Source organism: Roseateles sp. DAIF2 (assembly GCF_015624425.1).
GTDB lineage: Bacteria > Pseudomonadota > Gammaproteobacteria > Burkholderiales > Burkholderiaceae_C > Kinneretia.
The window spans coordinates 3634379-3691354 of record NZ_CP049919.1 but is presented as its reverse complement, the minus strand read 5'-3'; the positions used below and the strand labels follow the sequence as shown (position 1 = coordinate 3691354).

Annotated in this window: 49 protein-coding genes and 2 tRNA genes (2 of these 51 only partly in view); 39 read left to right on the top strand and 12 right to left on the bottom strand. The window is 68.5% G+C overall.

From position 1 onward, the window contains the following. Positions 1 to 421 carry the start of an NADPH:quinone oxidoreductase family protein gene (locus G8A07_RS17085; RefSeq protein ID WP_195793221.1) on the bottom strand. It extends 557 nt beyond the left edge of the window, so only the first 421 of its 978 coding nucleotides appear in the window; it begins with the start codon at positions 419 to 421; the stop codon falls past the left edge of the window. Positions 422 to 515: 94 nt separating this feature from the next. On the opposite strand from G8A07_RS17085, the gene surE reads away from it, so the two are divergent. The 5 genes from surE to rlmD all read left to right on the top strand — a co-directional run bounded on the left by surE (position 516) and on the right by rlmD (position 5580). After that, complete coding sequence (gene surE, locus G8A07_RS17080) at positions 516 to 1265, top strand: 5'/3'-nucleotidase SurE (RefSeq protein ID WP_195793220.1); 750 nt, start codon at positions 516 to 518, stop codon at positions 1263 to 1265. Then, positions 1262 to 2098 carry a protein-L-isoaspartate(D-aspartate) O-methyltransferase gene (locus G8A07_RS17075; RefSeq protein ID WP_195793219.1) on the top strand — a complete coding sequence of 279 codons (837 nt, stop codon included), beginning with the start codon at positions 1262 to 1264 and terminating at the stop codon, positions 2096 to 2098. Before surE ends, G8A07_RS17075 begins: the two co-directional genes overlap by 4 nt. Before the next feature lie 37 nt (positions 2099 to 2135). Next, positions 2136 to 3035: a peptidoglycan DD-metalloendopeptidase family protein gene (locus tag G8A07_RS17070; protein ID WP_195793218.1), complete on the top strand. Its 900-nt coding sequence runs from the start codon at positions 2136 to 2138 to the stop codon at positions 3033 to 3035. 117 nt (positions 3036 to 3152) lie between these two features. Continuing rightward, a complete protein-coding gene (rpoS, locus tag G8A07_RS17065) occupies positions 3153 to 4124 on the top strand; it encodes an RNA polymerase sigma factor RpoS (protein ID WP_195797817.1) in 972 nt (323 codons plus the stop codon). A gap of 88 nt (positions 4125 to 4212) precedes the next feature. Continuing rightward, entirely contained in the window at positions 4213 to 5580 is a 1368-nt protein-coding gene (gene rlmD / locus G8A07_RS17060) for a 23S rRNA (uracil(1939)-C(5))-methyltransferase RlmD (protein ID WP_195793217.1), read from the top strand. A 138-nt stretch (positions 5581 to 5718) separates the two neighbouring features. Here the strand turns inward: rlmD and G8A07_RS17055 are convergent, their stop codons facing one another. Next, complete coding sequence (locus tag G8A07_RS17055) at positions 5719 to 6414, bottom strand: Bax inhibitor-1/YccA family protein (protein WP_195793216.1); 696 nt, start codon at positions 6412 to 6414, stop codon at positions 5719 to 5721. A 201-nt stretch (positions 6415 to 6615) separates the two neighbouring features. Between G8A07_RS17055 and G8A07_RS17050 the strand changes: the two genes are divergently transcribed. From G8A07_RS17050 to G8A07_RS17030, 5 genes are all read left to right on the top strand, one after another. Then, positions 6616 to 7020, top strand: coding sequence for a heme-binding protein (locus tag G8A07_RS17050; RefSeq protein WP_195793215.1), 405 nt, complete (start codon positions 6616 to 6618; stop codon positions 7018 to 7020). A gap of 287 nt (positions 7021 to 7307) precedes the next feature. Then, on the top strand, positions 7308 to 8468 hold the full coding sequence (gene carA / locus G8A07_RS17045; RefSeq protein ID WP_195793214.1) for a glutamine-hydrolyzing carbamoyl-phosphate synthase small subunit: 1161 nt from the start codon (positions 7308 to 7310) through the stop codon (positions 8466 to 8468). A 14-nt stretch (positions 8469 to 8482) separates the two neighbouring features. Beyond that, positions 8483 to 11749, top strand: coding sequence for a carbamoyl-phosphate synthase large subunit (gene carB, locus G8A07_RS17040; protein WP_195793213.1), 3267 nt, complete (start codon positions 8483 to 8485; stop codon positions 11747 to 11749). Positions 11750 to 11841: 92 nt separating this feature from the next. Then, the gene (greA, locus tag G8A07_RS17035; RefSeq protein WP_195793212.1) at positions 11842 to 12318 is read left to right on the top strand and encodes a transcription elongation factor GreA; all 477 of its coding nucleotides are present in this window, start codon (positions 11842 to 11844) and stop codon (positions 12316 to 12318) included. 2 nt (positions 12319 to 12320) lie between these two features. Further along, positions 12321 to 12749 (top strand): DUF4149 domain-containing protein, encoded by a 429-nt coding sequence (locus tag G8A07_RS17030; protein WP_195793211.1) that lies wholly within the window; start codon positions 12321 to 12323, stop codon positions 12747 to 12749. Positions 12750 to 12755: 6 nt separating this feature from the next. Here the strand turns inward: G8A07_RS17030 and G8A07_RS17025 are convergent, their stop codons facing one another. Further along, positions 12756 to 13229, bottom strand: a complete 474-nt coding sequence (locus G8A07_RS17025; protein ID WP_195793210.1) for a YhbY family RNA-binding protein — start codon at positions 13227 to 13229, stop codon at positions 12756 to 12758. Between the two features lie 20 nt (positions 13230 to 13249). Between G8A07_RS17025 and G8A07_RS17020 the strand changes: the two genes are divergently transcribed. From G8A07_RS17020 to glmM, 4 genes are all read left to right on the top strand, one after another. Continuing rightward, positions 13250 to 13918 (top strand): RlmE family RNA methyltransferase, encoded by a 669-nt coding sequence (locus G8A07_RS17020; RefSeq protein ID WP_195793209.1) that lies wholly within the window; start codon positions 13250 to 13252, stop codon positions 13916 to 13918. Between the two features lie 142 nt (positions 13919 to 14060). Next, positions 14061 to 15968, top strand: a complete 1908-nt coding sequence (gene ftsH / locus G8A07_RS17015; RefSeq protein ID WP_195793208.1) for an ATP-dependent zinc metalloprotease FtsH — start codon at positions 14061 to 14063, stop codon at positions 15966 to 15968. Positions 15969 to 16036: 68 nt separating this feature from the next. After that, entirely contained in the window at positions 16037 to 16888 is an 852-nt protein-coding gene (gene folP, locus G8A07_RS17010) for a dihydropteroate synthase (protein ID WP_195793207.1), read from the top strand. A 22-nt stretch (positions 16889 to 16910) separates the two neighbouring features. After that, positions 16911 to 18245 carry a phosphoglucosamine mutase gene (gene glmM, locus G8A07_RS17005; protein WP_195793206.1) on the top strand — a complete coding sequence of 445 codons (1335 nt, stop codon included), beginning with the start codon at positions 16911 to 16913 and terminating at the stop codon, positions 18243 to 18245. Positions 18246 to 18339: 94 nt separating this feature from the next. On the opposite strand, the gene G8A07_RS17000 is transcribed toward glmM, so the two are convergent. Continuing rightward, complete coding sequence (locus G8A07_RS17000) at positions 18340 to 18822, bottom strand: fasciclin domain-containing protein (protein WP_195797816.1); 483 nt, start codon at positions 18820 to 18822, stop codon at positions 18340 to 18342. 192 nt (positions 18823 to 19014) lie between these two features. Between G8A07_RS17000 and pstS the strand changes: the two genes are divergently transcribed. The 7 genes from pstS to phoR all read left to right on the top strand — a co-directional run bounded on the left by pstS (position 19015) and on the right by phoR (position 25749). Next, on the top strand, positions 19015 to 20055 hold the full coding sequence (pstS, locus tag G8A07_RS16995; protein ID WP_195793205.1) for a phosphate ABC transporter substrate-binding protein PstS: 1041 nt from the start codon (positions 19015 to 19017) through the stop codon (positions 20053 to 20055). Between the two features lie 173 nt (positions 20056 to 20228). Beyond that, the gene (gene pstC / locus G8A07_RS16990) at positions 20229 to 21173 is read left to right on the top strand and encodes a phosphate ABC transporter permease PstC (RefSeq protein ID WP_249937368.1); all 945 of its coding nucleotides are present in this window, start codon (positions 20229 to 20231) and stop codon (positions 21171 to 21173) included. Beyond that, the gene (gene pstA, locus G8A07_RS16985; RefSeq protein ID WP_195793204.1) at positions 21170 to 22033 is read left to right on the top strand and encodes a phosphate ABC transporter permease PstA; all 864 of its coding nucleotides are present in this window, start codon (positions 21170 to 21172) and stop codon (positions 22031 to 22033) included. The genes pstC and pstA overlap by 4 nt, the downstream gene beginning before the upstream one ends. 22 nt (positions 22034 to 22055) lie before the next feature. Next, the gene (gene pstB, locus G8A07_RS16980) at positions 22056 to 22841 is read left to right on the top strand and encodes a phosphate ABC transporter ATP-binding protein PstB (RefSeq protein ID WP_195793203.1); all 786 of its coding nucleotides are present in this window, start codon (positions 22056 to 22058) and stop codon (positions 22839 to 22841) included. 16 nt (positions 22842 to 22857) lie between these two features. Next, complete coding sequence (phoU, locus tag G8A07_RS16975) at positions 22858 to 23565, top strand: phosphate signaling complex protein PhoU (RefSeq protein ID WP_195793202.1); 708 nt, start codon at positions 22858 to 22860, stop codon at positions 23563 to 23565. Positions 23566 to 23638: 73 nt separating this feature from the next. Beyond that, positions 23639 to 24343 carry a phosphate regulon transcriptional regulator PhoB gene (gene phoB, locus G8A07_RS16970; protein WP_195793201.1) on the top strand — a complete coding sequence of 235 codons (705 nt, stop codon included), beginning with the start codon at positions 23639 to 23641 and terminating at the stop codon, positions 24341 to 24343. Positions 24344 to 24381: 38 nt separating this feature from the next. Then, the gene (phoR, locus tag G8A07_RS16965) at positions 24382 to 25749 is read left to right on the top strand and encodes a phosphate regulon sensor histidine kinase PhoR (protein WP_195793200.1); all 1368 of its coding nucleotides are present in this window, start codon (positions 24382 to 24384) and stop codon (positions 25747 to 25749) included. A gap of 9 nt (positions 25750 to 25758) precedes the next feature. Here the strand turns inward: phoR and G8A07_RS16960 are convergent, their stop codons facing one another. From G8A07_RS16960 to trxA, 4 genes are all read right to left on the bottom strand, one after another. Next, positions 25759 to 27417 carry a hypothetical protein gene (locus G8A07_RS16960; protein WP_195793199.1) on the bottom strand — a complete coding sequence of 553 codons (1659 nt, stop codon included), beginning with the start codon at positions 27415 to 27417 and terminating at the stop codon, positions 25759 to 25761. Positions 27418 to 27544: 127 nt separating this feature from the next. After that, positions 27545 to 27796 (bottom strand): type B 50S ribosomal protein L31, encoded by a 252-nt coding sequence (locus tag G8A07_RS16955; protein ID WP_195793198.1) that lies wholly within the window; start codon positions 27794 to 27796, stop codon positions 27545 to 27547. 231 nt (positions 27797 to 28027) lie between these two features. Further along, a complete protein-coding gene (gene rho, locus G8A07_RS16950) occupies positions 28028 to 29290 on the bottom strand; it encodes a transcription termination factor Rho (protein WP_195793197.1) in 1263 nt (420 codons plus the stop codon). Between the two features lie 250 nt (positions 29291 to 29540). Then, positions 29541 to 29870: a thioredoxin TrxA gene (gene trxA, locus G8A07_RS16945; protein WP_195793196.1), complete on the bottom strand. Its 330-nt coding sequence runs from the start codon at positions 29868 to 29870 to the stop codon at positions 29541 to 29543. 155 nt (positions 29871 to 30025) lie between these two features. Between trxA and G8A07_RS16940 the strand changes: the two genes are divergently transcribed. The 7 genes from G8A07_RS16940 (at position 30026) to G8A07_RS16910 (ending at position 39584) form a co-directional block, all read left to right on the top strand. Continuing rightward, a complete protein-coding gene (locus G8A07_RS16940) occupies positions 30026 to 32698 on the top strand; it encodes a PD-(D/E)XK nuclease family protein (RefSeq protein ID WP_195793195.1) in 2673 nt (890 codons plus the stop codon). Next, positions 32695 to 35988, top strand: a complete 3294-nt coding sequence (locus tag G8A07_RS16935; RefSeq protein WP_249937028.1) for an exodeoxyribonuclease V subunit beta — start codon at positions 32695 to 32697, stop codon at positions 35986 to 35988. Before G8A07_RS16940 ends, G8A07_RS16935 begins: the two co-directional genes overlap by 4 nt. A 46-nt stretch (positions 35989 to 36034) precedes the next feature. Beyond that, positions 36035 to 36111, top strand: a tRNA-Pro gene (locus G8A07_RS16930). 112 nt (positions 36112 to 36223) lie between these two features. After that, complete coding sequence (locus G8A07_RS16925; RefSeq protein ID WP_195793194.1) at positions 36224 to 38221, top strand: OPT family oligopeptide transporter; 1998 nt, start codon at positions 36224 to 36226, stop codon at positions 38219 to 38221. A 66-nt stretch (positions 38222 to 38287) separates the two neighbouring features. Next, positions 38288 to 38364: transfer RNA gene (locus G8A07_RS16920), tRNA-Arg, on the top strand. A 44-nt stretch (positions 38365 to 38408) separates the two neighbouring features. Then, positions 38409 to 38630 carry a hypothetical protein gene (locus G8A07_RS16915; protein ID WP_195793193.1) on the top strand — a complete coding sequence of 74 codons (222 nt, stop codon included), beginning with the start codon at positions 38409 to 38411 and terminating at the stop codon, positions 38628 to 38630. A 99-nt stretch (positions 38631 to 38729) separates the two neighbouring features. After that, on the top strand, positions 38730 to 39584 hold the full coding sequence (locus G8A07_RS16910; protein WP_195793192.1) for a hypothetical protein: 855 nt from the start codon (positions 38730 to 38732) through the stop codon (positions 39582 to 39584). 164 nt (positions 39585 to 39748) lie between these two features. Here G8A07_RS16910 and G8A07_RS16905 read toward each other — a convergent pair whose 3' ends face one another. Beyond that, a complete protein-coding gene (locus tag G8A07_RS16905) occupies positions 39749 to 40216 on the bottom strand; it encodes a DUF4148 domain-containing protein (protein ID WP_195793191.1) in 468 nt (155 codons plus the stop codon). 488 nt (positions 40217 to 40704) lie between these two features. On the opposite strand from G8A07_RS16905, the gene G8A07_RS16900 reads away from it, so the two are divergent. From G8A07_RS16900 to dut, 11 genes are all read left to right on the top strand, one after another. Continuing rightward, positions 40705 to 41694, top strand: coding sequence for a BMP family protein (locus G8A07_RS16900; RefSeq protein ID WP_195793190.1), 990 nt, complete (start codon positions 40705 to 40707; stop codon positions 41692 to 41694). 28 nt (positions 41695 to 41722) lie between these two features. Then, a complete protein-coding gene (locus G8A07_RS16895) occupies positions 41723 to 43282 on the top strand; it encodes an ABC transporter ATP-binding protein (RefSeq protein WP_249937027.1) in 1560 nt (519 codons plus the stop codon). 7 nt (positions 43283 to 43289) lie between these two features. Continuing rightward, entirely contained in the window at positions 43290 to 44399 is a 1110-nt protein-coding gene (locus G8A07_RS16890) for an ABC transporter permease (RefSeq protein WP_195793189.1), read from the top strand. Between the two features lie 3 nt (positions 44400 to 44402). Next, complete coding sequence (locus G8A07_RS16885; RefSeq protein WP_195793188.1) at positions 44403 to 45377, top strand: ABC transporter permease; 975 nt, start codon at positions 44403 to 44405, stop codon at positions 45375 to 45377. Between the two features lies 1 nt (position 45378). Then, the gene (gene cdd, locus G8A07_RS16880) at positions 45379 to 45801 is read left to right on the top strand and encodes a cytidine deaminase (RefSeq protein WP_195793187.1); all 423 of its coding nucleotides are present in this window, start codon (positions 45379 to 45381) and stop codon (positions 45799 to 45801) included. A 19-nt stretch (positions 45802 to 45820) separates the two neighbouring features. Further along, positions 45821 to 46666, top strand: coding sequence for a purine-nucleoside phosphorylase (locus G8A07_RS16875; protein ID WP_195793186.1), 846 nt, complete (start codon positions 45821 to 45823; stop codon positions 46664 to 46666). Between the two features lie 67 nt (positions 46667 to 46733). Next, complete coding sequence (deoC, locus tag G8A07_RS16870; protein ID WP_195793185.1) at positions 46734 to 47501, top strand: deoxyribose-phosphate aldolase; 768 nt, start codon at positions 46734 to 46736, stop codon at positions 47499 to 47501. A gap of 11 nt (positions 47502 to 47512) precedes the next feature. After that, on the top strand, positions 47513 to 48832 hold the full coding sequence (gene deoA, locus G8A07_RS16865; protein WP_195793184.1) for a thymidine phosphorylase: 1320 nt from the start codon (positions 47513 to 47515) through the stop codon (positions 48830 to 48832). 37 nt (positions 48833 to 48869) lie between these two features. Beyond that, the gene (gene trmB / locus G8A07_RS16860) at positions 48870 to 49565 is read left to right on the top strand and encodes a tRNA (guanosine(46)-N7)-methyltransferase TrmB (RefSeq protein WP_195793183.1); all 696 of its coding nucleotides are present in this window, start codon (positions 48870 to 48872) and stop codon (positions 49563 to 49565) included. A 28-nt stretch (positions 49566 to 49593) separates the two neighbouring features. Then, on the top strand, positions 49594 to 50835 hold the full coding sequence (gene coaBC, locus G8A07_RS16855; RefSeq protein ID WP_195793182.1) for a bifunctional phosphopantothenoylcysteine decarboxylase/phosphopantothenate--cysteine ligase CoaBC: 1242 nt from the start codon (positions 49594 to 49596) through the stop codon (positions 50833 to 50835). After that, positions 50832 to 51290: a dUTP diphosphatase gene (gene dut, locus G8A07_RS16850; RefSeq protein WP_195793181.1), complete on the top strand. Its 459-nt coding sequence runs from the start codon at positions 50832 to 50834 to the stop codon at positions 51288 to 51290. The genes coaBC and dut overlap by 4 nt, the downstream gene beginning before the upstream one ends. A 28-nt stretch (positions 51291 to 51318) precedes the next feature. Here dut and G8A07_RS16845 read toward each other — a convergent pair whose 3' ends face one another. The 3 genes from G8A07_RS16845 to G8A07_RS16835 all read right to left on the bottom strand — a co-directional run. Further along, on the bottom strand, positions 51319 to 52881 hold the full coding sequence (locus G8A07_RS16845; RefSeq protein WP_249937026.1) for a M20/M25/M40 family metallo-hydrolase: 1563 nt from the start codon (positions 52879 to 52881) through the stop codon (positions 51319 to 51321). Positions 52882 to 52999: 118 nt separating this feature from the next. Next, entirely contained in the window at positions 53000 to 54817 is a 1818-nt protein-coding gene (locus G8A07_RS16840; RefSeq protein ID WP_195793179.1) for a M4 family metallopeptidase, read from the bottom strand. 305 nt (positions 54818 to 55122) lie between these two features. Next, positions 55123 to 56976: the 3' portion of a bifunctional diguanylate cyclase/phosphodiesterase gene (locus G8A07_RS16835; protein WP_195793178.1), read on the bottom strand. 507 nt of this gene lie beyond the right edge of the window; only the last 1854 of its 2361 coding nucleotides appear in the window; the start codon falls outside the window, past its right edge — the gene reads right to left on this strand; it ends in the stop codon at positions 55123 to 55125.

Below are 56976 nucleotides of genomic sequence, written 5' to 3'. Positions count from 1 at the left end.
CGCCCGGCTGCAGCGCGGCGCGGTCCAGCAGCGCATGGTGGCTGGTCGCATAGGTGCAGATGAAGGCGGCGGCATCCTCGAAGGCGAAGCCCGGCGGCAGCGGCAGGGCCTGCGCGGCCGGGATCACCGCATGGCTGGCGAAGCCGCCGGTGCCGGCGAAGGCGGCGACCGCATCGCCCGGCCGCAGATGAGAGACGCCATCGCCCACCGCCTCGACCACGCCGGCGAACTCGGCGCCGGGTACGAAGGGCGTCGGCGGCTTGATCTGGTACTTGCCCTGCACGATCAGCAGGTCCGGGAAGTTCAGGCTGGCGGCCCGGATCGCGACGCGGATCTGGCCCGGTCCGGGCTCGGGCGTCGGCAGCGCCTTCCAGCTCAGCGCCTCGACGCCGACGGGGTTCTCGCACAGCCAGGCTTGCATCTTGTTCGCTCCTCGGAATGGACTGCGGGCCATGATAGGCAGACGCGGGTTGATGAGGGGTCGCCGAGGTGACGTGCTGCCTACAATGCCGGCCATGCGTATCCTGATTGCGAATGACGATGGTTATCTGGCACCGGGCCTGGCGGCCCTGGTGAAGGCCTGCGAGGGGCTGGGCCAGATCGACGTGATTGCCCCCGAGCAGAATGCCAGCGGCACCTCCAATGCGCTGACCCTGAGCCGCCCGTTGTCGGTCTTCACCGCGGCCAACGGCTACCGCTATGTCAACGGCACGCCCTCGGACTGCGTGCATGTGGCGCTGACCGGCCTGCTGGACTACCGGCCCGACCTGGTGATCTCGGGCATCAACAACGGCGCCAATATGGGCGACGACACGCTCTATTCGGGCACCGTCGCGGCGGCCACCGAAGGCTTCCTGTTCGGCATCCCCTCGATCGCCTTCTCGCAGGTCGAGAAGGGCTGGGTCGAGCTCGAGGCCGCGGCGCAGGCCGCGCGCGCGATCATCGAACAGGTGCTGGCCGGCGGCCTCGGCCATGCCTTCCTGCTGAACGTCAACATGCCGAACCGGCCCGACGCGGCCACGCTGCCGCGCCGCATCACGCGCCTGGGCCGGCGCCATGCCAGCGAGGCGGTGATCCGCCAGACCAACCCGCGCGGCGAGACGATCTACTGGATCGGCCCGGCCGGCGATGCGCGCGAGGCGGGCGAAGGCACCGATTTCCACGCCACCGCCAACGGCATGGTGTCGATCACGCCACTGCAGGTGGACCTCAGCGACCATGCTGGCATGCCGGCCTGGCGTCAGCGCCTGGGCCTGCCCACATGAGCACTGGCGAGGCGCCGCGCCGGCGTTTCCCGCTGCCGCTGGACAAGCTGAGCCCGCAGCCGGCGGCCAAGGCGCAGCCGCGCGAGCTGCTGCGCCCGCAGCGCCACTTGCAGCAGGCCGCGCAGGATGCGGCGCGCCAGGCAGCGCCCAGCGGCCTGGGCATGGACTCGGCCGGCGTGCGCCTGCGCATGGTGCAGCGCCTGCAGCGCGAGGGCCTGAAGGACGAGCGCGTGGTGCAGGCGCTGGCGGCGGTGCCGCGGCATGAGTTCGTCGACACCGCGCTGGCGATCCAGGCCTATGAGGACACCAGCCTGCCGATCGGGCATGGCCAGACCATCTCCAAACCCTCGGTGGTGGGGCGGATGATCGAGCTGCTGATGGCCGGCGCGAACGCGCGCGCGCAGGGGCAGCTCGGTCGCGTGCTCGAGATCGGCACCGGCTGCGGCTACCAGGCCGCGGTGCTGGCCTGCCTGGCGCGCCAGGTGCTCAGCATCGAACGGCTGAAGCCGCTGCACGAGAAGGCGCGCGCCAACCTGGAGGCGCTGCGCCTGGGCGGCCGGGTGCGCCTGATCTATGGCGACGGGCGGCTCGGTCATGCCGGCGCCGGGCCTTTTGATGCGATCATCGCGGCGGCCGGCGGCGAGGACCTGCCCGAGGCCTGGCTGGCCCAGCTGGCGCCGGGCGGCCGGCTGGTCGCGCCGATGCTCGCGCCGGGTGGGCGCAGCCAGGTGCTGGTGGTCGTCGATCACCTGGTGGAGGCGGGCGTTTCGCGCCTGGTCCGGACGCTTCATGAGCCCGTGCTTTTCGTGCCCCTAAAATCGGGCGTCCTGTGATTCCGCGCCCCTGGCGCCTGGCAACGCTTCCTCAAGCATGCAAAACAACCTGAACCGGATCTCCGCGAGCCTGGCCTCGCTCGCTCTCGCCGCCCTGGTGGTGGGCTGCGCCTCGCCCAAACACAAGGCGCCGGTCGAGGACCGGCCGGTCGGCGCGCAGACCCGTCCCGCGACGCCCGCGCCGGCTTCGAGCACGCCCGCCGCGCCCGAGGTGAAGCCGCTGCCCGGCGCCGAGAACGCCGGCAAGCCCGGCTACTACACCGTCAAGCAGGGCGATACGCTGATCCGCATCGCGCTGGACAACGGCCAGAACTGGCGCGACCTGGTGAAGTGGAACGAGCTGGAGAACGCCAACCGCATCGAGGTGGGTCAGGTCTTGCGTGTGGTGACGCCTGGCGTCGATGCCGGCGCGGTCAATGCGCGTCCGGTCGCCTCGGCCAAGGTCGAGAGCCGTCCGCTGGACAGCAAGCCCGGCACGCCCGCCACCGGCGCCTCCGCGCCGCAATCGCCGGCCGCCTCGGCCCCGGTGACCGCGCCGCCGGCCCCCACCGCGGCCGCCAATGGCGACGACGACCTGCCCTGGGGCTGGCCCACCGGTGGCTCGGTGACGGCCGGTTTCGACGAGGTCAAGAACAAGGGCCTGTCCTTTGGCGGCAAGGCCGGTGATCCGGTGCTGGCCGCCGCCGATGGCCGCGTGGTTTACGCAGGTTCGGGCTTGCGCGGCTACGGCAATCTGGTCATCATCAAGCACAACGCAACCTATCTGACGGCCTACGCGCACAACCAGACCTTGCTGGTCAAGGAAGACCAGGCGGTGCGCAAGGGACAGAAGATTGCCGAGATGGGCTCCAGCGACGCCGACCAGGTGAAACTCCACTTCGAGGTGCGCAAGCAGGGCAAGCCCATCGATCCGGCGCGGTTGCTGCCATCTCGTTAGCCAGCATGGGGGCGATGCGCAGGGATCATGAAGCCGTCTTCTTCTTTGTCTCCATCGCCCCACCATGTCTCCTCCTTCGTGCCGCCCGCGCCGCTGCTGGTGCCGGATCTGGAGGCGATGCGCAGTGCCGACGAACTGAACGCCTCCGCCGCCGCGCCACCCGCGGCCGACGATGAGGATGACGATGCCAGCGCCTTGCGCAGCAATGGCAGTGCAGGCGCCCCGGCCGCCGATGTCGATCTCGGCAATGCGCTGCAGGCCTATCTGCGCGACATCCGTCGCACCCCGCTGCTGACGCCCCAGCAGGAATACGACACCGCGGTGCGCGCCCGCGCCGGCGAGTTCGCCGCGCGCCAGGCGATGATCGAGCACAACCTGCGCCTGGTGGTCAGCATCGCGAAGAACTACCTCGGCCGCGGCCTGCCGATGAGCGACCTGATCGAGGAGGGCAATCTCGGCCTGATGCATGCGATCGGCAAGTTCGAGCCCGAGCGCGGCTTCCGTTTCTCGACCTATGCCAGCTGGTGGATCCGCCAGAGCATCGAGCGTGCGCTGATGCATCAGGCGCGCCTGGTGCGGCTGCCGGTGCATATCGTGCGCGAGCTCAACCAGGTGCTGAAGGCGCGCCGCGCGCTGGAGGCGCTGCGCAGCCAGGACGGCCAGGAGGCCGTGGTGCGCGCCGAGGACATCGCCGCCCAGTTGAACCAGCCGCTGGCCCATGTGGCCGAGCTGCTGGCCTATGCCGAGCTGCCCAGCTCGCTGGATTCGCCGGTCGACCGCAACGGCGAGGGCGGCGAGTCGATGATGGACCTGGTGGCCGACGAGCAGGCCGTCGATCCGATGGGGCTGCGCCTGAGTCATGAACTGGAGGCCCTGTTGGCCCATGGCCTCGCCTCGCTGAACGAGCGCGAGCGCGAGGTGCTGGCGGGCCGCTATGGCCTGGCCGACCGCGAGCCCGAGACCCTGGACGTGCTGGCGATCCGCCTGGGTCTGACGCGCGAGCGCATTCGCCAGATCCAGATCGAGGCGCTGAACAAGCTCAAGCGCAATATGATGCGGCATGGCATCAGCCGCGACGCCATCTTTTAAGCTGGGACAGCCGAAGGCTGCGTCGTAGGCTGACTTCGCGAAGCGAAGTCAAGCGGGCTTGTCCGCGGCCGAAGACATAATCCGGCCCATGACGCAACAGAACGAATGGCTGAAGGTCGAGTCGCTCGACCTGGAAGCCCAGGGCGTGGCCCACAACAGCGAAGGCAAGGTCGTTTTCATCGATGGGGCGCTGCCCGGTGAAGAGGTGCAGGTCACAGTCGGCCGCAAGAAGAACAACTGGGAGCAGGGCGCGCTGGTGGCGCTGCGCCGCGAGAGCTCGCAGCGCGTGACGCCCGGCTGCCCGCATTTCGGCCTGCATGCCGGCGCCTGCGGCGGCTGCAAGATGCAGCATCTGCATGCCGGCGCCCAGGTGGCGGTGAAGCAGCGCGTGGTCGAGGACAACCTCTGGCACCTTGGCAAGGTCAAGCCCGAGACCCTGTTGCGCCCGATCGAGGGTCCGACCTGGGGCTACCGCTATCGCGCGCGCTTCTCGGTGCGCTATGTGGCGAAGAAGGGCGTGGTGCTGATCGGCTTCCACGAGCGCAAGAGCCGCTATGTGGCCGACATGCAGGTCTGCAAGGTGGTGCCGAAGTCCGTCAGCGACCTGCTGATGCCGCTGCGCCTGTTGATCGCCAGCATGGCCGAGCGGGACCGTCTGCCGCAGATCGAGCTGGCGATGGGCGACAACGGCAGCGGCACCGTGATCGCACTGGTGCTGCGCCATCTGAACCCGCTGCCGGACGAGGACAAGGCCAAGTTGCGCGAGTTCGCGCAGTTCTATCCGGGCGTGCAATGGTGGCTGCAGCCCAAGGGGCCGGATACCGTGCAGCTGCTGGACGAGGGCGGGCCGGAACTGGCCTACACGCTGCCCGAATTCGGCGTCGTGATGCCCTTCAAGCCGACCGACTTCACCCAGGTGAATCCGCACATCAACACGGTGCTGGTCGGGCGCGCGCTGCGCCTGCTGCAGGTGCAAAAGCATGAGCGGGTGATCGACTGGTTCTGCGGCCTGGGCAACTTCACCCTGCCGCTGGCGACGCAGGCGCGCGAGGTGCTAGGCATCGAGGGCAGCGAGGCCCTGGTGCAGCGCTCGCGCGAGAACGCCAAGCGCAACGGGCTGGATGCGACGACGCGCTTCGTCGCGCGCAATCTGTTCGAGATGACGCCGGAGCTGCTGGCGGCCGATGGCGTGGCCGACAAATGGCTGGTCGACCCGCCGCGCGAGGGGGCCTTCGCGCTGGCCAAGGCCGTGGCCGACATTGCCGAGAACCCCGAGCTGGCGCCGGGCTGGACGCCGCCAAAGCGCATCGTTTATGTGTCCTGCAATCCGGCCACCCTGGCACGCGACGCGGGCCTGCTGGTCAATGTGGCCGGCTACCGCTGCACCGCGGCCAGCGCGGTGAACATGTTCCCGCACACGGCGCATGTAGAGAGCATCGCGGTGTTCGAGCGCTGAAAATGAAGAAAGGGCCGTAAGGCCCTTTCTCTTATGCGCCGCGCAGCCGGCGCTTCATCGCGCGGAGCGTGCGGATCCGGCTTTGCCGGGCCGTCATGCTCGCCCCCTTGAGGGGGCCGGCGCAGCCGGTAGGGGGTGTTAGTCCCTTTCTCCGCCAAAGATGCCCAGCAGCGACAGCAGGCTCTGGAACACGTTGTAGATGTCCAGGTAGATCGCCAGGGTGGCGCTGATGTAGTTGGTCTCGCCGCCGTCCAGCACGCGCTTGATGTCGTACAGCATGAAGGCGGAGAACACGGCCATCGCCAGCACCATGATGGTCAGCATCAGGGCCGAGGACTGCAGGAACACGTTCGCGATGCCGGCCACCAGCAGGATGATGGCGCCGACGAACAGGAACTTGCCCATGCTGGACAGGTCACGCTTGATCACGGTGGCCAGGCTGGCCATCGCGAAGAAGATCGCGCCGGTGCCGCCGAAGGCCATCATGATCAGGCTGGCACCGTTCTTGAAGCCCAGGATCGCGCCGATCAGGCGCGACAGCATCAGGCCCATGAAGAAGGTGAAGGCGAGCAGGGCAATCACGCCGGTGCTGCTGTTCTTGGTCTTCTCGACCAGGAACATCAGGCCGAAGGCGCCGACGAAGAACACGATCATGCTCATGCCCATGCCCATCGAGGCCATGATGCCGGTGGCCACACCCAGCCAGGCGCCGAGCACGGTAGGCACCATCGACAGGGCCAACAGCCAGTAGGTGTTGCGCAGCACGCGCTGGCGGTCAACCGTCAGGCCGGAGCCATAGGCACCGCCGTATTGGGTTTGCAGGCTTTCGTTCATCAGTTCCTCCATCAGGTTGGGTGCTTGCCGAAACGGCCGCCGCCCGTGCGAGCATTCTAGGGCCTGCTAGCGCTACGGCAGTAGGCCGCTGCCGTAGCGCTAGCAGGCCCTGTACGGACAGTTTTGCCTGGATATGGGGCAATCCGCCAGTCCGCAGAGGCTAAAGTGGGGCTGTTACCGTCATTTTCAAGCGATCTCACCATGAAACAAAAAGCCTACCTGACCCTGGATGACGTCAAGCGCATCGCCGCCGCTGCCGAAGCCGAGGCCACCAGCCACGGCTGGGCCGTCAGCATCGCCATCGTCGACGACGGCGGCCATCTGTTGTGGCTGCAGCGCCTGGACGGCGCCGCCCCGATCTCCGCGCAGATCGCGCCGGCCAAGGCGCACACCGCCGCGCTGGGTCGCCGCGAGTCGAAGATCTACGAGGACATGATCAACCAGGGCCGCGTGTCCTTCCTGAGCGCGCCCGGCCTGAACGGCCTGCTGGAAGGCGGCGTGCCGGTGCTGGTCGACGGCGTCTGCGTCGGCGCGGTCGGCGTCAGCGGCGTCAAGTCCAGCGAAGACGCCCAGATCGCCCGCGCCGGCATCGCGGCCTTGGGCTGAGCCAGGACCAAGGACAAGGCCTGCGCCTTGTCCGACGCCCGGCGAAGGCCAGGCCGCGTCCCGCGCGGTCTGGCCGGGTGCAACGACTAGCCGCCGCCGGCGACTCACTCTTTTTTGCGCAAAGAACCCCGGTGGTAACCCTCGGGCGGTTATACTCAGCAGGTTTACCCGCAACCCACCGCTCCTAGCGAAACTCCACCCGTTTCCCCCACCGGACTCAGGCTTCAGCGACCCCAGGTCGTGTCACGGAGCAGAGCTGGGCGCGCGCACAATAAACGGAGTTTCCCGTGCTGCCCGATCTGCTTTCCTTTCCCCCAGCGATCCTCGCCCTGGCAGACGGCACGGTCTTCAAAGGCAGCGCCATCGGCGCTGCCGGCCACACGGTCGGCGAAGTGGTGTTCAACACCGCGCTGACCGGCTACCAGGAAATCCTCACCGACCCGAGCTACTGCCGGCAGATCGTCACCCTGACGTATCCGCATATCGGCAATTACGGCGTCAACGAGGAGGACATCGAGGCCTCGAAGATCCATGCCGCCGGTCTGATCATCAAGGAGCCTCCGATCCTTGATTCCAACTTCCGCAAGAGCCGCACCTTGGTGCAGTACCTGCGCGACGAGGGCACGGTGGCGATTGCCGACATCGACACCCGCCGCCTGACCCGCGTGCTGCGCACCACCGGCGCGCAGAACGGCTGCATCCTGGCGCTGGCCGCCGGCGAGCGGATCACCGACGCGCATATCGCCGACGCGATCGCGAAGGCCAAGGCCGCGCCCAGCATGGCCGGCCTGGACCTGGCCAAGGTGGTGAGCCGCAGCGAGAAGCAGAGCTGGACCCAGACCGAGTGGGTGCTGGGCAAGGGCTATGGCGAGCAGACGGCCCCGAAGTTCCACGTCGTGGCCTATGACTTCGGCGTCAAGAGCAACATCCTGCGCATGCTGGCCTCGCGCGGCTGCCGGATCACCGTGGTGCCGGCGCAGACCCCGGCCAGCGCGGTGTTCGACCTGGAGCCGGACGGCGTGTTCCTGTCCAACGGCCCCGGCGATCCGGAGCCCTGCGACTACGCGATCAAGGCCGCCGCGCAGCTGATCGAGGCCGGCATCCCGACCTTCGGCATCTGCCTGGGGCATCAGATCATGGCCCTGGCCTCGGGCGCCAAGACCTTCAAGATGAAGTTCGGCCACCATGGCGCGAACCATCCGGTCAAGGACCTGGACAACGGCCGCGTCTCGATCACCAGCCAGAACCACGGCTTCGCGGTCGATGCCGAGTCGCTGCCAGCGAACCTGCGCGCGACGCACATCAGCCTGTTCGACGGCACCCTGCAGGGCCTGGCCCGCACCGACAAGCCGGCCTTCTGCTTCCAGGGGCACCCGGAAGCCAGCCCCGGCCCGCACGATATTTCCTACCTGTTCGACCGCTTCATCGGTCTGATGACCAAGGCCTGATGGAGTAAGAAGACATGGCAAAACGTACCGACATCAAGAGCATCCTGATCATCGGCGCCGGCCCGATCATCATCGGCCAGGCCTGCGAGTTCGACTACTCAGGCGCCCAGGCCTGCAAGGCCCTGCGCGAGGAGGGCTACAAGGTCATCCTGGTCAACAGCAACCCGGCGACCATCATGACGGACCCGGACACCGCGGACGTCACCTATATCGAGCCGATCACCTGGCAGGTGGTCGAGAAGATCATCGCCAAGGAGCGCCCGGACGCGATCCTGCCGACCATGGGCGGCCAGACCGCGCTGAACTGCGCGCTGGACCTGCACCGCCATGGCGTGCTGGACAAGTACAAGGTCGAGATGATCGGCGCCAACGAGCACGCGATCGAGAAGGCCGAGGACCGCCTGAAGTTCAAGGACGCGATGACCAAGATCGGCCTGGGCTCGGCCAAGTCCGGCATCGCGCATTCGATGGAAGAGGCGCTGGCCGTCCAGAAGAAGATCAAGGACGAGATCGGTGGCACCGGCTTCCCGATGGTGATCCGCCCCAGCTTCACGCTGGGCGGCACCGGCGGCGGCATCGCCTACAACCCCGAGGAATTCGAGGAGATCTGCAAGCGCGGTCTGGACCTGTCGCCGACCAACGAGCTGCTGATCGAGGAATCGCTGATCGGCTGGAAGGAATACGAGATGGAAGTGGTCCGCGACAAGGCGGACAACTGCATCATCGTCTGCTCGATCGAGAATCTGGACCCGATGGGCGTGCATACCGGTGACTCGATCACCGTGGCCCCGGCGCAGACCCTGACCGACAAGGAATACCAGCTGCTGCGCAACGCCTCGATCGCGATCCTGCGCGAGATCGGCGTGGATACCGGCGGCTCCAATGTGCAGTTCTCGATCAATCCCGAGGACGGCCGCATGGTCGTCATCGAGATGAACCCGCGCGTCTCGCGCTCCTCGGCGCTGGCCTCCAAGGCCACCGGCTTCCCGATCGCCAAGATCGCGGCCAAGCTGGCGGTGGGCTACACCCTGGACGAGCTGCGCAACGACATCACCGGCGGCGTGACCCCGGCGTCCTTCGAGCCCTCGATCGACTATGTCGTCACCAAGATCCCGCGCTTCGCCTTCGAGAAGTTCCCGATGGCCGATTCGCGCCTGACCACGCAGATGAAGTCGGTCGGCGAGGTGATGGCGATGGGCCGCAGCTTCCAGGAATCGTTCCAGAAGGCCCTGCGCGGCCTGGAGACCGGCATCGACGGCCTGAGCGAGCGCTCGACCGATCGCGAGGAGATCGTGCAGGAGATCGGCGAGCCCGGCCCGGAGCGCATCCTCTTCGTCGGCGACGCCTTCCGTCTGGGCATGAGCCTGCAAGAGGTGTTCGAAGAGACCGCCATCGACCCCTGGTTCCTGGCCCAGATCGAGCAGATCGTGAAGATCGAGGCCTCGCTGAAGGGGCGCACGCTGGCGTCGCTGTCGACCGACGAGCTGCGCCTGCTGAAGAAGAAGGGCTTCTCGGACAAGCGCCTAGCCAAGCTGCTGGGCACCAACCAGCATGAGGTGCGCAAGGCGCGCCATGCCCAGGGTGTGCGCCCGGTCTACAAGCGGGTCGACACCTGCGCGGCCGAGTTCGCGACCGAGACGGCCTACATGTACTCCACCTATGACGAGGAGTGCGAGGCCGAGCCTACGACCAAGAAGAAGATCATGGTGCTGGGCGGCGGCCCGAACCGGATCGGCCAGGGCATCGAGTTCGACTATTGCTGCGTGCATGCCGCGCTGGCGATGCGCGAGGACGGCTACGAGACCATCATGGTCAACTGCAATCCCGAGACCGTCTCGACCGACTACGACACCAGCGACCGCCTCTACTTCGAGCCGGTGACCCTGGAGGACGTGCTGGAGATCGTCGCGAAGGAAAAGCCGGTCGGCGTGATCGTGCAGTACGGCGGCCAGACCCCGCTGAAGCTGGCGCTGGACCTGGAGGCCAACGGCGTGCCCATCATCGGCACCAGCCCGGACTCGATCGACGTGGCCGAGGACCGCGAGCGCTTCCAGAAGCTGCTGCATGAGCTGGGCCTGAAGCAGCCGCCGAACCGCACCGCGCGCACCGAGGAGCAGGCCGTCACCCTGGCCAACGAGATCGGCTATCCGCTGGTGGTACGCCCGAGCTATGTGCTGGGCGGCCGCGCGATGGAGATCGTGCATGGCGACAAGGACCTGGAGCGCTATATGCGCGAGGCCGTGCGCGTCAGCGAGAAATCGCCGGTGCTGCTGGACCGCTTCCTGGAGGATGCGGTCGAGGTCGATGTGGACTGCATCTCCGACGGCACCGATGTGATGATCGGCGGCATCATGGAGCATATCGAGGCGGCCGGCATCCACTCCGGCGACTCGGCCTGCTCGCTGCCGCCCTACACCCTGGCCGCGGACATCCAGGACGAGTTGCGCCGCCAGAGCGCGGCGATGGCCAAGGCCCTGAAGGTGATCGGCCTGATGAACGTGCAGTTCGCGATCCAGGGCGACGTGACGAAGGGTCTCGCGGCCTGCACCGTCTATGTGCTGGAGGTGAACCCGCGCGCTTCGCGCACCGTGCCCTATGTGTCCAAGGCGACCGGCCAGCAGCTGGCCAAGATCGCCGCGCGCTGCATGGCCGGCGTCAAACTGAAGGACCAGAAGGATCGCAAGGGCGAGGTGCCGCGCGAGGTGGTGCCGCCGTACTACAGCGTCAAGGAGGCGGTCTTCCCCTTCAACAAGTTCCCCGGCGTCGACCCGATCCTGAGCCCCGAGATGCGCTCGACCGGCGAGGTGATGGGCGCGGCCAAGACCTTCGGCGAGGCGATGCTGAAGAGCCAGCTCGGCGCCGGCAGCCGCCTGCCGCGCCAGGGCAATGTGCTGATCACGGTGAAGAACGCCGACAAGGCGCGCGCCATCGCGGTGGCCAAGGACCTGCATGCGCTGGGCTTCGGCGTGGTTGCGACCAAGGGCACGGCCGCCAGCATCGCCGAGGCCGGCGTGCCGGTGAGCGTGGTCAACAAGGTCAAGGACGGCCGCCCGCACATCGTCGACATGATCAAGGGCGGCGAGATCCAGCTGGTGTTCACCACCGTGGATGAGACCCGCACCGCGATCGCCGACAGCCGCCACATCCGCCAGGCGGCGCTGGCCAACCGGGTGACCTACTACACCACGATGGCCGGCTGCGAGGCCGCGGTCGAGGGCATGAAGCACCAGGACGGTTTATTGGTGCAATCCTTACAAGAGCTGCACGCCGAACTGAACTAAACTGCGCTGCAACGCAATCCGCCGCGGCTCAGGGCTGACCCTGGGCGGCGGCGGATTCATTTTGAGTGAGAGATTTGTAGAGCAAGACCATCATGGCCACGATTCCACTGACCAAGCGCGGCGCCGAAAAGCTGAAGGAAGAACTGCATCGACTGAAGACGGTCGAGCGCCATGCGGTGATCAATGCCATCGCCGAGGCTCGCGCCCAGGGCGACCTGTCCGAGAATGCCGAGTACGACGCGGCCAAGGACAAGCAGGGCTTCATCGAGGGCCGCATCCTGGAGATCGAGAGCAAGCTCTCGACCGCCCAGGTGATCGACCCGAGCGCGCTGGATGCTGGCGGCAGGGTGGTGTTCGGCACCACGGTCGACCTGGAGGAGGAAGCCAGCGGCAACGAGGTGACCTACCAGATCGTCGGCGACGACGAGGCCGACCTGAAGCTGGGCCTGATCTCGATCAGCTCGCCGATCGCGCGCGCGTTGATCGGCAAGGAAGCCGGTGATGTGGCCGAGGTGCAGGCTCCGGGCGGCATCAAGCGCTACGAGATCGTCGAAGTCCGTTACGTCTGACGATGATGATGGCGAGGCTGCGCCTGCTGCTGGCCGCCCTGTGGGGCGGCTTTCTGCTTTGTGTGGCCTTCGCGGCGGCACCCAATGCCTTTGCGGTGCTGGAGCGTGCGCAGGCCGGCGCCTATGTGGCGCGCCTGTTCGCGCTGGAGGCCAACACCAGCCTGGCGCTGGCGTTGATCCTGATGCTGATGGCCCGGCGCCTGACGCGCGATCTGGGCGGCAAGGCCTTCTCGCTGGATTTCCTGCTGCCGGCCGGCGCCATGTTCTGCACGGTGGCGGGCTACTACGCGCTGCAGCCGATGCTGGCGGCGGCGAAGGCGGGGCAGGGCGGCCTGTCTTTCGGCGCCCTGCATGCGATCTCGTTCGCCTTCTTCGGCCTCAAGATCCTGCTGGTGCTGGCGCTGGCCTGGCGCAGCAGCGCCAAGCCCTGAGCCAGTTCAGTCGCGCGCGGACTTCTTGACGCTGGTCAGGCGCTTCTTGGCGCGCTTGATCTCGCCGCCCTGGGCGACACGCTGGTTGCCCAGCACATTGAGCTTCTTGATCTGCGGGCGGCCGTTGCCGTTCTTGGAGAACTTGACGATCTTGACGACGCGCGGGCCGGGGCGCGCATCCTCGCGCTCGGCCTTTTCCTTCTCGGGGATCGGACGCCACAGCACCAGCAGCTTGCCGATGTGCTGGATCGGGGCGGCGTCGAGCTGGTCGGCCAGGATCTGCAGTATGCCCTCGCGGTTGGCGCGGTCGTCCGAGAACACGCGCACCTTGATCAGGCCATGGGCCTTCAGGGCGGCGTCGATTTCCTTGGTGACGGCGGGGGTCAGGCCGTCGCCGCCGACCATCACCACGGGGTCGAGGTGATGGGCGTCGGCACGTTTTTCCTTGCGCTGGGCAGGGGTCAGTTGAATTGCGGGCATATGCGTATTATCCGTGCAAGATGAAAATTCAGACAAAAAGCAAGAAGGTCAACAAGGCATGGCTGCATGACCATGTCAGCGATCCCTATGTGAAGCTGGCGCAGAAAGAGGGCTATCGCGCCCGCGCCGCCTACAAGTTGAAGGAAATCGACGAGGAGCTGCGCCTGGTCAAGCCGGGGCAGGTGGTGGTGGACCTGGGCGCCGCGCCCGGCGCCTGGAGCCAGTACCTGCGGCGGCGCTTCGCGCCCAAGGCGGCGGGCACCGGCGGCGCCGCGGTGGGCGAGCTGAACGGCACCATCATCGCGCTGGACCTGCTGGAATTCGAGCCGATCGAGGGTGTGCAGTTCATCCAGGGTGACTTCCAGGAGGAGGCGGTGCTGCACCAGCTGGAGGCGGCGCTGGCCGGCCGGCCGGTGGACCTTGTGGTTTCGGACATGGCGCCCAATCTGTCGGGCATCGAGAGCTCGGACGCGGCGCGCATCGCCGGCCTGGTGGAATTAGCGATCGATTTCTCCCGCCAGCACCTGAAGCCGGAGGGCGCCCTGGTGGCCAAGGTCTTCCACGGCAGCGGCTATACCCAGCTGGTGGAGGCCTTCAAGGGGGCCTTCAAGAAGGTCAAGCCGATCAAGCCCAAGGCCTCGCGGGACCGCTCCTCGGAGACCTTCCTGGTCGGCATCGGCCTGAAGTGAATCGGTAAGCCTTGGCAATCTCTATGACCGAGTATGGGAAAGCCAATCGGTCCGGGCTCTTGACTGCAATAGAATCAACCCCATATGCCGTGCAAGTGCCGCCGTTGGAGCGGCACAGCTGAATGGAATCAAAGGAGTCGCGGTGAACAATCAGTGGTTCTCGAAAGTAGCTGTTTGGATGGTGATAGCCCTCGTGCTGTTCACCGTTTTCAAGCAGTTTGATCGGGGCGCGGCTCAGGGCAACCAGATCGGTTACTCCGAATTCCTGGATGAAGTCCGCGCCAAGCGCATCAAGCAGGTCACCCTGCAAGAGGGTAATGGCGGCACCGAGATCATCGCCGTCACGAACGACGACAAGCGCCTGCGCAGCACCGCGACCTATCTGGACCGCGGTCTGGTCGGCGACCTGATCAACAACGGCGTCAAGTTCGACGTCAAGCAGCGCGAGGAGCCCTCGCTGCTGATGAGCCTGCTGGTCAGCTGGGGCCCGATGCTGCTGCTGATCGGTGTCTGGGTCTATTTCATGCGCCAGATGCAGGGCGGCGGCAAGGGCGGGGCCTTCAGCTTCGGCAAGTCCAAGGCCCGCATGCTGGACGAGGCTAACAACTCCACCACCTTCGCCGATGTCGCCGGTTGCGACGAGGCCAAGGAAGAGGTCAAGGAGCTGGTCGATTTCCTGAAGGACCCGCAGAAGTTCCAGAAGCTGGGCGGCCGCATCCCGCGCGGCGTGCTGCTGGTCGGCCCTCCGGGTACCGGCAAGACCCTGCTGGCCAAGGCCATCGCCGGCGAGGCCAAGGTGCCGTTCTTCTCGATCTCGGGTTCCGACTTCGTCGAGATGTTCGTCGGCGTCGGCGCGGCCCGCGTGCGCGACATGTTCGAGCAGGCCAAGAAGAGCGCCCCTTGCATCATCTTCGTCGACGAAATCGACGCGGTGGGTCGCCATCGTGGCGCCGGCCTCGGCGGCGGCAATGACGAGCGCGAGCAGACCCTGAACCAGATGCTGGTCGAGATGGACGGCTTCGAGACCAATCTCGGCGTCATCGTGATGGCCGCGACCAACCGTCCCGACATCCTGGACCCGGCGCTGCTGCGCCCGGGCCGTTTCGACCGTCAGGTCTATGTGACCCTGCCGGACGTGCGCGGCCGCGAGCAGATCCTGAACGTGCACATGCGCAAGGTGCCGGTCGGCCAGGACATCCGCGCCGACATCCTGGCGCGCGGCACCCCGGGCTTCTCCGGTGCCGATCTGGCCAACCTGGTCAATGAGGCCGCTCTCTTTGCCGCACGCCGCAATGGCCGCGTGGTCGAGATGATCGACTTCGAGAAGGCCAAGGACAAGATCATGATGGGCCCCGAGCGCAAGTCCATGGTCATGCCCGAGGAAGAGCGCAAGAACACCGCGTATCACGAGGCCGGCCATGCGCTGGTGGCGCGCCTGATGCCCAAGACCGATCCGGTGCACAAGGTCACCGTGATCCCGCGCGGCCGCGCCCTGGGCGTGACGATGCAGCTGCCGGAAGGCGACCGCTACAGCATGGACAAGGAGCGCATGCTCTCGACCATCTCGGTGCTGTTCGGCGGCCGGATCGCGGAAGAGGTGTTCATGAACCAGATGACCACCGGCGCCTCGAACGATTTCGAACGCGCCACCGCGATCGCCCGTGACATGGTCACGCGCTACGGCATGACCGACGAGCTGGGCCCGATGGTCTACGCCGAGAACGAGGGCGAGGTCTTCCTCGGCCGCTCGGTGACCAAGACCACCAGCATGTCGGAAGAGACGATGCGCAAGGTCGACGAGGTGATCCGTCGCATCATCGACGAGCAGTACGGCATCGCCCGCAAGCTGATCGAGGACAACCAGGACAAGATGCATGTGATGGCGACCGCGCTGCTCGAATGGGAAACCATCGACGCCGAGCAGATCGACGACATCATGGCCGGCAAGCCGCCGCGCCCGCCCAAGGACTGGACGCCACCCTCCGGTGGCAACAAGGCCGATGGCGCCTTGCCGCCCGTTAGCGCGGGTGGCGCTCCGGCCGCGGCCTGAGTCTGCTGGTGATTGCAACGGGGCCGCGAGGCCCCGTTTTCATTTCTTTACCTTTTGCTCGTTCGCTCATGCATTGGCAGACCACGCGCTTCTCGATCGACCTGGACCGCCCGCGGGTGATGGGCATCGTCAATGCGACGCCGGACTCCTTCTCCGACGGCGGCCGGCATGGCGAGGCCGCGGCCGCGATCGACCATTGCGAGCGCCTGCTGGGCGAGGGTGTCGACATTCTGGACATCGGCGGCGAATCGACCCGCCCCGGCTCCGCGCCGGTCGATGCCGAGACCGAATGGCAGCGCATCGCGCCGGTGCTGCGCGCCGCGCTGAGCATGGGCGTGCCGGTCTCGGTCGACACGCGCCGGACCGAGGTGATGCGCCACGCGCTGGACCTGGGTGTGGATATCGTCAACGATGTGCAGGCGCTGACGGCGCCGGGGGCGCTGGAACTGCTGGCGGCGCAAGCCGAAACCGGCGTGTGCCTGATGCACATGCGCGGCGAGCCCGGCACGATGCAGCGGCTGACCGACTATCGCGACCTGGTGCCCGAGGTGGCGGCCCATCTGGCCGAGCGGGCCGCGGCGGCGCGCGCGGCCGGTATCGCGGCGGCGCGCATCACCCTGGATCCGGGCTATGGCTTTGCCAAGACCGCCGAGCAGAATTGGGCCCTGCTGCGGCGCCAGCGCGAGCTGCTGGATCTCGGCTACCCCCTGCTGGTCGGCTGGTCGCGCAAGCGCAGCCTGGGCGAACTGACCGGCCGCGCGGTCGACGAGCGCCTGCCGGCCAGCCTGGCGGCCGCGTTGGCCGCGGTCGCGCAGGGCGCGCGGGTGTTGCGTGTGCACGATGTCGCGGCAACGGTGGACGCGCTGAAGGTCTGGGCTGCGGCCGGTGGTCCCGGCCTGACGGACAATACGGCGCATTGAGAACAAACGGAGGCTGCTCGCAATGAGCCGTACCTATTTCGGAACCGATGGCATCCGCGGCACCGTCGGCCAGGCGCCGATCACGCCGGACTTCATGCTGCGTCTGGGTCATGCGGTCGGCCGCGTGTTGCGCAAGGAATCCTCCGGCCGCCCCAGCGTGCTGATCGGCAAGGACACGCGCATCTCCGGCTATATGCTGGAATCTTCGCTGGAGGCCGGCTTCGCCTCGGCCGGCGTCAATGTGCTGCTGACCGGCCCGTTGCCGACGCCCGGCGTCGCCTACCTGACCCGCGCGCTGCGCCAGCAGCTGGGCGTGGTGATCAGCGCCTCGCACAACCCCTTTGCCGACAACGGCATCAAGTTCTTCTCCTCCAAGGGCGAGAAGCTGCCCGACGCCTGGGAGCTGGCGGTGGAGCAGGCGCTGGAAGAGTCGCCCTCCTGGGTCGACTCCGCCAGCCTGGGCCGGGCGCGCCGCATCGAGGATGCGCGCGGCCGCTATATCGAGTTCTGCAAGAACAGCTTCGGCTCCGACCTGTCGCTGCGCGGCCTGAAGATCGTCGTCGATGCGGCCCATGGCGCGGCCTACCATGTGGCGCCGGACGTGTTCCACGAGCTGGGCGCCGAGGTGATCGCGATCGGCTGCAAGCCGGACGGTTTCAACATCAATGCCGGCGTCGGCGCCACCGCGCCGGCCGCGCTGATCGCCGCGGTCAAGGAGCATGGCGCGGCCTACGGCGTGGCACTGGACGGCGATGCGGACCGCCTGCTGCTGGTCGATGCGCAGGGCCGCCTCTACAACGGCGACGAGCTGCTCTATGTGATGGTGGCCGACCGCCTGAACCAGGGCCTGCGTGTACCCGGCGCGGTCGGCACCCTGATGACCAATATGGCGGTCGAGCTGGCGCTGAAGGCGCGCGACGTCGATTTCGTGCGCGCCAAGGTCGGTGACCGCTATGTGCTGGAGGAACTGGCCGCGCGCGGCTGGCAGCTCGGCGGCGAGGGCTCCGGCCATCTGCTGGCGTTGGACAAGCACACGACCGGCGACGGCATCGTCAGCGCGCTGCTGGTGCTGCAGGCGATCTGCCGCACCGGCAAGAGCCTGTCCGAGCTGCTGTCCGGCGTGGACCTGTTCCCGCAGACCCTGATCAATGTGCGCCTGCAGCCGGGCCAGGACTGGAAGGGCAATGCCCGCCTGGCGCAGGAACAGGCCGAGGTGACGGCGGACCTGGGCGGCAAGGGCCGGGTGCTGATCCGCGCCTCCGGCACCGAGCCGCTGCTGCGCGTGATGGTCGAGGCCAGCGACGCAACCCTGGCCCAGCAATGCGCGCAGCGCCTGGTGGACGCGGTGCGGGCCTGAGCAGGCGTTCAGCATCAGTAACGACAAAGGCCACCGGCGCGAGCCGGTGGCCTTTTTGCATTGGTAGTTGCAGCCGTAGAGCCGGCCCGCTCGCTTACTTCTTCGGCGGCATCAGCACCCGGTCGATCACATGGGCCACGCCATTGGTCGCGGCAATGTCCGAGCCCTGCACCATCGCGTCCTCGACGGTGACGAAGCTGCCGGCCTTCGAGAGGGCCAGGTCGCCGCCCTGCAGGCTCTTGACGTTGCCGTTCTTGACCTCGGCCGAGGCCAGCTTGGCGGCCACGATGTGATAGTTCAGCACGGCCTTCAGCTGGGCCGGGTCCTTGGCCAGGGCTTCCATGGTCTTGGCCGGCACGGCCTTGAAGGCCTCGTCGCTGGGCGCGAACACGGTCAGCGGGCCGGCGCCGCGCAGACTGTCCTTCAGGCCGGCCTGCTCGACCAGGCGATTGAAGGTGGCAAGCTGCGGATCGCGGCCCAGGGTGTCGGCCAGCGGGGCCGGGGCGGGCGTGCTGGCGCAAGCGGCCAGGCCCAGGGCGATGGCCGCCAGGGCCAGGATGCGGGTGGTGTGGTTCATCATGATCTGAGGTCTCCGGTCCAGGGCAGGGGCCCTGGGCAGCGACTCTAGGCAGGCCATGTGACAAAGCAGTGAACTCAATATGACAATATCGAGGCCCGCCTGCACCCATGTCTTGGGGAGTCACGGGCTTGTCATATTCGATTCATAGGATGGCGACCATCGTCAACCAAGCACTTCGATAGGGCTGCTATGAATTTCGTGCAACTGAGCAAGGGTTTTGTCCTCGCGGCCGGCGTTGCCGCCGCTCCCCTGGCCCTGGCACAGGACGTGACCGGCGCCGGCGCCTCCTTCCCCGCTCCGGTCTATGCCAAGTGGGCCGACGCCTACAACAAGGCCACCGGCGCCCGCATCAACTACCAGTCGGTCGGCTCCGGTGCCGGCATGCGCCAGATCAAGGCCAAGACGGTGGACTTCGGCGCCTCGGACGCGCCGCTGAAGGATGACGAACTGGCCAAGGACGGCCTGATCCAGTTCCCGACCGTGATCGGCGGCGTGGTGCCGGTGGTCAACATCAAGGGCATCACCCCGGGCCAGATCAAGATGACCGGCCAGGTACTGGGCGACATCTACCTGGGCAAGATCACCAAGTGGAACGACGCCGCGATCACCGGCCTGAACCCCGGCGTCGCGCTGCCGGACGCCGCGATCGCCGTGGTGCGCCGCGCCGACGGTTCGGGCACCAGCTTCAATTTCACCAACTATCTGTCCAAGGTCAACCCCGAGTGGAAGGCCAAGGTCGGCGAAGGCACGGCCGTCAACTGGCCGACCGGCGCGGGCGGCAAGGGTAATGAGGGCGTGTCGGCCTTCGTGACCCGCCTGCCGAACTCGATCGGCTATGTCGAGTACGCCTACGCCAAGCAGAACAAGATGTCCCATGTGCTGCTGAAGAACCTGGCCGGCAACTTCGTCTCGCCCAGCGACGACGCCTTCAAGGCCGCCGCCGCCGGTGCCGACTGGACCAAGAGCTTCTACCAGATCCTGACCGAGCAACCCGGCAAGGACAGCTGGCCCATCACCGCAGCGACCTACATCATGATGCACAAGCTGCAGGAGAAGCCGGCCGCTGCCAGCGCCTCGCTGAAGTTCTTCGACTGGGCCTACGCCACCGGCGACAAGATGGCCGATGACCTGGACTATGTGCCGCTGCCGGCCTCGGTCAAGGAACTGGTCCGCAAGCAATGGGCGGACAATCTGAAGGACAGCGCCGGCAAGGCCATCGCCTACAAGTAAAAAGACCAGCGTCGACCCCGAACCGCAGCCCGGCAGCCTCCCACAGTCTGCCGGGCTGTTGTCGAATCCAGCGACCCGATCCCGAGGAGCCCGCAGTGGCCGCAATACTCCCCGCCAACAACTACGAACCGGACCGCACCGCCGGCCGCGCCCAACCGCAGGGCGGCCCGCCGGTGCGCCGCAAGGTCGCCCCCTGGGCCGACACCCTGTTCTCCTTCCTGGCCCATGGCGCGGCCTGGCTGACCCTGGCCCTGCTGGTCGGCATCATCATCTCGCTGCTGGTCGGCGCGGCGCCGGCGATCAAGCATTTCGGCCTCGCCTTTCTGTGGACCAGCGACTGGGATCCGGTGCAGGAGAAGTTCGGCGGCCTGGTGATGATCTACGGCACCCTGATGACCTCCTTCATCGCGCTGCTGATCGCGGTGCCGGTGAGCTTCGGCATCGCGCTGTTCCTGACCGAACTGGCCCCGGGCTGGCTGAAGCGCCCGCTGGGCATCGCGGTGGAACTGCTGGCGGCCGTGCCCTCGATCGTCTACGGCATGTGGGGCCTGCTGGTGTTCGGCCCCATCCTGGCCACTTATGTGCAGCAGCCGCTGCAGGCGCTGCTGGGCGGCGTGCCCTTCCTGGGTTCGCTGGTGTCGGGCCCGCCGGTGGGCATCGGCATCCTGTCGGCCGGCATCATCCTGGCCATCATGATCATTCCCTTCATCGCCTCGGTGATGCGTGACGTGTTCGAGGTCACGCCGCCGATGCTGAAGGAATCGGCCTACGGCCTGGGCTCCACCACCTGGGAGGTGGTCTGGAAGGTGGTGCTGCCCTACACCAAGACCGGCGTGGTCGGCGGCATCATGCTGGGCCTGGGCCGCGCCCTGGGCGAGACGATGGCGGTCACCTTCGTGATTGGCAATATGAACCAGCTGAACTCCCTGTCGGTGTTCGAGGCGGCCAACAGCATCACCTCGGCGCTGGCCAACGAGTTCGCGGAAGCCGGCGAAGGCCTACACCAGGCCTCGCTGATCTACCTGGGCCTGGTGCTGTTCTTCATCACCTTCGTGGTGCTGGCCTGCTCCAAGGTGCTGCTGAACCGTCTGAAGAAGAACGAGGGAGCGCGCGCATGAGCACCACCCTGGATACGAGGCGCGTGGCGATGCATGCCAAGCGCAAGCGCGTCAATCAGATCGCGCTGAGCCTGTCGCTGGCCGCGATGGCCTTCGGCGTGTTCTGGCTGCTCTGGATCCTGTTCGAGACGGTGCGTCTGGGCATCGGCGGCCTGAGCCTGGCCACCTTCACCGAGATGACCCCACCGCCGCTGGCCGAGACCGGCGGCCTGGCCAACGCCATCTTCGGCTCGGCCCTGATGGTCGGCCTGGCCACCTTCATCGGCACGCCGGTCGGCGTGCTGGCCGGCGTCTACCTGGCCGAGTACGGCCAGAAGAGCTGGCTGGGCAGCGTGGTGCGCTTCATCAACGACATCCTGCTGTCGGCCCCGTCGATCGTGGTCGGCCTGTTCATCTACGCGGTCGTGGTCGCGAAGATGAAGAGTTTTTCGGGCTTCGCCGGCATCCTGGCGCTGGCGCTGATCGTGATCCCGGTGGTGATCCGCACCACCGAGAACATGCTGTCGCTGATCCCGAACGCGCTGCGCGAGGCCGCCTACGCCCTGGGCACGCCGAAGTGGAAGGTGATCCTGTCGGTGACCCTGAAGTCGGCCCGCGCCGGCGTGCTGACCGGCATCCTGCTGGCCCTGGCCCGCATCTCGGGCGAGACCGCGCCGCTGCTGTTCACCGCGCTGTCGAACCAGTTCTGGACCGCGTCGCTGGGCGAGCCGATGGCGAGCCTGCCGGTCACGATCTTCAAATTCGCGATGAGCCCCTACGAGAACTGGCAGAAGCTGGCCTGGGCGGGCGTCTTCATCATCACCATCGGCGTGCTGCTGCTGAACATCCTGGCGCGCGTGCTGTTCAAGAACAAGCATTAAGCAAAGAAAAGGGCCAATCAAAATGGACGCCAAAGTCGACCTGCCCGTCACCGAGAAGGCCAAGCTCTCGGTGCGCAACCTGAACTTCTATTACGGCAACTTCCACGCGCTGAAGAGCATCAACCTGGACATCCCCGAGAAGAAGGTCACCGCCTTCATCGGCCCCTCGGGCTGCGGCAAGTCCACCCTGCTGCGCACGCTGAACCGCATGTTCGAGCTCTACCCGGAGCAGCGCGCGGAAGGTCAGATCCTGCTGGACGGCAACGACATCCTGACCAGCCGCGAGGACGTCTCGCTGATCCGCGCCAAGATCGGCATGGTGTTCCAGAAGCCGACGCCCTTCCCGATGTCGATCTACGACAACATCGCCTTCGGCGTGCGCCTGTTCGAGACCCTGCCGCGGGTCGAGATGGACGAGCGCGTGGAATGGGCGCTCAAGAAGGCCGCGCTGTGGACCGAGGTCAAGGACAAGCTGAACCAGAGCGGCTCCGGCCTCTCCGGCGGCCAGCAGCAACGCCTGTGCATCGCGCGCGGCATCGCGATCAAGCCCGAGGTCCTGCTGCTCGACGAACCCTGCTCGGCGCTGGACCCGATCTCGACCGGCAAGATCGAGGAGCTGATCCACGAGCTGAAGAGCGACTACACCGTGGCCATCGTGACCCACAACATGCAGCAGGCCGCGCGCTGCTCGGACTACACCGCCTATATGTACCTGGGCGACCTGATCGAGTTCGGCCCCACGGCCGAGCTGTTCATGAAGCCCAAGCGCAAGGACACGGAAGACTACATCACCGGCCGCTTCGGCTGATCGCGGGGAGAAAACCATGAGCGACAAGCATCTTTCCACCCAATTCGATGCCGAGCTGAGCGGCATTTCCACCCGCGTGCTGGAGATGGGCGGCCTGGTCGAGTCCCAGGTGGCCCAGGCCGTCGAGGCCCTGGTGCAGTTCAGCGGCGAGCAGGCCACCGTGGTGCTGCAGACCGAGGAGCGCGTCAATGCGATGGAGGTCGAGATCGACCGCGACCTGCACAGCATCATCGCGCGCCGCCAGCCGACCGCGCGCGACCTGCGCCTGCTGATCGCGATCTCCAAGAGCATCGCGAATCTGGAGCGCGTCGGCGACGAGGCCTCGCGCGTGGCGCGCACCGTGCAGCGCCTGATCAACTCGGGCATGTCGACCCGGCTGCGCCTGCCGATGTCTGACCTCAGCTTCGAGGCCGACCTGGCCGTGGCCCAGCTGCGCAAGGCGCTGGACGCGTTCGCGCGCCTGGACGTCGAGAAGGCGCTGGAGGTGCTGAAGCAGGACGACGCGATCGACAAGGAGTTCGACGGCCTGCTGCGCAAGCTGATCACCTACATGATGGAAGATCCGCGCACCATCTCCACCTCGATCGACCTGGTGTTCGTCGCCAAGGCGATTGAACGCGTCGGCGACCATGCCAAAAACCTGGCCGAGGCCATCATCTATGTGGTCAAGGGCACGGACGTGCGTCACAACACGCCGGAAGCCGTCGAGACCATGGTGAGGTAGCCCGCGGTCGCGCCTCGCGGCCAGGCCCGCGAGGCCGCCGGAGCCTCACATAAAACGACAGGAGTACAAAACAATGAGTCGAATTCTTGTGGTGGAAGACGAATCGGCGATCGCCGAGCTGATCTCCATCAATCTGCGCCACGCCGGCTTCGAGGTCACCCTGGCCGGCAGTTCGGACCAGGCCCAGCTGGAAGTGGACCGCGTGCTGCCGGACCTGGTGGTGCTGGACTGGATGCTGCCGGGCCAATCCGGCCTGGCGCTGGCGCGCCAATGGCGCAGCCAGCCGCGCACCAAGGAGCTGCCGGTCATCATGCTGACCGCGCGCGCCGACGAGACCGACAAGGTCTCCGGCCTGGACGCCGGCGCCGATGACTACCTGACCAAGCCCTTCTCGACCAACGAGCTGCTGGCCCGCATCCGCGCGGTGCTGCGCCGCAAGGCGCCCGAGGCGCTGGACTCGGTGGTGGAGATCGGCGGCCTGAGCCTGGATCCGGGCACGCGCCGCGTCAGCCGCGAGGGCGTCGAGGTCAAGCTGGGCCCGACCGAGTTCCGCCTGCTGCATTTCTTCATGACCCATCCGGAACGCGTGCACAGCCGCTCGCAGCTGCTGGACCGGGTCTGGGGCGACCATGTGTTCATCGAGGAACGCACGGTGGACGTGCATGTGAAGCGCCTGCGCGAGGCGCTGGAGCGGGTGCAGTGCGCGCGCATGATCGAGACGGTGCGTGGGGCCGGCTACCGGCTGACCCAGCAGCAGGCCAGCACGCTGTCGGCCTGAGTTCCTGACCCGAGGTTCTAGAGCGAGTGGCTGAATCGTTGAACTGGCTGGTGCCGCGCCTCCTGATCGCCGCTCTGGCGGTCGCGCTGGGCACCTTCGTGGGCAGTTGGGCCGGCAATTGGTCCAGCCTCCCGATGTTGGGCGAACTGCTGGGCGCGGCCAGCGGCGTCGGTGCCCTGGTGCTGGCCGATGCGCTGCGCGGCCACCGCCTGATCCAATGGCTGCGCGGCAGCCAGCAGGGCGGGGCGCCGCGCGACAGCGGCCTGTGGGGCGAGCTGGGCTACCGCATCGAGCGCGCGATTCGCGAGCGCGACAAGGCGCTGGCGCGCGAGCAGGGGCAGCTGCAGCAGTTCCTGTCCGCGATCGAGGCCTCGCCGAACGGCGTGCTGATGCTGGATGAGCATGACCAGATCGTCTGGTGCAACCGCGTCGCTGGCGATCATTTCTCGCTCGACCCGATCCGCGACCTGCGCCAGCGCATCACCAATCTGGTCCGCTACCCGGCCTTCGTCAGCTATCTGCAGGCGGGGCAGTACGCCGAGCCGCTGCTGCTGGCGAATGCGCGCGGGCGCGCCACCCTGTCGGTGATCGTGCGCGCCTATGGCGAGGGCATGCGCCTGGTGCTGAGCCTGGACGTGACCGAGCGCGAGCGCGCGGAGAGCATGCGACGCGACTTCGTCGCCAATGTCTCGCACGAGATCCGCACGCCGCTGACGGTGCTGACCGGCTTCATCGAGACGATGAGCAGCCTGCCGCTGACCGAGGCCGAGCGCAAGCGGGTCCTGACCCTGATGGACCAGCAGACCCAGCGCATGCTGAGCCTGGTCTCGGACCTGCTGACCCTGGCGACCCTGGAGGGCAGCCCGCGGCCGGCACCGGACCGCTGGGTGGCGCTGGATGCGCTGCTGCTGCGCGTCGGCTCCGATGGGCAGGCCTTGTCGGCCGGCCGGCACCGCATCCGCGTGCAGCAGGACACCCAGGTCGAGCTGGCCGGCATCGAGGCCGAGCTGCTCAGCGCGGTGGCCAATCTGGTGACCAATGCGGTGCGCTACACGCCGGATGGCGGCGAGATCGAGGTCGGCTGGCGTGCCCTGGGCGATGGTGGCGGCGAGCTGAGCGTCAGCGACACCGGCCCCGGCATCGCCCGCGAGCATCTGCCACGCCTGACCGAGCGCTTCTACCGAGTCGATGGCAGCCGCTCGCGCGAGACCGGCGGCACCGGCCTGGGCCTGTCCATCGTCAAGCATGTGGTGCAGCGCCATGGCGGCGAGCTGCAGATCCAGAGCGAGCCGGGCAAGGGCTCGAAGTTCCGTCTGCTGCTGCCCGCGGTGCGCGTGCGCAGCCGCAACGGCGAGGCCGAGGTCGGCGTCGAGGCGGCGATGCCCGAAAGCGGCGGCGGGGACTGAGGCCCTTCCTCAGTCCGCGCGGCGCAGCACCAGGTACTGCTGGGTCCGGTCGGTCGGTCGGCGTGCGGTGCCGACGAGGCTCCAGCCGGCGGGGATCTGCGGTGTGGCCTGCAGCTCGCTCTGCAGCAGCGCATAGCTGCAGCGCGTGCTGGTCAGCGGCTGGCGCGCCTCCAGCGTCCAGCCGCCCTGGAATTCCAGCGCGGCCAGCAGCGACAGCGGCTGGCCCGGCGCGGCCAGGCAGTCCGGCTGGGCCGGCAGATGCACCCGCACCCGCTCGACCAGCGGCCGGTTGCTGCGCGCATAGTCCAGCACCGGCAGCCACAGGCTCAGGCCCAACAGCCAGACCAGGGCCACGCCACCGGCCGGCAGCACCAGGCTCTTCCACAAGGCATGCTGATGGCGCGCGGTGCGCCAGCGCACCAGGCCCAGCCAAGCCACGGTGCCGAGCAGTGCGACGGCCAGCGCCAGCGGGTGGAAGCTGGGCTCGAAGCCCTGGGCCAGCTTGCGCACATTGGCCAGCGCCTTGGCTGGCCAGCCCAGCTGCATCGCCGCGTAGTAGATCCAGATGAACAGCGCGCCGGCGCTGAAGAAGAACACCGCGAACCAGTCCATCGCCGCGGCGACGCCGCGCCTCAGGGTCGGCAGCGCGAAGCTGGCTAGCACCGCCAGCGCCGGCAGCGCGAGCAGCAGCGCGCGATCCGAGGCGTTCATCAGCAGGGCGGTCGCCAGCGGCACCGCGACGCCCAGCAGCGGCACGCTGACATGGCGATGCTGCCAATGCCGGCGCCAGCGCCACAGGGTCCACAGCGCCAGCGGCCAGGCCGGCCAGCAAAACCAGGCCAGCAGGCTGAAGCCGCGCAGCGGCTCCTGCAGATAGCTGTCGAAACCGATGCGCCAGGCCCAGCCCTTGAAGGCCCAGGCGCTCAACGCGCTCAGCACCGTGGCCGTCAGCACCCAGGGCAGCAGGCGGCGTACCGCATCGAAGCTCGACTGGCGGCTCAGCAGCGCACCGCCCAGGCCCAACGCCAGCGCCACCGCCGGCGCGCCGCTGGCGGCCAGCACCGGCAGCGCCAGCAGCACCGCCGCGCGCGATTTCAGCGCACGGTAGGGCGCGGCGGCCAGGCCGTAGAGGAACAGGGTGCAGGCCAGCAGCTGCATCAGCTCCGGCGTCGTCTCATGGCCCAGCAGCAAAAGGCCCAGCGAGGCCACCAGGGCCAGCAGCGCGCCGTCGGCCAGCGCGCGGGCATAGTCGATCGCATGGGCCTCGCCGCCGAAGGCGAAGGCGACCGGCTGGGCCGCATCGGTGCGAGCCAGGTGGAAGCAGCTGTACCAGACCAGCACCAGCACGCCCACCAGCGCCAGGCCGAAGGGCAGGCGCGCGGCCAGCGCCGGGTCGAGGAAGGGCAGGGCCTTGATCGCCAGCGCGCCGATCCAGTAGGGCAGCAGGCCGCCCTCGGCCGGCAGGCCGGCGATCGCCGGCTGCCACCAGGGCGCATGGCCCAGCGCCATGCTGGCCATGTAGCCGAAGGCCGTCAGGTCCGCATTGCGCCAGGGATCGCGCCCGAACAGGCCCGGGAGCACATAGGCGGCGCAGAACATCAGCAAAGCCAGGCGCGGCAGGCGCTGGGCGCCGCGTTCGGGAACGATGGCGGGGGTGGGCAGGTTCACGCGTGAGGATTCTTCTTATGCGGTGGGCCGGATCATGCCGCAAGACGGGCAAAACAAAAGGCAGCCGAGGCTGCCTTTTGTTGAGGTGGGCGGCCGGGGCCGCCCGCGGGGCGCACAGCCCGTCCGCTTACTTCTTGAGGTGAGCGAACTTGTTGCGGAACTTCTCGACGCGACCGCCGAGGTTGTCCACGCTCTTCTGCGTGCCGGTGTAGAACGGGTGCGATTCGCTCGTGGTTTCCAGCTTCACCAGCGGCAGGGTCTTGCCGTCGATTTCGATGCTTTCCTTGGTCTGGACGGTCGAACGCGTCACGAACTGGAAGCCGTTGGACTGGTCCACGAACACGACGTCGCGGTAGTTGGGGTGAATGCCTTCTTTCATGGAAACCTCTCGCCTGTGGGGTTCAATGCCGGGAGCCACGCGCACACCATGCGCGCGCACTTTCTGGCGGCGGAAAAACGTGGATTGTAGCCTGAAACGACGAAGCCGCCGAAACATGAGCTTCGGCGGCTTCGTGAAGACCTGCAGTCTCAACCCGGCCGCAGCGCGCGGGACGCGCTCCGGCGTTCGTCGGGCGTCGCCAGGCGCGCAGGCGCCTGGCTCGGTCCCGACTCACCCACCGCGCCTCATCATGTCGAAGAAGTCGTGGTTGTTCTTGCTGGCCTTCATCTTGTCGAGGATGAACTCCATCGCCTCGATCTCGTCCATGTTGTAGAGCAGCTTGCGCAGGATCCAGCTCTTTTGCAGGATCTCGGGCTTGAGCAGCAGCTCCTCGCGGCGGGTGCCGGACTTGTTGATCAGGATCGAGGGGTAGACGCGCTTCTCGGCCATGCGGCGATCCAGATGGATTTCGCAGTTGCCGGTGCCCTTGAACTCCTCGTAGATCACCTCGTCCATGCGCGAGCCGGTGTCGATCAGCGCGGTGCCGATGATGGTCAGCGAGCCGCCTTCCTCGACATTGCGCGCCGCGCCGAAGAAGCGCTTGGGGCGCTGCAGCGCATTGGCGTCGACACCGCCGGTCAGCACCTTGCCGGAGCTGGGCAGCACGTTGTTGTAGGCGCGGGCCAGGCGGGTGATCGAGTCCAGCAGGATCACCACGTCCTTCTTCAGCTCGACCAGGCGCTTGGCGCGCTCGATCACCATCTCGGCCACCTGCACATGGCGGGCGGCCGGCTCGTCGAAGGTGGAGCTGATGACCTCGCCGCGCACGGTGCGCAGCATCTCGGTCACTTCTTCCGGACGCTCGTCCACCAGCAGCACGATCAGGTGCGCCTCGGGATGGTTGGCGGTGATGGCATGCGCGAGCTGCTGCATCATCATCGTCTTGCCGGTCTTCGGCTGGGCAACCAGCAGGGCGCGCTGGCCTTTGCCGATCGGCGCGATCAGGTCGATGATGCGCCCGACGATGTTCTCTTCGCTGCGGATCTCGCGTTCGAGCTTGAACTGCTCCTTGGGGAACAAGGGCGTCAGGTTCTCGAACATGATCTTGTGCTTGCTCTCCTCGGGCGTCAGGCCGTTCACGCGGTCGACCTTCACGAGCGCGAAATAGCGCTCGCCGTCCTTGGGCACGCGCACCTCGCCCTCGATCATGTCGCCGGTGTGCAGGTTGAAGCGGCGGATCTGGCTCGGGCTCAGATAGATGTCGTCGGTCGACGCCATGTAGCTGGCTTCGGGCGAGCGCAGGAAGCCGAAGCCGTCCGGCAGCACTTCCAGCACGCCGTCACCAAAGACCTGTTCGCCGGCCTTGGCGCGCTTTTTCATGATCGCGAACATCAGCTCCTGCTTGCGCAGGCGGGCGACGTTGTCGATCTCCAGCTCCTCGCCCATCTTGATCAGGGCGGAGACGTGAAGCGCTTTCAGTTCGGAAAGATGCATGGGGTCAAAACCCTCGGGTAGCGTCCAAGACCCTGCCAAGGGTCGGGAACCATCACTTCGGCGGCAAGCTGCCGATGCCCCTGATGCACGGCTGTCATCGATCAGCGCGCGACCAGAACATAACTAAAAGGCGGGAGCTTGGGCGCCGAGTCCATGCGCCGAAACCCCTGTGAGCCGGGCCGGGCATGGTGGCAGTCTGCTGCTCGCGGTCTCGGGCGGGAACCCAAGAGCCGCGAGCAGGTGAGGGAGATTATAGGTTAGCGTCCAGGAAGGCCGTCAACTGGGCTTTGGAGAGTGCGCCCACCTTGGTGGCGGCGAGCTGGCCGCCCTTGAACAGCATCAGGGTCGGAATGCCGCGGATGCCGTACTTGGCCGGCACTTCGCGGTTCTCGTCCACGTTCATCTTGGCGATCTGCAGCTTCTCCTGATAGGTGGCCGAGACTTCGTCAAGGATCGGGGCGATCATCTTGCAGGGGCCGCACCAGTCGGCCCAGTAGTCCACCAGGACCGGCTTGTCGGCCTGGATCACGTCGGCTTCGAAAGACGCGTCGGAAATATGTTTGATCAGTTCGCTGCTCATGGCTTGTCCTTGGGCTGGCCGGCTTGTGAGGAATAAGCCGGCGACAGGGCACAATCATTCTGACATAAAGCCCCGAATCCCGAGGGAGCGGGGTCCTGAAGACCCACATCGGGCCCGACCCCCATATTCCAAGTCCGTCATTGACGGCGGCCGCGGTGCACAGCATTCACCAATTCCCACTTGACAAGGATCATGGCAGCGCCGACTTCTGGCTGCGCCTGGCCGCCACCGTCGACGCCTGGCTGCGCGAGCGGGGCCTGGCCTCGCGCGATGCGGTGCTGCTGCTGCCCTTCGCCCAGCATCTGGCGCCGGCGCGGCGCGCCTGGATGCAGCTGAACCTGCCCTGGCAGCCGCGCATCGAGACCACCGTCAGCCTGGCCTCGGCCCTGGGCCCGAGCCCGCTGCCGCAGGCGCAGCAGATCAGCTTCGACGCCGCGATCGACGCGCTGGCCGCGCGCGGCCTGCTGCAAGGCCAGAGCTGGGCCCAGGCGTTGCGCGAGCGCGACCCGCGCGCCTTCGAGCAGGCGCTGCAGCGCCTGGTCGAGGCGGCGCATGCCTTCGCCCGCGCCGGTGCCCAACGATCGCCGGATGCCCGCGCGGCCTTCTGGGATGCCGGCCGCGAGGCCCTGCAGCTGCAGCCCGGCCCCGGCGGTCTGGAGCGGGCGCTGGCCCTGGTGGCGCTGGAATGGGCCGCCGCCGATCCGCGCCGCCCGGCCACCGACGCGCTGTTCGAGCTGCGCCCCAGCGCCTGGATCCATCTGCAATGCGGCGGGCCGGATCCGCTGGCCGAGGCCCTGCTGGCCCGGGCCGAGCAGGCGGAGGTGCCGAGCCTGCGTCTGTCGGCCGATCTGGAACTGGACGCGGCCTTCGCCGCGGGCGCGCCGCCGGGCCGGCTGGAACAGGCGTTGTGCCGCGACTTCGAGAACCTGGCGCAATGCAGCGCCGCCGCGGTGCTGGAACATCTGAGCCAGGGCCGCGCGCCGGTGGCGCTGATCGCGCAGGACCGGGTGCTGCTGCGCCGCGTGCGTGCGCTCTTGGAGCGGCGCGGCATCTCGATCGCCGACGAGACCGGCTGGACCCTGGCGACGACGCCGCCGGCCGCCCAGGTGATGGCCCTCTTGCGCGCCAGTCGCCGCGAAGCCTCGCTGGATGAATGGCTGGCCTGGCTGAAGACCGGCCTGGCCGCGGGCCTGGGCGAGCGGGCCGGCGGCAACGGCGCGCTGACCCTGCTGGAAGCGCGCTGCCGCGCGCGCGGCTGGTCGCGGCCGCAGGCCTTGCGGCCGGACAGCCTGGCCCCCGCCAGCGCGCGGCTGTGGCATCTGGCGCAGGAGGTGCTGGCGCCGCTGCAGCCCGGCATCGCGCTGAGCCTGGCGGACTGGCTGGAGCGCCTGCGCGAGGTACTGCTGCGGCGTCTGAACCTGCAGGCCCTGCTGGAAGAGCTGCCGGCCGGCCCGGAGCTGCTCGATGCCTTGTGGCTGCGCCGCCAGCCCTGGCCGGACTCGGCCCATGAGGCGGTGCTGCAGCGCTCCCTGCTGAGCCAGGCCGACTTCATCGCCTGGGTCGACGCCACCCTGGAGGCCGCGCAATATGTGCCGCCGGCCAGCGGCCCGGTGCAGGTGATGATCACGCCGCTGGCGCGCGCGATGCTGCGGCCCTTCGGCGCGATCGTGCTGCCCGGCGCCGATGCCGCCAGCCTGGGACCGGTGCCGCCGGGGCCGGCCCTGCTGGGCGATGCGCTGGCGCGGCGCCTGGGCCTGCCGGGGCAGGAGGAGAAGCGCCATGCGCTGGCCTGGCAGTTCGCCCAGACCCTGCGTGCGCCGGCCCTGACCCTGCTGCGCTGCACCCGCCATGGCAGCGAGCCGCTGTCCGCCAGCCCCTTGCTGGAGCGGCTGGCACTGGCGCTGCAGGCCGCGGGCCTGCCGCCGCTGGCCGCCTGGCAGGATGCCCGCGTGGCCCGACCGGTGGTGGCCCAGGCCGGCGGGCGCGCCGCGGCCCAGGTCGGCGGGCGCCTGCCGGCGGCCTTGAGCGCCAGCGCGGTCGATGCGCTGCGGCGCTGCCCCTACCAGTTCTTTGGCCGCGTGCTGCTGGGCCTGCGCGAGCAGGAGGAGCTGGAGGGCGAGGCCGACAAGCGCGACTACGGCACCTGGCTGCATGCGGTGCTGCACCAGTTCCATCAGGAGCGTCTGGCGCCCGAGCAGCCGATGCCGGACGCGCAGCGCCTGCAGCGGGCGGCCGAGACGCAGATGCGCACGCTGGGCCTGGCGCCGGCCGAGTTCCTGCCCTTCTCGGCCAGCTTTGCGCGCTTCGCGCCGCGCTACCTGGACTGGCTGCGCGAGCAGGAGGCGGCCGGTGTGGCCTATGCCGACGGCGAGCTGGCGCGCGAGGTGCGGCCCTGGGCGGCCGAGCCGCGCCTGGCCGCGCTGCTGCTGCGCGGCCGTATCGACCGAGTAGATCGGGTCGACCAGGCGCCCGCGGCGCGGCGGCTGATCGACTACAAGACCGGCAGCCTGGCCGGCCTGAAGGCCAAGGTGGCCGAGCCGCTGGAGGACACGCAGCTGGCGGTCTACGCGGCGCTGATGCGTGACGACGAGGAGCGCGGCGAGCTGGCCGCGCAATACCTGGCCCTGGACGATGCCAAGGGCATCGCGGCGGTCGAGCATGCCGAGGTGGAGCGCAGCGCGGCGCTGCTGCTAGAGGGACTGCGCGGCGACCTGCTGGCGCTGGCCGATGGCGCGCCGCTGCCGGCCCTGGGTGAGGGTTTGGCCTGCGCCTATTGTGAGATGCGCGGCCTGTGCCGGCGCGATGATTGGGAGACGGTGGCGCTATGAGCCAGGCGATGGCGGCCTACACGGTGGATGGTGCGCCGGTGGCGCGCGAACGTTTTTATGCGCTGGCCTGCGATCCGCGGCGCAGCGTGGTGGTGGAGGCCTGCGCCGGCGCGGGCAAGACCTGGATGCTGGTGTCGCGCATCCTGCGCGCGCTGCTGGAGGGCGCCGAGCCGCAGGAGATCGTCGCGATCACCTTCACCCGCAAGGCCGCCGGCGAGATGCGCGAGCGCCTGTCCGAATGGCTGGACGAGTTCGCCCGCGGCGATGCGGCGCAGCGTGTCGAGGCCCTGGTGCAGCGCGGCCTGCCGGCCAGGGAGGCGCAGGCGCTGGAGCCGGCGCTGGCCGGCCTGCAGCAGCGCCTGCTGCAGGGTGGGCGCCTGGTCGAGATCCGCACCTTCCACGCCTGGTTTTCGCAGCTGTTGCGCGCCGCGCCGCTGGAGCTGCTGGAGGCGCAGGGTCTGTCGCCCGAGCTGCAGCTGGTGGAGGACGAGGCCGAGCTGATGCCCGAGCTGATGGCGCGCTTCCATGCCGCGGTGCTGGCCGATGCGGCGCTGCTGGCCGACTACCAGGACCTGGTGCTGAGCCAGGGCCGCAGCCGGCTACAGAGCTGGCTCGAGGCGGCCTTCGCGAAGCGGGTCGAGATCCGGCTGGCGCAGGCGCATGGCCGGCTGCTGGACAGCCTGCCCGATGCCGCCTTTGATCCGTTGGCGGCCTTCGCCGCGCTGCGGCCGGCGCTGCAGGCGCTGGCGATCGAGCTGGGCCAGGCCAAGAACGCCACGCCGAAGAAGAAGGCCGGCGAGATCGAGCAGGCGCTGCGGCTGGCCGACGAGCCGGCGCTCGACGCGGTCTGGGCCGCGCTGTTCACCGACAAGGGCACGCCGCGCAAGAACCTGGGCGAGGCGCCCGCGCTACTGGCGGCCTGCGACGAGCTGGCCCGCATCCAGGCCGCGCTGGAGCAGCGCCAGGCCGCGCGCTGGCATCGCCAGATGAGCGGGTTGGCCCTGTGCCTGCTGGCCGAGTTCGAGGCGCTCAAGCGCGAACGCGGCCTGGTCGACATGAACGACCTGGAGCGCGGCGCGCTGGCCCTGCTGTCCGATCCGGTGCTGGCCGGCTGGGTGCAGGAGCGGCTGGACAGCCAGATCCGGCATCTGCTGATCGACGAGTTCCAGGACACCAGCCCGCTGCAATGGCATGCGCTGCATGCCTGGCTGGCGGCCTATGTCGGCGCGGGTGGCGGCGCCAGCGGCCAGCGCCCGCCGGCGGTCTTCATCGTCGGCGACCCCAAGCAGAGCATCTACCGCTTCCGGCGTGCCGAGCCGCGCGTGTTCGCCGCGGCGCGCGACTTCGTGCGCGCGGGGCTGGACGGCGTGCTGCTGGCCTGCGACCACACGCGCCGCAATGCGCCGCCGGTGCTGGCCGCGGTCAATGCGGCCTTCGATATGGCCAGCCGCGCGCAGGAGTACAGCGGCTTTCGTCCGCACACGACCGAATCGTCCGGCGCGGCCTCGCCGCTGGAGGGCGTGTTCTTCATCGAGGATGGCGGCGCGGGCGAGGAGGCGGCCGAGGAGGGCGCGGTCGAAGCCGAGGAGGGCGCCTGGCGCCCCAGCCTGAGCCGCGCGCGGCATGAGCCCGAGCTGCACCGCCGCGCCGCCGAGGCGCAGCGCATCGCCGCCTGCATCGCCGCGCTGCTGGCCGAGGGTCAGGTCTTGCCGGGCGAGATCTTCGTGCTGGCGCGCAAGCGCGAGGGCCTGCGCGTGCTGGCCCAGCTGCTGAAGGCGCAGGGCCTGCCCCATGTGGCGCCGGAGGATCAGCTGCTGCTGGAATCGCCCGATGTGCGCGATCTGCTGGCCCTGCTGGACGTGCTGGCCTCGCCCGGGAACAACCTGTCGCTGGCCCATGCGCTGCGCAGCCCGCTGTTGGGCGCCGACGAGGCGGACCTGCTGCTGCTGGCCGAGCGCTCCGGCAGCGCCGACTGGCTGGGGGTGGAGCGGCCGGCGGAGCGCTGGTCCTGGTGGGCCGCGCTGATGGAATGCCCGGCCGAGGCGCTGTCGCCGGCCCTGCTGCGCGCGCGCGAGCTGCTGGCGCGCTGGTCGGGCCTGGCGGCGCAGCGCAGCCCGCATGACCTGCTGGACGCGATCGTGCACGAGGGCGAGCTGCAGGCGCGGCTGGCCGCCGCGGTGCCGGTCAGCGAGCGGATCGGGCGGCTGCATGCGGTCGATGCGCTGCTGGCGCTGGCGCTGGACCTGGACGGCGGGCGTTATGCGGGGCTGTACGGCTTTGTGCGCGCGCTGAAGAGCCGCGCGCTGAACCTGACGGCGCCGGCCGAGCCCGAGGCGGTGCAGCTGCTGACCGTGCATGGCGCCAAGGGTCTGGAGGCCAAGGTGGTGTTCCTGATGGACTGCGAGGCCGGGCCGGCGCGGGCCGAGAGCAGCAGTCTGGCGATCGCCTGGCCGGTGCAGGAGGAGGCGCCGGCGACCGTGGCCTTCCTGGCCTCGGAAAGCCGGCCACCGGCCTCGCTGCAGGCGCTGCTGGAGGATGAGCGCGAGCAGCGCCAGCGCGAGGAGCTGAATGCGCTGTATGTGGCGATGACGCGGGCGCGCTCGCGCCTGGTGCTGAGCCGCACCCTGGCCAAGCGCCGGCCCGCCGCCGCGACCTGGTGGAGCCGGCTGCAGCCACTGGCCGCGGCGCTGGCGGTGCCCGAGCTGGCGGCCGGCGCGGCGCAGGCGGCCGCGGGCTTTCACTTGCTGGAACTGCCGCCGGCGTCGCCGCGGCCGCCGGAGCAGCAGGCCGCGCCGGTGGGGCAGGGGCCCGAGGTGGTGGACGATAGCGCGGCGCTGGGCGAGGCGCTGCACCGGGTGCTGGAATGGGTCAGCGGCCCGGCGGGCGCGGCCCAGCCGCTGGAGCGGCTGCTGGCGGCGGCGAGCCAGATGTACGGGCTGGATGCCAAGCGCAGCGAGCGCCTGACGCGCAGCGCCGGCGCGATCCTGGCGAGCCGCGACTGCGCGCCCTTTTTCGAGGCGCAGGGCCTGAGCTGGGCCGGCAACGAGGTGGCGCTGCACTGGCAGGGTCAGGACTTGCGTCTGGACCGGCTGGTCTGCCGCCCCGATGAAGAAGGGCGGCCGGTCTGGTGGGTGCTGGACTACAAGCTCAACCCGGCGCCGCAGCAGCTGCCCGAGTACATCGGGCAGCTGCGCCGCTACCGCGCCGCGGTGCAGGCGCTGCAGCCGGGCGAGGCGGTGCGCACCGCCTTCATCACCGGCCAGGGGCGGTTGATCGACTGCACCGAATGAGTTTTTCCGAGGAGCCCAAAACACAGGCTACAATGTGAGGCTCAGTCGGGGCGTAGCGCAGCCTGGTAGCGCATCTGCTTTGGGAGCAGAGGGTCGCGAGTTCGAATCCCGCCGCCCCGACCATGAAACACGAGAGACCCGCCACAGCGACCATGCTGCGGCGGGTTTTTTCGTTTTGAATGAGAAAGAAGCCGGCTCACGAGGCCGGCCCGGCGAGACAAACAGGACCCTCACCATGGCCATTCAGCAGCTGACCGACGAGCAGATCCGGAGCTGGACCCGCACTCAGAAGGACGAGTGGTGGTTCAAGAACGTGTTCCGGGGCGACATGCCGCAGCTCACCCTGCGCGCGGCGCTGACCGGTTTTCTGCTCGGCGGCATCCTGGCCGCCACCGCCCTCTATATCGCGGCCAAGACCGGCATCACGATCGGCGTGGGCCTGACCTCGGTGATCCTGGCCTTCGCGCTGTTTCGCATCATCGCGAGCAGCGGCCTGGCCTCGGACTACACGATCCTGGAGAACAACTGCACCCAGTCGATCGCCACCGCGGCCGGCTATGTGGTGTCGCCGCTGACCTCCTCGCTGGCCGCCTACATGCTGATCACCGAGCGCGTGATCCCCTGGTGGCAGATGATGATCTGGATGGTGGTGATCTCCATCCTCGGCGTGCTGGTGGCCTTCCCGATGAAGCGCCGTTTCATCAACGAGGACCAACTGCCCTTCCCGGAGGGGCGCGCCAGCGGCGTGGTGCTGGATTCGCTCTACAGCGGCGCGGCCGGCGACGGCATGTTCAAGGCGCGCCTGCTGGGCATCACCGCGCTGGGCACCGGTTTCTATCAGGCCCTGGTCAGCGACGGCTGGATGAAGCTGATCCAGTTCAAGATCCTGCGCCTGGACCAATGGGCCGGCCTGAAGGAGCCCTGGGTGATCCACGAGCGCCTGGATACCTACTACTACCAGGCCGCGGTGAAGGCCGAGCTGTGGATCCCGAAGATCCTGGGCACCGACTTCCGCGCGCTGGGCCTGCGCTTCACCCTGGACGCGGCGATGCTGGGCGTCGGCGGGCTGATGGGCATCGCGATCGCGACCAGCTGCCTGCTGGGCAGCTTCATCAACTTCGCGATCCTGGCGCCGCTGATGATCCAGGCCGGCGACATCGTGCAGCGCGTTGCGCCGAATGGCGCGGTGGTGCCGATCTCGCGCGCCGAGATCGTCAACCAATGGTCGATGTGGTGGGGCGTGACGATGATGGTGGTCGGCTCCCTGGTCAGTCTGGCTGCCAAGCCCGAGCTGTTCACCAACACTTTCAAGTCGCTGCGTGGCAGCAAGAATGGGGACAAGGCCGCGCGCGGCCCGGATCTGCTGGCCCAGATCGAGGTGCCGCTGTGGGTGTCCTATGTCGGCGTGCCGGTGTTCAGCGTGCTGGGTGCCTGGGTCACGCACCATTTCTTCGGCGTCTCGATGGGGTTGGCCCTGATCTCGCTGCCGCTGATCTTCGTGCTGACCATCATCTGCACCAACTCGATGGCGCTGACCTCCTGGACGCCGATCGGCGCGATGTCCAAGATCACCCAGTTCACGATGGGCGCGATTGACCGTACGAACCCGGCCAGCAATCTGCTGCCCGCCGGGATGACCGGCGAGATCGCCTCCAATGCGGCCAATCTGCTGTCCGACATCAAGCCCGGCTACATGCTGGGAGGCAAGCCGCGCCACCAGGCGGTCGGCCATGTGATCGGCATCTTCGCCGGCGTGCTGGCCTGCGTGCCGCTGTACTTCCTGCTGTTCCTGCCGGCCGACGCGAACGGCCTGCGCAGCACCGCGACCATCCTGTCCGAGCAGTTCTCGATGCCCTCGGCCGTGCAATGGAAGGGCGTGGCCGAGCTGATCGCCAAGGGGGTGCAGGGCCTGCCGGCCTCGGCCCTGATCGCGATGGCGGTGGCCGCGGTGGCCGCGGCGGCGATCGAGCTGATCAAGATCTTCACCAAGGGCCGCTTCCCGCTGTCGGCGGTGTCGATCGGCCTGGGCGTCGTGCTGCCGCCGGAATCGGTGCTGGCGATGTTCCTGGGCGCGCTGCTGTTCTGGGTGATGGGCCTGCGCCACAAGGGCAAGCCCGCCGGCGACATCAAGCGCCGCATCTGGGTCGAGGGCGCCGAGCCGGTCTGCGCCGGCCTGATCTCCGGCGCCGCGCTGATGGGCATCGGCAACGCGCTGGTCAATGTGTTGATCTGATCGCCTGAACCGTCTCGATCCTCAGGCACAATTTCGGGTTCTTGTTTGGTTCGCCAATTCATCCGTCTGCCCGTAGCTCAACTGGATAGAGCAATTGCCTTCTAAGCAATAGGTCGGGGGTTCGAGTCCCTCCGGGCAGGCCAAGTCTTGACCAAGCGAACGAACAAACAAGCCAGCGACATCGACCATGACGACCGAACAGACCAGCGTTGAACTGACCGCCGAGGAAATGGCCAATCTGTGGTTCATCCCGCAGATGCCGGGCGGCAAGGTGGTGTCCGAGGAAGTGCAGGCCTCGCTGGAGGCCAAGGGCATCGCCACCAATGTGCGCGAGGACGGCAAGCGCTGGCTGACGCTGTTCGGCGACGCGGTGCGCCGCGGCGCGGTGAAGGTGACGGTCAAGGGCTGAGCGCGGTCGGTCTGCGCACCGGGCTGCTGCTCCGGGTCTGATGCTTGGAGCCGAGGGCGAGTACATTGCGCGCTCCGTTCAAGCCGAAGGTCATTGCCCATGTCGTTGTTGAGGAAGCTGTTTGGTCGCCGCGCCGAAGCGCCCCGCCTGCTGGATGCTCAGGAGTACACGCAGGCCTATGCGGCTTTCCTGGGCGAGGCGTTGCCCCTGGCGACCGTGCAGGTCGAGCTGGGCACGACGGCCGCAGACTGCCGCGTGCAATGGGAGGAGGCGGATGGCTTGCAGCATCACCAGTTCATGGGTAACTGGTATGCGCGCTATCTGCAGGATCCCGCTGCCCCGCGCTCGCTGTTCGAGGTGCAGCTCAGCGAGGCCCGCAAGCTGCAGACCGCCTTGGCCAATGGCGGCGCCAGCGGATGCTTCCTGCCCGTGCTTAAGAGCGCCGCGTGGTTGCGTGCGACCCAGGCCCAGCTCGACCAGGTTGATGCGCCGCAAGAGCAGCGTTCGCTGGCGGTCCCTTTTGGTGCTCATCTCGTGCTGACCTATGTCGAGGATTTGCCCGATTCGATGAGCTTCGTCGCTCCCGCGCGCCTGCAGCGTGAAGGCTTGAGTCTTGAGGCGCTACATGCCGCGGCCTTGGACAACCTGGCGGCCAAGTTGCCGGATCTGCGGGTCCAGGGCGGCAATGGTCGCTATGGCATACGCCTGGATGGTTGTTATGACGCCAGCATGATCCTGTTGTTCGATGCATGGCGAGGGATGCTGGAGCTGCGGGGTGAGCCAGTCTTTGCCATCGCGGCCCGCGACGATCTGCTGGTCTGTGGCAGCGAAGATGCCGAGGCGATTACGAGCCTGCGCGACATGGCGGCCCAGATCGCGGAAACCGCTCCCTATGGACTGAGTGCCGAACTGTTCGTCTGGCGCGGTGGGCAGCTCGAGGTGCTGCCCGCCTGAGGTGTCGGCGCGGGCTCGGGTGCAAAAAAGCCCGACGGCCGGGAGGTCGTCGGGCGAAGCCTGGCCGTCGGGTCACACCCGCTCAGCCAGGCGAAGCTGACTGGGTCAGGCTTGAAGGGCGCCGCTCGGGGCGCCAAGGAGAAGTGCTGTCGTGCTGCGGCTTGTTACTGGGCCGTTGCCGGCTGGCCGGCCAGGACCTGGGCGGGCTGCTGATGGGCCTTCAGTGCGGCCAGTTGCGCATGCTCGGAGCGCTCGCCGTTGATGGCCTCGATCTCGCCCGAGGCGCGGGCGCGCTGCAGTTCGGCCATCACCTCGGCGCGGGTCTTGGTGGAAGCCACCGGAGCCACGCTCGGGCCGTAGCTCTCGCTGTCGACGCGGGCCAACTCGCCGCTGGCGCGGGCGTGCTGCAGCTCGTTCAGCACCGTGGCGCGGCTCAGGGCGGAGGCCTTGCCGCTCGCGGCGATCTGGCCGCGGCCGGCGGCGTCGGGGTTCTCGCTGTTTAGCAGCTGCAGCTGGCCGCTGGCGCGGGCGGCTTGCAGCTCGGCGGCCACCTGCTCGCGGCTCAGGCCCTGGGCCATGGCGGCACCGGAGGCGATCAGGGACAGGGCGATGAGGGTCAGCTTCTTGCTCATGATGTCGTTTCCTTGCGGTTGGGGTTGCGGAGTTCGCGGCGCCGTCCGTCTGCTTGACCGACCGGCTGTTGCGTTGTCCATGGCCGCTACTGTGAAACTTCGCGAATCAAAGAAAAACGAGCGCAATTTCAATGCACTGTTGCTGATTTCGGCATGATCGAGGTGTCGGGATGGGAGGCGGTCCAGCCGGACAGGAGGCACGGTGAGGGTGGACCGGGCCGCATGCCGCGACCCCTGCGCAAGGTCATGGGCGAGGTACTCGCAAACGCTCCCGCCGCGGGGCTTGCGGTTTTTGCGCAAACGCATGAACACTGGGGCGCAAACGTTTAGCGTTTTCCTTAGCCGTCCAGTACACTGCGCCTCCTTACAATCGCGCTCCTGTGCCCGGCGATCGGGTTTTCGCAACCCGCACCGGCCCTCCGGCGCAGCCGCGAAGACCGCGCACGGACCGGGCGCAGAGCCTCTTCAACAGCCTTGATGGGTACGCAATGAAATTTGCTGCTTTCTCTTCGCTCGCCAGCGCCGCGCTGGTCGCCACGCTGTCCTTCGCCGGCGCGCCGGCCCTGGCGGCCCCGGCCGTGATCTTCGACATGGGCGGCAAGTTCGACAAATCCTTCAACGAGGCCGCCTACCGCGGCGTCGAGCGCTGGAAGCAGGAAACCGGCAAGACCTATCTCGAGTTCGAGATCAGCAACGACACCCAGCGCGTGCAGGCGATCCGCCGCATGGCCGAGCGCGGCGCCAATCCGATCATCTCGATCGGCTTCGCCCAGTCCTCGGCGCTGACCCAGGTGGCCAAGGAATTCCCCAAGGTGCAGTTCGCCATCATCGATAGCGTGGTGAGCCTGCCCAATGTGCAGTCGGTCGTGTTCAAGGAGCATGAGGGCAGCTTCCTGGTCGGCGCGATGGCCACGCTGAGCAGCAAGACCGGCAAGGTCGGCTTCATCGGTGGCATGGACATCCCGCTGATCCGCAAGTTCCAGTGCGGCTACGAGCAGGGCGCCAAGGCCGCCAATGCCAAGGCCGAGGTGACGAGCAATATGACCGGCACCACGGCCTCGGCCTGGAACGATCCGACCCGCGGCGGCGAACTGGCCAAGGCGCAGTTCGCCAAGGGCGTGGACGTCGTGTTCGCGGCCGCCGGCGGCACCGGCACGGGCGTCTACCAGGCGGCCAAGGACGCAGGCAAGCTGGCGATCGGCGTGGATAGCAACCAGAACCACCTGCAGCCCGGCACGATGCTGAGCTCGATGGTCAAGCGCGTCGACGTCGCGGTCTACAACGTGCTGAAGGAATTCAAGCCGGGCGTGTCGGTGCTGGGCCTGAAGGAGGGCGGTGTCGACTACGCGCTGGACCAGCACAACGCCAAGCTGGTCAGCGCGCCGCTGAAGGCCAAGGTCGATGCCTACAAGGCCGACATCATCGCCGGCAAGATCAAGGTGGCCGACTACATGGCCGACAACGCCTGCAAGTACTGAGCAAGGCACGCGTAGTCTGATGTCTGAGATGAGCAGCGGCACTGCGGTGCCTTCCGCAATGCCGCCTGCTGTGCGCCTGCGCGGCATCAGCAAGCGCTTCGGCGCGGTGCAGGCCAACCGCGGCGTCGAGCTGGATGTGGCGCCGGGCACGGTGCATGGCCTGGTCGGCGAGAACGGCGCCGGCAAGAGCACCCTGATGGCCATCCTCTATGGCTACTACCAGGCGGATGCCGGCCAGATCGAGGTGAACGGCCGTCCGGCGACGATCGCCAATTCGCATCAGGCGATCGCGCTGGGCATCGGCATGGTGCACCAGCATTTCATGCTGGTCGACACCCTGTCCTGCCTGGACAACGTGATGCTGGGCGCCGAGCCGGCCTTCTTCCTGGCCCGCGCCAAGCGCGAGGTGCGCGCCCGGCTGGAAACGCTGATGCGCGACACCGGCCTGCAGGTGCGGCTGGACGAGCTGGTCGGCGACCTGCCGGTCGGCGAGCTGCAGCGCCTGGAGATCCTGAAGGCCCTGTACCGCGGCGCCAAGATCCTGATCCTGGACGAGCCCACCGCGGTGCTGACCCCGCAGGAGACGCAGGCGCTGTTCGAGACCCTGCGTCGCCTGCGCGAGCTGGGCACCACCATCATCCTGATCACGCACAAGCTCAAGGAAGTGATGGCGCTGTGCGATACGGTCACCGTGATGCGCGCCGGCCAGGTGATCAAGACCAGCGCAATCGGCGACACCAGCCCCGAGGACCTGGCCGAGGCCATGGTCGGACGCAAGGTGAACCTGGGCCGCGCCGCCACCGCGACAGTCACGGCCCGCGAGGAGCGCCTGGCCGTCAGCGGCCTGCGCCTGACCAGCGAGCAGGGCGTGGCCCTGCTGAAGGATGTCAGCCTGAGCCTGCATGCCGGCGAGATCGTCGGCGTGGCTGGCGTCTCGGGCAATGGCCAGAGCGAGCTGCTGGAGCTGCTGTCGGGCATGCGCGCGCCGGATGCCGGCCGCCTGAGCCTGGGCGGGCGGGTCTTCGAGGCCCGCGGCTGGCTGGAGCCGCGCCAGGCGCGCGCGCTGAAGCTGGCCCATGTGCCGGAGGACCGCCACAGCTGCGGCATGGTGCTGAGCTTCCCGGCCTGGGAGACCGCCGCGCTGGGCTACCACGAGCAGGCGCAGTACCGCGCCGGCCCGGGCGGCCTGTCGATGGACCAGGGCCATATGCGCGCCCAGACCGCCGCGATGATGGAGCGCTTCGACGTGCGCCCGCGCAACGCGGAGCTGGGCTCGTCCAAGTTCTCCGGCGGCAACCAGCAGAAGCTGATCCTGGCGCGCGAGATCGGCCAGGCGCCGGCGGTGCTGCTGGTGGGTCAGCCGACCCGCGGCGTCGACATCGGCGCGATCGAATTCATCCACCGCCAGCTGCGCGAGTTGCGCGACGCCGGCTGCGCGGTGCTGCTGGTCAGCTCCGAGCTGGACGAGATCCTGGCGCTGGCCGATCGCGTCCTGGTGATGAATGCCGGCCGCATCACCGGCGAGCTGCCGATCGATCAATGTGACGAGAAGAGCCTGGGCCTCCTGATGGCCGCCCAGGCGGATTGAGAATTTCATGAGTCAACCGGTTCAATTGCCGCGCTGGATGGACATCGGCCTCCTGCCGCTGTGGAATCTCTGCGTGGCGCTCGCGGTGGCGGGCCTCGTCGTACTGGTGATCGGGCAGAGCCCGGCCCAGGCGCTGACGGTGCTGCTGAACGGCGCCCTGGGCAGCGCGCGCGGCCTGGGCTACACGCTCTACTACACCACCACCTTCATCTTCACCGGCCTGGCGGTCGCGGTGGCCTTCCATGGCGGCCTGTTCAATATCGGTGGCGAGGGCCAGGCGACGCTGGGCGGCGTCGGTGTCGGCCTCGTGGCGCTGGCCCTGAGCCCGCTGCTGCCCGGCTGGCTGATGCTGCCCGTGCTGGTGCTGTCGGCCGCGCTGTTCGGCATGGCCTGGGCCGCCATTCCCGCCTATCTGCAGGCCTGGCGCGGCAGCCACATCGTGATCACGACGATCATGTTCAACTTCCTGGCGGCCAGCCTGAACGTCTATCTGCTGGTCAACCTGCTGCGCCCGAAGGGCAGCATGGCGGTCGAGAGCGCCGAGTTCGCCGACAGCGCGCGCATGCCGGCCCTGCACCAGATCGCCGCCCAGCTGGGCTTCGAGCTGCCCAGCTCGCCGGTCAACCTGAGCCTCCTGCTGGCGCTGGCGGCCTGCGTCTTCGTCTGGTGGTTCCTGTGGAAGAGCCGCGCCGGCTATGTGCTGCGCGCGGTCGGCAGCGCGCCCAAGGCGGCGCATTACGCCGGCATCAAGCCGCGCATGCAGGTGCTGGTGGCGATGGGCCTGTCCGGCGCGCTGGCCGGCATGGTGGGCATCAACGAGATCTCCGGCGTGCAGGGCAAGCTGACCCTGGACTTCGTCGCCGGCGCCGGCTTCACCGGCATCGCGGTGTCGCTGATGGGGCGCAACCACCCGGTCGGCATCGCGCTGGCCTCGCTGCTGTTCGGCGTGCTTTACCAGGGTGGCGTCGAGGTGGCCTTCGAGATCCCGGGCTTCAGCCGCGAGATGGTGGTGACGGTGCAGGGGCTGATCGTGCTGTTCGCCGGCGCGATGGCGATGGTCAGCGCGCCGCTGTTCGGGCGCCTGTACAAGATGTTCGCCCGCGCGAAGGAGGCCTGAGCCATGGATGAACTGCTGATCGGCTCCGTGCTGGCCTCGACCCTGCGGGTCACGACCCCGCTGCTGCTGTGCGCACTGGCGGGCCTGATCTCCGAGCGTGCCGGCGTGATCGACATCGGCCTGGAGGGCAAGATGCTGTTCGCCGCCTTCGCGGCCGCCGCGGCGGCCAGCGCGGCCGGCAATACCTGGCTGGGCCTGGGCGCGGCGATCGGGGTGGCCTGCGCGCTCTCGCTGCTGCATGGCTTTGCCTGCGTCAGCCACAAGGGCGACCAGGTGATCACCGGCGTGGCGCTGAACATGGTGGCCGCCGGCCTGACCGTGGTGCTGGGCATCGCCTGGTTCGCGCAGGGCGGCCAGACTCCGCCGGTCGGCCCGGACGTGCGCCTGACCGGCCTGTCGAGCGCCTATGCCGAGCCGGTGGCCGGCAGCTGGTTCGGTTCGGTGATCGGCCATGGTTTCCTGAGCCACAACGCCCTGGTCTACCTGGCCTTCTTCCTGGTGGCCGCGGTCTGGTTCTTCCTGGAGCACACCAAGCCGGGCCTGCGCCTGCGCGCGGTCGGCGAGAACCCGGCGATGGTCGATGCTGCCGGCGTGTCGGTCCCGCGCCTGCGCTATGCCGCGCTGATGATGAACGGCCTGCTGTGCGGCCTGGCCGGCAGCTACCTGACCCTGGCGCAGAACGCCAACTTCAGCCCCAACATGACCGCGGGCCGCGGCTTCATCGCGCTGGCCGCGATGATCTTCGGCAAGTGGAAGCCGGTGCCGACCCTGCTGGCCTGTCTGCTCTTCGGTTTCCTGGATGCGGTGGCGATACGCTTGCAGGGTGTGGCGCTGCCGGCCGCCCTGGGCGGCGGCGCGGTGCCGGTGCAGCTGATCCAGGCCTTGCCCTATATCCTGACCGTGATCCTGCTGGCCGGCTTCATCGGCCAGGCGATGGCGCCCAAGGCGCTGGGCCGTCCCTACGTGAAGGAACGCTGAGATGCTGTTGACCGACGACCTGCGCCAGCGCCTGCTGGCCGCCTCGCTGCAGGCGCGCTCTCACTCCTACTCCCCGTATTCGCGCTACGCCGTCGGCGCCGCGGTGCTGGACGAGCAGGGCCGCATCCATGTCGGCGCGAATATGGAAAACGCCGCCTATCCGCAGGGCTGGTGCGCCGAGGCCACGGCGCTGGCGGCGATGCGCATGGCCGGCGGCCAGCGTGCCACCGCGGTGCTGGTCAGCGGCCCCGGGCCGGACATCATCACGCCCTGCGGCGGCTGCCGCCAGAAGCTGCGCGAGTTCGCCGGCCCCGAGCTGCTGATCCTCGCGGCCGACCCCGGCGGCATCCGCCAGCAATGGACCCTGGAGCAGTTGCTGCCCTTCAGCTTCGGCCCCGAACATCTGACGACAACAACACCCTGAGTCCCGTGGGAGACCAACGATGATCGATCACCAGAGCCTGAACCCGCGCATCGACGCGACCGTGGAGAAGCTGAAGGCCCAGTTCGGTGCCGCGCCCGAGGTGGCGGTGGTGCTGGGCTCCGGCTGGTCCGGCGCGGTCAGCCATGTGGCCGGCGCGCAGCAGCTGCCCTATACCGAGCTGCCGGCCTTCCCGCAGCCTAAGGTCGAGGGCCATGTCAACGAGATCGTCGTCGGCCAGATCGGCGCGCAGCGCGTCGTGATGCTGCGCGGCCGCGCCCATACCTACGAGAGCGGCGATTGCACCGGCATGGCCGGCGCGCTGCGCAGCCTCAAGCGCTGGGGCGTCAAGGTGCTGCTGCAGACCAATGCCTCGGGTAGCTTGCGCGCGCACATGCCGCCGGGCAGCCTGATGCTGATCAGCGACCATATCAATGCGCCGCAGCGCTCGCCCCTGGTCGGCGAGCCCGGCAGCGAGCGCTTCGTCGACATGAGCGCCGCCTACGACGCCGAGCTGCGCGACACCGCCAAGAAGATCGCCAAGGCCAGCAACCAGATCGTCGGCGAGGGCGTCTACTGCTGGGCCCTGGGCCCGCAGTTCGAGACCCCGGCCGAAATCCGCATGTTCGCCGCCTGGGGCGCCGACGCGGTCGGCATGAGCACCGTGCCCGAGACCATCCTGGCCCGCCATGCCGGCCTGCGGGTGATGGGCCTGGCGCTGATGACGAACATGGCCGCCGGCCTCTCGGCCGAGGCCCTGACCCATGCGCTGACCCTGCAGCAGGCCGCGGCCTCGGGCGAGCGCGCCGCGGCCTTCCTGGCCCAGGTCGTGGCCGGCCTGGCCGAGCTGCCTTCGCTGCGCGCTTGAGCATGAGCTCCCGCACGGCCGCCCCGAAGGGAGCTCGCACCGCAGTGCGCAGCACGGAGGTTACCCAATGAGCGCCGAGCTGCAAGCGGCGGCCCGCCAGGCCCTGGCCTGCCTGGACCTGACCAGCCTGAACGACGCCGACACCGAGGCCGATATCGCGGCGCTGTGCGCGAAGGCGCAGACGCCGTTCGGTAACGTCGCCGCGGTCTGCGTCTGGCCGCGCTTCGTCGCGCAGGCGCGCGCCGCGCTGCCGGCTGCGATCCAGGTCGCGGCGGTGGCCGATTTCCCCGAGGGCGCACTGGACCTGCCGCGCGCGCTGGCCGATGTGGCGGCGATCGCCCAGGCCGGCGGCGACGAGGTTGACGTGGTGCTGCCCTACAAGGCGCTGCTGCAGGGCCAGCAGGCCGAGGTGGCCGAATTCCTGGCCGAGGTGCGCCATGCCAGCCGGCCGCTGACCCTGAAGGTCATCATCGAGAGCGGCGAGCTGGCCGATCCCGAGGCGATCAAGGAAGCGACCCGCCTGTCCCTGATGGCCGGCGCGGACTTCGTCAAGACCAGCACCGGCAAGACCCGGGTCTCGGCCACGCCGGCCGCGGCCGCCGCGATGCTGCACGAGATCAAGGCCAGCGGCCTGCCGCATGCGGGCTTCAAGGCCAGCGGCGGCATCCGCACGGTGGCCGAGGCCCAGGTCTATCTGCAACTGGCCGCGGCCGAGCTGGGCGCGGCGGCGCTGACGCCGCAGCGCCTGCGCTTCGGCGCCAGCGGCCTGCTGAACGACATCCTGGCCCAGCTGTCCGGCCAGGCCCCGGTGGCCACCACGCCCGCCGCTTACTGAGGGCGCGTCCCATGCTGGCCCAGGAAATCATCCGCGCCAAGCGCGACGGTGCGGCCCTGTCCGAGCCGCAGATCCAGGCGCTGGTGCGCGGCCTGGTGGACGGCAGCTGGAGCGAGGGCCAGGTGGCCGCGCTCGGCATGGCGGTGTTCTGGCGCGGCATGGGCCGCGCGGAATGCGTGGCGCTGACCCGCGCGATGATGCATTCCGGCCGCGTGCTGAGCTGGCCCGACATGCCGGGGCCGGTGCTGGACAAGCATTCCAGCGGCGGCGTCGGCGACAAGGTCAGCCTGATGCTGGCGCCGCTGGTGGCGGCCTGCGGCGGCTATGTGCCGATGATCGCCGGCCGCGGCCTGGGCCATACCGGCGGCACGGTGGACAAGCTCGAAGCCATTCCCGGCTACCGCAGCAATCCGGCGCCGGCCGAGTTCGACCGCCTGGTGCGCGAGCTGGGCTGCGCCATCATCGGCCAGACGGCCGACCTGGCCCCGGCCGACAAGCGCTTCTACGCGGTGCGCGACATCACCGCGACGGTCGAGAGCGTGCCGCTGATCACCGCCTCCATCCTGTCCAAGAAGCTGGCCGCCGGCCTGCAGGGCCTGGCGATGGACGTGAAGTGGGGCAACGGCGCCTTCGCCGATTCGCCCGCGATGGCCCAGGAGCTGGCCGAGAGCATCGTCGCGGTGGCGAAGGGTGCGGGCATGCCGACCCGCGCGCTGATCACCGACATGAACCAGGTGCTGGGCCGCGAGGTCGGCAATGCACTGGAGGTGCAGGAGACCATCGCCTATCTGACGGGCAAGGGCGAACGCGAGCCGCGCCTGCACGAGGTGACCCTGGCGCTCGCCTCCGAGATGCTGCTGCTGGGCGGTTTGGCGGCCGACGCGGCCGAGGCGCGCGCCAAGCTGCAGCGGGCGCTGGACAGCGGCGCGGCGGCCGAGAAGTTCGCGCGCATGGTGGCGGGCCTGGGCGGCCCGGCCGACCTGCTGGAACGGCCCCACGTTTATCTGCCGGAGGCGCCGGTGCTGCGCGCGGTGCCGGCGCCGCGCGCCGGCCGGCTGCTGGCGATGCGCACGCGCGAGATCGGCCTGGCCGTGGTCGAGATGGGCGGCGGGCGCCGCCAGGCCGGCGACGCGATCGACATGCGCGTGGGCCTCTCGGGCATGCGCCAGCTGGGCGACGAGCTGCAGGCCGGCGAGCCGCTGGCCTGGGTGCATGCGGGCAGCGAGGTCGACGCGGAGCGCGCCGTCGCGACCCTGCTGGCCGCCTGCGACATCGGCCCGGCCGAGGTGGCCTGGACCGCGCAGCCGCTGGTGGCGGCGCGGGTCGAATAAAATTCCGGCCCCATTCCAGAACCGATCTCCCAGTCTCATGTCCGACACGCCCGAGCAGCAACCTCCGCGCCGCACCATCAAAAGCTTCGTCGTGCGCGCCGGCCGCATGGGCACGGGCCAGATCAAGGCCCTGGCCGAGCTGGGGCCGCGTTTCGTGCTGCCCTTCGAGCCCGGCAAGACCCTGGACCCGCAGGCGGTGTTCGGCCGCCAGGCCCCGCTGGTGCTGGAGATCGGCTTCGGCATGGGCGGCGCCACCGCGCAGATCGCCAGGACCCTGCCTGACCATGACTTCATCGGCTGCGAGGTGCATGAGCCCGGCGTCGGCGCGCTGCTGAAGCTGATCGACGAGCAGCAGATTTCGAACATCCGCATCTTCCAGCATGACGCGGTCGAGGTGCTGGAGCAGATGGTGGCGCCCGGCTCGCTCGCCGGCGTGCACATCTACTTCCCTGATCCCTGGCACAAGAAAAAGCACAACAAGCGCCGCCTGATCCAGCCCGAGTTTGTCGCCAAGCTGGTCAAGCATATCCAGCCCGGCGGCTATCTGCATTGCGCCACCGACTGGGAGCCCTATGCCCAGCAGATGCTGGAGGTGCTGTCGGCCGAGGCGCAGCTGGAAAACAGTGCGGCCGGCTATGCCGAGAAGCCGGCCTACCGGCCGCTGACCAAGTTCGAAAACCGCGGCCTCAAGCTGGGGCACGGCGTCTGGGATCTGGTGTTCCGCAAACGCTGAAGCCACCCCGCTGATAGAGTCGCGCTCCATGAGCGAATCGATCACACAACTCGCCGGCAAGCATGTGCTGCTGGGCCTCTCGGGCGGCATCGCCTGCTACAAGGTCGCCGAGCTGACGCGCCTCCTGATCAAGTCCGGCGCCACGGTGCAGGTGATGATGAGCGAGGCGGCGACGCAGTTCATCACGCCGGTGACGATGCAGGCGCTCTCGAACCGCCCGGTGCTCTTGAGCCAGTGGGATGCGCGCGAGCCCAACAACATGGCGCATATCAACGCCACGCGCGCGGCCGACGTGATGCTCGTCGCGCCGGCCAGCGCCGACTTCATCGCCAAGCTGGCGCAGGGCAGGGCGGACGAGCTGCTGAGCCTGACGGCGCTGGCGCGGCCTGCACAAAGTTGCCCGCTGCTGGTCGCCCCGGCGATGAACCGCGAGATGTGGGCCCATCCGGCGACGCAGCGCAATGTGGCGCAGATCCGCGCCGACGGCGCCTTCGTGCTGGGGCCCGGCAATGGCGACCAGGCCTGCGGCGAGTTTGGCGACGGCCGCATGCTGGAGGCCGCCGAGCTGCGCGACGAGCTGATCGCCTTCTTCCAGCCCAAGCTCCTGGCCGGCAAGAAAGTCCTGATCACCGCCGGCCCGACCTTCGAGCCGATCGACCCGGTGCGCGGCATCACCAATCTGTCCAGCGGCAAGATGGGTTTTTCAATCGCGCGCGCCGCGGCCGAGGCCGGTGCCCAGGTGACCCTGGTGGCCGGCCCGGTGCATCTGCCGACGCCGCGCGGCGTGCAGCGCCGCATCGATGTGCAGACCGCGCAGCAGATGTATGACGCGGTGCTGCCCCAGGCCGCCGCGCAGGACATCGTCGTCGCCACCGCGGCGGTGGCCGACTGGCGGCCGGCGCAGATGAACGAGCACAAGATCAAGAAGCAGGATGGCCAGAAGGCCGCGCCGCTGTTCGAGCTGACCGAGAACCCCGACATCCTGGCCGCCGTCGCGGCCGCGGTGGACCAGAGCAAGACCTTCTGCGTCGGCTTCGCGGCCGAGAGCCAGGACCTGGCCCAGCATGCGCGCGCCAAGCTCGCCAAGAAGGGCGTGCCGCTGATCGTCGGCAATCTGGGGCCGGCCACCTTCGGCCGCGACGACAACGCGCTGCTGCTGGTCGATGCCAAGGGCGAGCGCGCCATCCCGAACGGCGACAAGCTGAGCCTCGCGCGCGAACTGGTGCGCGAGATCGCCGCACGCATCACCAAGAAGACAACGACCCCATGACCACGACCCTCGTCGACCTGAAAGTGCTCGATACCCGCATGGCCGAGCAACTGCCCGCCTATGCGACCCCCGGCGCCGCCGGCCTGGACCTGCGCGCCTGCCTGGACGCGGCCGTCACCTTGGAGCCCGGCCAGACCACCCTGATCCCCACGGGTCTCGCGATCCATATCAACGACCCCGGCATGGCGGCGCTGATCCTGCCGCGCTCGGGCCTGGGTCACAAGCATGGCATCGTGCTGGGCAATCTGGTCGGGCTGATCGACTCGGACTACCAGGGCCAGCTGATGGTCAGCTGCTGGAACCGCGGCAGCACCACCTTCGTGATCGAGCCGATGGAGCGCATCGCCCAGCTGGTGCTGGTGCCGGTGGTGCAGGCGGCGTTCCGCCGCGTCGAGTCCTTCGAGGACGCCTCGGCGCGCGGCGAGGGCGGTTTCGGCTCGACGGGCAAGGCCTGACAAGCTCGGCCAAGCCCGTCGTCACCGGCTACTGCGGCCGGTAGGTCACCGTGAGCTGGTAGCTGCCCGCGCTATAGCCCTTCAAGAGCACGTAGACATCGCCATTGGCCGTGATGCTGAGGGTGCAGGTCTCGGCGGCGCTGGGGCCGTCGGACTTGCAGTCGTACAGGCTGGTGCTGGGCGTGGCGCCGCGCCGCGCATACAGATCGATGTCGCCGCTGCCGGTGGTGCTGGCCTTGAAGCTGCTGCCGGCCGCCGCCTTGAACGGGCCGAAGCTGCGCGTCTGGTTCAGGCTGAGGCTGCCGTTGAAGGTTTCGGTCTTGTCGACCGGCGGCACGCCGGGGCCGTCGCTGCCCAGCTCCACCGCGTAGGCCAGTGCCATGCGGGAGAACTTGAGCGCATGTTCGGCCTGGTTGCCGCTGTTGGCATAGGTGTCGTTGCTGGTGTGGATGTGCGGATTGCTGGCGCTGAATGAGGCCTCGAACGGCATGCTGGCCGCATAGCCCTGGGCGGTCCAGGAGGCATGGTCGGAGCAGGCATAGCCGCAGCGGTCGGTGCCGATCCTCAGGCTGGGCAGATAGGTCTGGATCAGGCGCGTGAGGAACTGGTTCTGGCCGGCGTCGGTGTAGTCGGTGAAGATGTAGATGTCGTTGGCCGCGCCCTTGTAGTTGGTCATGTCCAGCTGCAGCACGCCCACCACATTGGTGTTGCTGGCAGCAAAGCTGCGGGCAATTTCCTGCGAGCCGCGCAGGCCCACTTCCTCGGCTGCATAGGCCATCAGCTTGATGGTGCGGCGCGGCTGGTAGTTGCTGGCGGCCAGCACGCGCAGCACCTCGCTGAGGCTGGCCACGCCGGAGGCGTCGTCATCGGCGCCCGGGGCGATGGTGCTCTCGTTGGTGCCGGCCTTGTGGATGGAATCCAGATGGGCGCCCATCACCACATGCTCGGCGGCGTTGTCGCTGCCCTGGATGGTGGCGATGACGGACTTCTGCGGCCAGTTGGGATGGCTGAACTGGCTGACGCTGATGTGGGGGCGTCCGGCCGCCAGGGTGGTCCAGCGCTGCTTGAGCCAGTTCGAGGCATTCACGCCGGCGTTGCTGGTGTAGTAGCGGTTGGTGAAGCCGGAGAGGTCCACGATGGTCTGGCCGATGTTGCTGGCCTGCATCTGGCTCAGCAGGGGCGTCACCGTGGCCTGCTGGTCGATCACATAGCTGGGCACGGTGGAGGCCAGCGCCGGGCGCAGCGCGGGTTCGCTGTGGCGCTTCAGGGTGGCCAGGCCGGCGGCCTTGCTGGCGTGGTACATATAGCCGCCGCAGCGGCGCAGCTCCTCATGCACCGAGTGACTCAGCGCCCCCAGCAGGTCCATATCCACCTCGATCAGGTGGATGTTTTCCTCGGTCGCGGCGATCTGGTTGGTGCCGAGCTGCTGGGGCGGCAGGAGTGCCTTGGCGCTCGCCACCGGCTGGCTGCTGGCGCTGTGCTTCTTCAGCAGCCCCAGGGCCGCGTCGCCCAGGCTGATCCAGACCTTCTCGCCCGCCAGGGCCGGGCTGCCGAACAGGGCCAGGCCCGCGCAGAGGGCGAGGCGCGTCATCAGTTGTCGCATGGAGTTTCTCCAGAAGATGTGATGAGGCGCGAGCGAGCTCGGCCGCTCGCGCCCGGATTGATATGTGCAAGGGGCAGGCCCCTTGCACCGGTTCACTGGGTGGGGCTCAGTGGTTGGCGACCAGGCTGGTCGCGTTCACGGCGCTGTAGGCGCTCAGCAGCAGGTAGTAGGTGCCGGCCACAGGGGCGGAGATGGTGATGGTCTCGGCATTGGTATTGCCGATGGAGCGCTGGTCGTAGGACGAGGTGGTGGGCGCCTCGCCGCGCTTCACATAGATGTCGCCATCGCCCGTGCCGCCCGAGAGGGTGAATCTCAGGCTCGGGCGGCCGGCGGGCACGGCGATGCTGTAGAGCTTGGTCGCCCCCCGCGCCAGGGTGATGCCCGTCACGCGCACGCCGTTGCTCAGCACCACCGACACCGGCGGCGGCGTGGTGCCGCTGCAGCTCACGCCCACCGCGGCGAAGGCCCGGGTCACGTCGGCCACCGTGTAGCCGCGGTCGCCCGCCGCCTTCTCGACCCCGCAGGCGGCCTGGTTGAAGGTGCTGCTGGCCGTCCAGTAGAGGCGATTGGCATCGGCCATCACCTCGAAGGCCTTGCGCGTGGTCCAGCCGCTGCTGGTGGCCAGTAGATGGAAGGCCTTGTTGTACACGCCGCTGGAGTAGTGCACGTCCATGCCGGCGCTGTAGTTGGAGGCATGGCCGATGGAGCGGCCGTCGCGCGTGGGATCGGCAAAGTAGCGCAGGGCGCCGGTGGCCTTGAAGATGTCGGCCCCCACCAGCCAGTCATTGCTGCCGCGGGCATAGAACTCGGCCGCTTCGCCGGCCATGTCGGAGAAGGCCTCGTTGATGCCGCCCGACTGGCCGGAGTAGACCAGGCCCGAGTTCTGCTCGGTGAAGCCATGGCTGACCTCGTGGGCCGACACATCCAGCGAGACCAGCGGATGGAAGCGCGACCCGCCGTCGCCAAAGCTCATGGCCTGGCCGTCCCAGAAGGCGTTTTCATAGTTGCTGCCGTAATGCACCTTCATGTACAGGGTGTTGGTGAGCGGGCGCAGGCCCAGCCAGTCCCGGTACATATTGAAGACCACATTGCCGAAGAAATGCGCGTCGTTGAGCGGCGAGTAGGCGCCATTGGTCAGCTTGTACTCGTTGCGCGGGCAGGTGAACTTGTAGGGGGTGCTGCCGCTGGTGCCGCCGTTCAGATTGACCGTGATGACATTGCCGCTGTTCATCTGGCAGTCGTCGGTCACCTGCAGGGCCGGGTACTGGGTGCCGTAGTCGTAGCGGCCGATCTTGGTATTGCCGCCAGGGCCGGTGGCATCGCGATGGTTCAGACCCTCCCAGCGCTGCAGCACCGCGCCGCTGTTGGCATCGATCATGAAGTGCGGACGGCTGGGCTCCGAGCCGCCTTCGATCAGGAAGGACACCAGATAGAAGAGCTGGGCCTTGCCCTGCTCGTTGAGCCGCACATAGAGCTTGGCCTGGTCATTGCTGGTGGCGATGGCCTTGGCCAGGCCCTTGGCCCGCGACAAGGCGCTGTGCTGGCTCAGGCTGGGGCTGGTGCTGGCCAGATCCTGGTTCACATTGGCCAGCAGGCTGCCGCTGAAGTGCGAAGGACCGGTGTCGCCCGTGCGGCTTTCCACCACCCCCTCGCCCCAGATGGGCACGCCCTGGTAGTACTGCTGATGCCGGGTCACGACCCGGCCATTGGGGAACTTCTGGCTGCGCAGGGGCTTGAGCTCATCGGCCGTCAGGCCCAGGGCCGCGGCACCGGAGGCGGCCGCGTTGGGGGTCAGCAGGGCGCGTGCCGCGGCCTGCTGCGGGTCGTCAAGATTCACGCGATCAGCAGCCATGGCCTGGCAGCTCGCGCCGCTGACGAAAGCAAGCAAGGTCAGGCGTAGGGCGCATTGCAGTTTCGAGTTCATGGATAGTGGCTCTTTCGATGGATATGCGAGGGATACCCCGACAAAATCCGGCCTCATCCGTGTGAGAGGCAAGGCCGGCACTCCCTGCAGCCGGCCCGCGGTGGCGATCCGGCTGTAGCCTTCAACGCGACCGGCCACGCCAGGGGCGCGCCTGTGACGGCGTTGCTGTTCTCTCTGCATGATTTCTCTGAGCGCAGCCCCTTTGCGCCACGCGGGGCTCCAGGGGCGGATGAACTGCTGCTGCGGTCCATGCTAGGCGGCCAAGCCTGCCGGCGTCGCCTATCAGTTCTGGTAGCGCGGAATCCCTAGATCAGGAGATGGACAGCGCGCCCGTCTTGTGTTTTGCGCGGCTCGCGCTGCGCACAATGGCGCGCCAGCAGCGCGCGGAAGGCCGCCGGCTCCAGCGGCCGGTGGAAGAAGTAACCCTGAGCCATGTCGCAATCCAGCGCCCGCAGCGCATGCAGCTGCGAACGGTCCTCGACGCCCTCGGCCACCACCCGCAGCTTGAGCGTGTGGGCCAGGGTCAGGATGGCGGCGGCGATCGCCTGGTCGCCCTGGTCCTCGGCGATATGGCTGACGAAGCTGCGGTCGATCTTGATCTCGCTGATCGGCATGCGTTTCAGATAGGCCAGCGAGGAATAGCCGGTGCCGAAGTCGTCGACGCTGATGCGAAAACCCCGCTCGACCAGATCGGCCAGCATCTGCTGATTGGCGTCATTGCGCTCCATCAGCACGCCCTCGGTCAGCTCCAGCAGCAGCCGGTCGGCGGGCAGCGCCTGGCGGCGCAGCAGCTCGTCCAGCCAGGCCGCGAAGCCGGCCATCTGGAGCTGTTTGGCCGAGACATTGACGGCGACGACCGGCACGGCCAGCCCCTGCGCGCGCCAGGCCACCATATCGGCCACGGCCAGTTCGATCACCTGGGCGCCCAGGTCGGCCACCACGCCGGAGCGCTCGGCGATCGGGATGAATTCGGCCGGCGAGACGCGGCCGAGCTCCTCGTCGGTCCAGCGGCACAGCGCCTCGGCGCCGGCCAGGCTGCCGTCGTCCAGCCGCACCTTGGGCTGGTAGGCCAGGTGCAGGCGCCGGTCGCGGATCGCCTTGCGCAGCTGGTTGCCGACCGCCAGGTCGCGCTGGATCGCCTGCTTGATGTCCAGCGCATAGAACTGCAGCTGGTTCTTGCCCAGGGCCTTGGCCCGGTACATCGCGGCGTCGGCCGCCCGCGTCAGATTGCCCTGGTCCAGGCCGTCCTCCGGATAGAGGCAGCAGCCGATGCTGGCCGAGACGAACAGCTCATAGCCCTGGCAGACCAGGGGCAGGCGCAGCGCCTGCATGATGCGCCGGCAGACCGCGTCGATCTGCAGCGAGTCGACCCCGGGCAGCAGCGCGGCGAACTCGTCGCCGCCCAGGCGCGCGATCGTGTCCATATCGCGCATGCAGGCCTGCAGGGTCTGCGCGATCTGCACCAGCACCGCATCGCCGACATCGTGGCCCAGGCTGTCGTTGATGGTCTTGAAGTTGTCGAGGTCGATGAACAGCAGGGCCAGGCGTGTGCCGTTGCGCTGGGCCTGGGCGATCGCCTGGCTGAGCCGGTCCTTGAAGTTGTTGCGGTTCGGCAGGCCGGTCAGCTCGTCCTGCAAGGCCATGTGGCGCAGCTCGTCCTCGGCGCGCATGCGGCGGATCTCGGTGCCGGTGCGCGCGGCCAGCAGCTCCATGATCTCGTGTGCCAGATGGGCCTCCAGCAGCGCCGGGCCGCCCAGCGCGGCCAGCACGCCGACGGCGCGGCCGGTCTCGTCGAGCAGCGGCGCTCCCAGGTAGCTCTCGGCCGGCAGGCCGGTCTGAGCGGCGGTGGCGGGAAAGTCCTGCGCCAGCGCGCGCGCGCCGAACACCGCCATGCGCTGCAGCACCTGGGCGCAGGGGGTCTGCTCCGGCTCGTACTCGAACTTGTCGCGCCAGGCCTCGCCGCTGTAGCAGGCGATCGTGCGCGCCCGCTGCGGCTGCTGTGGATCGAGCAGGGCGACGAAGGCATGCTCGGCGCCCAGCAGCCGCGCCAGTTCGCACACCAGCTGGCGGAAGTAGCTCTGCCCGCCGCTGCCGGGCACGCCGATCACCAGCTGCTTCAGCACCTGGGCGGTGCGCTGGCTCAGCCGCAGCTCATGCTC

Coding starts and splice junctions, on each gene's coding strand:
- deoA (WP_195793184.1), top strand. CDS start 47,513: ATGCTGGCCCAGGAAATCATCCGCGCCAAGCGCGACGGTGCGGCCCTG.
- G8A07_RS16840 (WP_195793179.1), bottom strand. CDS start 54,817: ATGAACTCGAAACTGCAATGCGCCCTACGCCTGACCTTGCTTGCTTTC.
- G8A07_RS17075 (WP_195793219.1), top strand. CDS start 1,262: ATGAGCACTGGCGAGGCGCCGCGCCGGCGTTTCCCGCTGCCGCTGGAC.
- glmM (WP_195793206.1), top strand. CDS start 16,911: ATGAGCCGTACCTATTTCGGAACCGATGGCATCCGCGGCACCGTCGGC.
- rlmD (WP_195793217.1), top strand. CDS start 4,213: ATGACGCAACAGAACGAATGGCTGAAGGTCGAGTCGCTCGACCTGGAA.
- G8A07_RS17000 (WP_195797816.1), bottom strand. CDS start 18,822: ATGAACCACACCACCCGCATCCTGGCCCTGGCGGCCATCGCCCTGGGC.
- phoB (WP_195793201.1), top strand. CDS start 23,639: ATGAGTCGAATTCTTGTGGTGGAAGACGAATCGGCGATCGCCGAGCTG.
- greA (WP_195793212.1), top strand. CDS start 11,842: ATGGCCACGATTCCACTGACCAAGCGCGGCGCCGAAAAGCTGAAGGAA.
- G8A07_RS17055 (WP_195793216.1), bottom strand. CDS start 6,414: ATGAACGAAAGCCTGCAAACCCAATACGGCGGTGCCTATGGCTCCGGC.
- pstB (WP_195793203.1), top strand. CDS start 22,056: ATGGACGCCAAAGTCGACCTGCCCGTCACCGAGAAGGCCAAGCTCTCG.
- G8A07_RS16955 (WP_195793198.1), bottom strand. CDS start 27,796: ATGAAAGAAGGCATTCACCCCAACTACCGCGACGTCGTGTTCGTGGAC.
- G8A07_RS16875 (WP_195793186.1), top strand. CDS start 45,821: ATGATCGATCACCAGAGCCTGAACCCGCGCATCGACGCGACCGTGGAG.
- pstS (WP_195793205.1), top strand. CDS start 19,015: ATGAATTTCGTGCAACTGAGCAAGGGTTTTGTCCTCGCGGCCGGCGTT.
- G8A07_RS16910 (WP_195793192.1), top strand. CDS start 38,730: ATGTCGTTGTTGAGGAAGCTGTTTGGTCGCCGCGCCGAAGCGCCCCGC.
- G8A07_RS17050 (WP_195793215.1), top strand. CDS start 6,616: ATGAAACAAAAAGCCTACCTGACCCTGGATGACGTCAAGCGCATCGCC.
- carB (WP_195793213.1), top strand. CDS start 8,483: ATGGCAAAACGTACCGACATCAAGAGCATCCTGATCATCGGCGCCGGC.
- trmB (WP_195793183.1), top strand. CDS start 48,870: ATGTCCGACACGCCCGAGCAGCAACCTCCGCGCCGCACCATCAAAAGC.
- dut (WP_195793181.1), top strand. CDS start 50,832: ATGACCACGACCCTCGTCGACCTGAAAGTGCTCGATACCCGCATGGCC.
- G8A07_RS16890 (WP_195793189.1), top strand. CDS start 43,290: ATGAGTCAACCGGTTCAATTGCCGCGCTGGATGGACATCGGCCTCCTG.
- G8A07_RS16845 (WP_249937026.1), bottom strand. CDS start 52,881: ATGACGCGCCTCGCCCTCTGCGCGGGCCTGGCCCTGTTCGGCAGCCCG.
- deoC (WP_195793185.1), top strand. CDS start 46,734: ATGAGCGCCGAGCTGCAAGCGGCGGCCCGCCAGGCCCTGGCCTGCCTG.
- G8A07_RS16885 (WP_195793188.1), top strand. CDS start 44,403: ATGGATGAACTGCTGATCGGCTCCGTGCTGGCCTCGACCCTGCGGGTC.
- surE (WP_195793220.1), top strand. CDS start 516: ATGCGTATCCTGATTGCGAATGACGATGGTTATCTGGCACCGGGCCTG.
- G8A07_RS16925 (WP_195793194.1), top strand. CDS start 36,224: ATGGCCATTCAGCAGCTGACCGACGAGCAGATCCGGAGCTGGACCCGC.
- G8A07_RS16935 (WP_249937028.1), top strand. CDS start 32,695: ATGAGCCAGGCGATGGCGGCCTACACGGTGGATGGTGCGCCGGTGGCG.
- phoU (WP_195793202.1), top strand. CDS start 22,858: ATGAGCGACAAGCATCTTTCCACCCAATTCGATGCCGAGCTGAGCGGC.
- G8A07_RS17025 (WP_195793210.1), bottom strand. CDS start 13,229: ATGCCCGCAATTCAACTGACCCCTGCCCAGCGCAAGGAAAAACGTGCC.
- rpoS (WP_195797817.1), top strand. CDS start 3,153: ATGCGCAGTGCCGACGAACTGAACGCCTCCGCCGCCGCGCCACCCGCG.
- G8A07_RS16915 (WP_195793193.1), top strand. CDS start 38,409: ATGACGACCGAACAGACCAGCGTTGAACTGACCGCCGAGGAAATGGCC.
- G8A07_RS16900 (WP_195793190.1), top strand. CDS start 40,705: ATGAAATTTGCTGCTTTCTCTTCGCTCGCCAGCGCCGCGCTGGTCGCC.
- G8A07_RS17030 (WP_195793211.1), top strand. CDS start 12,321: ATGATGATGGCGAGGCTGCGCCTGCTGCTGGCCGCCCTGTGGGGCGGC.
- pstA (WP_195793204.1), top strand. CDS start 21,170: ATGAGCACCACCCTGGATACGAGGCGCGTGGCGATGCATGCCAAGCGC.
- trxA (WP_195793196.1), bottom strand. CDS start 29,870: ATGAGCAGCGAACTGATCAAACATATTTCCGACGCGTCTTTCGAAGCC.
- rho (WP_195793197.1), bottom strand. CDS start 29,290: ATGCATCTTTCCGAACTGAAAGCGCTTCACGTCTCCGCCCTGATCAAG.
- cdd (WP_195793187.1), top strand. CDS start 45,379: ATGCTGTTGACCGACGACCTGCGCCAGCGCCTGCTGGCCGCCTCGCTG.
- G8A07_RS17070 (WP_195793218.1), top strand. CDS start 2,136: ATGCAAAACAACCTGAACCGGATCTCCGCGAGCCTGGCCTCGCTCGCT.
- G8A07_RS17020 (WP_195793209.1), top strand. CDS start 13,250: ATGAAAATTCAGACAAAAAGCAAGAAGGTCAACAAGGCATGGCTGCAT.
- G8A07_RS16895 (WP_249937027.1), top strand. CDS start 41,723: ATGAGCAGCGGCACTGCGGTGCCTTCCGCAATGCCGCCTGCTGTGCGC.
- G8A07_RS16905 (WP_195793191.1), bottom strand. CDS start 40,216: ATGAGCAAGAAGCTGACCCTCATCGCCCTGTCCCTGATCGCCTCCGGT.
- folP (WP_195793207.1), top strand. CDS start 16,037: ATGCATTGGCAGACCACGCGCTTCTCGATCGACCTGGACCGCCCGCGG.
- coaBC (WP_195793182.1), top strand. CDS start 49,594: ATGAGCGAATCGATCACACAACTCGCCGGCAAGCATGTGCTGCTGGGC.